52 protein-coding genes and 1 tRNA gene (1 of these 53 cut by a window edge) are annotated in these 57,671 nt (G+C 38.0%); 16 read left to right on the top strand and 37 right to left on the bottom strand.

The features are described from left to right. Positions 1-384: the final stretch of an oxygen-dependent coproporphyrinogen oxidase gene (hemF, locus tag AC0L7T_RS07355; RefSeq protein ID WP_473341880.1), read on the top strand. It extends 525 nt beyond the left edge of the window; only the last 384 of its 909 coding nucleotides appear in the window; its start codon lies beyond the left edge, outside the window; its stop codon occupies positions 382-384. A gap of 2 nt (positions 385-386) precedes the next feature. Then, a complete protein-coding gene (locus AC0L7T_RS07350; protein ID WP_473341879.1) occupies positions 387-980 on the top strand; it encodes a phosphatase PAP2 family protein in 594 nt (197 codons plus the stop codon). Here AC0L7T_RS07350 and AC0L7T_RS07345 read toward each other — a convergent pair. After that, a complete protein-coding gene (locus AC0L7T_RS07345; protein ID WP_473341878.1) occupies positions 967-1,554 on the bottom strand; it encodes a riboflavin synthase in 588 nt (195 codons plus the stop codon). The two genes, AC0L7T_RS07350 and AC0L7T_RS07345, sit on opposite strands and share 14 nt — an antisense overlap. Before the next feature lie 244 nt (positions 1,555-1,798). Between AC0L7T_RS07345 and AC0L7T_RS07340 the strand changes: the two genes are divergently transcribed. From AC0L7T_RS07340 to AC0L7T_RS07315, 6 genes are all read left to right on the top strand, one after another. After that, positions 1,799-2,455 carry a protein-L-isoaspartate(D-aspartate) O-methyltransferase gene (locus AC0L7T_RS07340; protein WP_473341876.1) on the top strand — a complete coding sequence of 219 codons (657 nt, stop codon included), beginning with the start codon at positions 1,799-1,801 and terminating at the stop codon, positions 2,453-2,455. Between the two features lie 11 nt (positions 2,456-2,466). After that, the gene (locus tag AC0L7T_RS07335) at positions 2,467-3,006 is read left to right on the top strand and encodes an acyl-CoA thioesterase (RefSeq protein ID WP_473341875.1); all 540 of its coding nucleotides are present in this window, start codon (positions 2,467-2,469) and stop codon (positions 3,004-3,006) included. A gap of 32 nt (positions 3,007-3,038) precedes the next feature. Next, a complete protein-coding gene (locus tag AC0L7T_RS07330; protein ID WP_473341874.1) occupies positions 3,039-3,599 on the top strand; it encodes a hypothetical protein in 561 nt (186 codons plus the stop codon). Position 3,600: 1 nt separating this feature from the next. Continuing rightward, complete coding sequence (locus tag AC0L7T_RS07325; protein ID WP_473341873.1) at positions 3,601-3,924, top strand: DUF3817 domain-containing protein; 324 nt, start codon at positions 3,601-3,603, stop codon at positions 3,922-3,924. A 21-nt stretch (positions 3,925-3,945) separates the two neighbouring features. After that, positions 3,946-4,968, top strand: a complete 1,023-nt coding sequence (locus AC0L7T_RS07320; protein WP_473341872.1) for a hypothetical protein — start codon at positions 3,946-3,948, stop codon at positions 4,966-4,968. A gap of 405 nt (positions 4,969-5,373) precedes the next feature. Next, positions 5,374-5,868: a Dps family protein gene (locus tag AC0L7T_RS07315; RefSeq protein WP_473341871.1), complete on the top strand. Its 495-nt coding sequence runs from the start codon at positions 5,374-5,376 to the stop codon at positions 5,866-5,868. Between the two features lie 53 nt (positions 5,869-5,921). Here AC0L7T_RS07315 and AC0L7T_RS07310 read toward each other — a convergent pair whose 3' ends face one another. From AC0L7T_RS07310 to alaS, 7 genes are all read right to left on the bottom strand, one after another. Then, the gene (locus tag AC0L7T_RS07310) at positions 5,922-8,372 is read right to left on the bottom strand and encodes a leucine-rich repeat domain-containing protein (RefSeq protein ID WP_473341870.1); all 2,451 of its coding nucleotides are present in this window, start codon (positions 8,370-8,372) and stop codon (positions 5,922-5,924) included. Further along, on the bottom strand, positions 8,359-9,198 hold the full coding sequence (locus tag AC0L7T_RS07305) for a hypothetical protein (protein ID WP_473341869.1): 840 nt from the start codon (positions 9,196-9,198) through the stop codon (positions 8,359-8,361). The genes AC0L7T_RS07310 and AC0L7T_RS07305 overlap by 14 nt, the downstream gene beginning before the upstream one ends. Then, on the bottom strand, positions 9,195-9,773 hold the full coding sequence (locus AC0L7T_RS07300; protein ID WP_020889401.1) for a hypothetical protein: 579 nt from the start codon (positions 9,771-9,773) through the stop codon (positions 9,195-9,197). The genes AC0L7T_RS07305 and AC0L7T_RS07300 overlap by 4 nt, the downstream gene beginning before the upstream one ends. 28 nt (positions 9,774-9,801) lie before the next feature. Beyond that, a complete protein-coding gene (locus tag AC0L7T_RS07295; protein WP_473341867.1) occupies positions 9,802-10,269 on the bottom strand; it encodes a nucleoid-structuring protein H-NS in 468 nt (155 codons plus the stop codon). Between the two features lie 365 nt (positions 10,270-10,634). Then, positions 10,635-11,753 carry a redoxin domain-containing protein gene (locus tag AC0L7T_RS07290; protein ID WP_473341865.1) on the bottom strand — a complete coding sequence of 373 codons (1,119 nt, stop codon included), beginning with the start codon at positions 11,751-11,753 and terminating at the stop codon, positions 10,635-10,637. A gap of 4 nt (positions 11,754-11,757) precedes the next feature. Then, positions 11,758-13,242 (bottom strand): Asp-tRNA(Asn)/Glu-tRNA(Gln) amidotransferase subunit GatB, encoded by a 1,485-nt coding sequence (gene gatB / locus AC0L7T_RS07285; protein WP_473341864.1) that lies wholly within the window; start codon positions 13,240-13,242, stop codon positions 11,758-11,760. Between the two features lie 70 nt (positions 13,243-13,312). Beyond that, positions 13,313-15,949 carry an alanine--tRNA ligase gene (alaS, locus tag AC0L7T_RS07280; protein ID WP_473341863.1) on the bottom strand — a complete coding sequence of 879 codons (2,637 nt, stop codon included), beginning with the start codon at positions 15,947-15,949 and terminating at the stop codon, positions 13,313-13,315. A gap of 155 nt (positions 15,950-16,104) precedes the next feature. On the opposite strand from alaS, the gene AC0L7T_RS07275 reads away from it, so the two are divergent. The 4 genes from AC0L7T_RS07275 (at position 16,105) to AC0L7T_RS07260 (ending at position 19,441) form a co-directional block, all read left to right on the top strand. Beyond that, positions 16,105-17,082 carry a peptidoglycan DD-metalloendopeptidase family protein gene (locus AC0L7T_RS07275; protein ID WP_473341861.1) on the top strand — a complete coding sequence of 326 codons (978 nt, stop codon included), beginning with the start codon at positions 16,105-16,107 and terminating at the stop codon, positions 17,080-17,082. A gap of 162 nt (positions 17,083-17,244) precedes the next feature. Continuing rightward, positions 17,245-17,598, top strand: coding sequence for a MerR family transcriptional regulator (locus AC0L7T_RS07270; RefSeq protein ID WP_473341860.1), 354 nt, complete (start codon positions 17,245-17,247; stop codon positions 17,596-17,598). After that, the gene (gene dprA / locus AC0L7T_RS07265; protein WP_473341859.1) at positions 17,579-18,709 is read left to right on the top strand and encodes a DNA-processing protein DprA; all 1,131 of its coding nucleotides are present in this window, start codon (positions 17,579-17,581) and stop codon (positions 18,707-18,709) included. The genes AC0L7T_RS07270 and dprA overlap by 20 nt, the downstream gene beginning before the upstream one ends. A 72-nt stretch (positions 18,710-18,781) precedes the next feature. Next, on the top strand, positions 18,782-19,441 hold the full coding sequence (locus tag AC0L7T_RS07260; RefSeq protein ID WP_473341858.1) for a hypothetical protein: 660 nt from the start codon (positions 18,782-18,784) through the stop codon (positions 19,439-19,441). Between the two features lie 181 nt (positions 19,442-19,622). On the opposite strand, the gene AC0L7T_RS07255 is transcribed toward AC0L7T_RS07260, so the two are convergent. The 16 genes from AC0L7T_RS07255 to AC0L7T_RS07180 all read right to left on the bottom strand — a co-directional run bounded on the left by AC0L7T_RS07255 (position 19,623) and on the right by AC0L7T_RS07180 (position 37,347). Then, a complete protein-coding gene (locus tag AC0L7T_RS07255) occupies positions 19,623-20,888 on the bottom strand; it encodes a peptidoglycan DD-metalloendopeptidase family protein (RefSeq protein WP_473341857.1) in 1,266 nt (421 codons plus the stop codon). Between the two features lie 118 nt (positions 20,889-21,006). After that, positions 21,007-21,570, bottom strand: coding sequence for a type 1 glutamine amidotransferase domain-containing protein (locus AC0L7T_RS07250; protein ID WP_473341856.1), 564 nt, complete (start codon positions 21,568-21,570; stop codon positions 21,007-21,009). 378 nt (positions 21,571-21,948) lie between these two features. Further along, a complete protein-coding gene (gene dnaN / locus AC0L7T_RS07245) occupies positions 21,949-23,073 on the bottom strand; it encodes a DNA polymerase III subunit beta (protein ID WP_473341855.1) in 1,125 nt (374 codons plus the stop codon). A gap of 234 nt (positions 23,074-23,307) precedes the next feature. Continuing rightward, positions 23,308-24,987 carry a gliding motility-associated ABC transporter substrate-binding protein GldG gene (gene gldG, locus AC0L7T_RS07240; RefSeq protein WP_473341853.1) on the bottom strand — a complete coding sequence of 560 codons (1,680 nt, stop codon included), beginning with the start codon at positions 24,985-24,987 and terminating at the stop codon, positions 23,308-23,310. Next, entirely contained in the window at positions 24,980-25,702 is a 723-nt protein-coding gene (locus tag AC0L7T_RS07235) for an ABC transporter permease (RefSeq protein WP_473341852.1), read from the bottom strand. Before AC0L7T_RS07235 ends, gldG begins: the two co-directional genes overlap by 8 nt. A gap of 4 nt (positions 25,703-25,706) precedes the next feature. Continuing rightward, entirely contained in the window at positions 25,707-26,615 is a 909-nt protein-coding gene (gene gldA / locus AC0L7T_RS07230) for a gliding motility-associated ABC transporter ATP-binding subunit GldA (RefSeq protein ID WP_473341850.1), read from the bottom strand. Between the two features lie 298 nt (positions 26,616-26,913). Further along, positions 26,914-28,113 (bottom strand): phosphoglycerate kinase, encoded by a 1,200-nt coding sequence (locus tag AC0L7T_RS07225; RefSeq protein WP_473341848.1) that lies wholly within the window; start codon positions 28,111-28,113, stop codon positions 26,914-26,916. 38 nt (positions 28,114-28,151) lie between these two features. Continuing rightward, positions 28,152-29,114: an L-threonylcarbamoyladenylate synthase gene (locus AC0L7T_RS07220; RefSeq protein WP_473341846.1), complete on the bottom strand. Its 963-nt coding sequence runs from the start codon at positions 29,112-29,114 to the stop codon at positions 28,152-28,154. Then, complete coding sequence (locus tag AC0L7T_RS07215; RefSeq protein WP_473341845.1) at positions 29,114-29,827, bottom strand: tetratricopeptide repeat protein; 714 nt, start codon at positions 29,825-29,827, stop codon at positions 29,114-29,116. The genes AC0L7T_RS07220 and AC0L7T_RS07215 overlap by 1 nt, the downstream gene beginning before the upstream one ends. A gap of 83 nt (positions 29,828-29,910) precedes the next feature. Further along, positions 29,911-30,462: an NUDIX hydrolase gene (locus tag AC0L7T_RS07210; RefSeq protein ID WP_473341844.1), complete on the bottom strand. Its 552-nt coding sequence runs from the start codon at positions 30,460-30,462 to the stop codon at positions 29,911-29,913. Position 30,463: 1 nt separating this feature from the next. Next, a complete protein-coding gene (locus tag AC0L7T_RS07205; RefSeq protein WP_473341843.1) occupies positions 30,464-31,051 on the bottom strand; it encodes a hypothetical protein in 588 nt (195 codons plus the stop codon). Then, positions 31,048-32,970, bottom strand: coding sequence for a RecQ family ATP-dependent DNA helicase (locus AC0L7T_RS07200; protein ID WP_473341841.1), 1,923 nt, complete (start codon positions 32,968-32,970; stop codon positions 31,048-31,050). Before AC0L7T_RS07200 ends, AC0L7T_RS07205 begins: the two co-directional genes overlap by 4 nt. 65 nt (positions 32,971-33,035) lie before the next feature. After that, positions 33,036-35,012, bottom strand: a complete 1,977-nt coding sequence (locus tag AC0L7T_RS07195) for a ComEC/Rec2 family competence protein (RefSeq protein WP_473341840.1) — start codon at positions 35,010-35,012, stop codon at positions 33,036-33,038. Between the two features lie 325 nt (positions 35,013-35,337). Next, complete coding sequence (locus AC0L7T_RS07190; RefSeq protein WP_473341839.1) at positions 35,338-35,904, bottom strand: DUF3575 domain-containing protein; 567 nt, start codon at positions 35,902-35,904, stop codon at positions 35,338-35,340. A gap of 34 nt (positions 35,905-35,938) precedes the next feature. Further along, positions 35,939-36,388 (bottom strand): GNAT family N-acetyltransferase, encoded by a 450-nt coding sequence (locus AC0L7T_RS07185; protein ID WP_473341838.1) that lies wholly within the window; start codon positions 36,386-36,388, stop codon positions 35,939-35,941. Further along, complete coding sequence (locus AC0L7T_RS07180; protein ID WP_473341836.1) at positions 36,385-37,347, bottom strand: PhoH family protein; 963 nt, start codon at positions 37,345-37,347, stop codon at positions 36,385-36,387. The genes AC0L7T_RS07185 and AC0L7T_RS07180 overlap by 4 nt, the downstream gene beginning before the upstream one ends. A 100-nt stretch (positions 37,348-37,447) precedes the next feature. On the opposite strand from AC0L7T_RS07180, the gene AC0L7T_RS07175 reads away from it, so the two are divergent. From AC0L7T_RS07175 to AC0L7T_RS07160, 4 genes are all read left to right on the top strand, one after another. Beyond that, a complete protein-coding gene (locus AC0L7T_RS07175) occupies positions 37,448-38,218 on the top strand; it encodes an SAM hydrolase/SAM-dependent halogenase family protein (protein WP_473341835.1) in 771 nt (256 codons plus the stop codon). A gap of 164 nt (positions 38,219-38,382) precedes the next feature. Then, positions 38,383-38,464: transfer RNA gene (locus tag AC0L7T_RS07170), tRNA-Leu, on the top strand. Between the two features lie 299 nt (positions 38,465-38,763). Then, positions 38,764-39,168, top strand: a complete 405-nt coding sequence (locus tag AC0L7T_RS07165) for a hypothetical protein (RefSeq protein ID WP_473341834.1) — start codon at positions 38,764-38,766, stop codon at positions 39,166-39,168. A gap of 858 nt (positions 39,169-40,026) precedes the next feature. After that, positions 40,027-40,974 carry a hypothetical protein gene (locus AC0L7T_RS07160; protein WP_473341833.1) on the top strand — a complete coding sequence of 316 codons (948 nt, stop codon included), beginning with the start codon at positions 40,027-40,029 and terminating at the stop codon, positions 40,972-40,974. Between the two features lie 505 nt (positions 40,975-41,479). Here AC0L7T_RS07160 and AC0L7T_RS07155 read toward each other — a convergent pair. The 13 genes from AC0L7T_RS07155 to AC0L7T_RS07095 all read right to left on the bottom strand — a co-directional run bounded on the left by AC0L7T_RS07155 (position 41,480) and on the right by AC0L7T_RS07095 (position 57,588). Beyond that, positions 41,480-42,394, bottom strand: coding sequence for a hypothetical protein (locus tag AC0L7T_RS07155; RefSeq protein ID WP_473341832.1), 915 nt, complete (start codon positions 42,392-42,394; stop codon positions 41,480-41,482). Further along, positions 42,388-42,795 (bottom strand): hypothetical protein, encoded by a 408-nt coding sequence (locus AC0L7T_RS07150; RefSeq protein ID WP_473341831.1) that lies wholly within the window; start codon positions 42,793-42,795, stop codon positions 42,388-42,390. The genes AC0L7T_RS07155 and AC0L7T_RS07150 overlap by 7 nt, the downstream gene beginning before the upstream one ends. Next, complete coding sequence (locus tag AC0L7T_RS07145) at positions 42,792-43,082, bottom strand: helix-turn-helix domain-containing protein (RefSeq protein WP_473341830.1); 291 nt, start codon at positions 43,080-43,082, stop codon at positions 42,792-42,794. The genes AC0L7T_RS07150 and AC0L7T_RS07145 overlap by 4 nt, the downstream gene beginning before the upstream one ends. A gap of 69 nt (positions 43,083-43,151) precedes the next feature. Further along, complete coding sequence (locus AC0L7T_RS07140) at positions 43,152-43,964, bottom strand: hypothetical protein (RefSeq protein WP_473341829.1); 813 nt, start codon at positions 43,962-43,964, stop codon at positions 43,152-43,154. After that, positions 43,965-44,414: a terminase small subunit gene (locus AC0L7T_RS07135; RefSeq protein WP_473341828.1), complete on the bottom strand. Its 450-nt coding sequence runs from the start codon at positions 44,412-44,414 to the stop codon at positions 43,965-43,967. A 1,128-nt stretch (positions 44,415-45,542) separates the two neighbouring features. Then, positions 45,543-45,989, bottom strand: coding sequence for a hypothetical protein (locus AC0L7T_RS07130; RefSeq protein ID WP_473341827.1), 447 nt, complete (start codon positions 45,987-45,989; stop codon positions 45,543-45,545). A 1-nt stretch (position 45,990) separates the two neighbouring features. Beyond that, positions 45,991-46,434, bottom strand: coding sequence for a helix-turn-helix domain-containing protein (locus AC0L7T_RS07125; RefSeq protein WP_473341826.1), 444 nt, complete (start codon positions 46,432-46,434; stop codon positions 45,991-45,993). Position 46,435: 1 nt separating this feature from the next. Then, entirely contained in the window at positions 46,436-46,984 is a 549-nt protein-coding gene (locus AC0L7T_RS07120) for a hypothetical protein (protein WP_473341825.1), read from the bottom strand. Between the two features lie 211 nt (positions 46,985-47,195). Then, on the bottom strand, positions 47,196-50,627 hold the full coding sequence (locus AC0L7T_RS07115) for a DEAD/DEAH box helicase family protein (protein WP_473341824.1): 3,432 nt from the start codon (positions 50,625-50,627) through the stop codon (positions 47,196-47,198). Next, positions 50,624-53,263 (bottom strand): phospholipase D-like domain-containing protein, encoded by a 2,640-nt coding sequence (locus AC0L7T_RS07110; protein ID WP_473341823.1) that lies wholly within the window; start codon positions 53,261-53,263, stop codon positions 50,624-50,626. The genes AC0L7T_RS07115 and AC0L7T_RS07110 overlap by 4 nt, the downstream gene beginning before the upstream one ends. Continuing rightward, on the bottom strand, positions 53,263-54,855 hold the full coding sequence (locus AC0L7T_RS07105) for a hypothetical protein (RefSeq protein ID WP_473341822.1): 1,593 nt from the start codon (positions 54,853-54,855) through the stop codon (positions 53,263-53,265). Before AC0L7T_RS07105 ends, AC0L7T_RS07110 begins: the two co-directional genes overlap by 1 nt. Position 54,856: 1 nt before the next feature. Next, positions 54,857-56,008 carry a restriction endonuclease subunit S gene (locus AC0L7T_RS07100; RefSeq protein ID WP_473341821.1) on the bottom strand — a complete coding sequence of 384 codons (1,152 nt, stop codon included), beginning with the start codon at positions 56,006-56,008 and terminating at the stop codon, positions 54,857-54,859. Next, positions 56,005-57,588, bottom strand: a complete 1,584-nt coding sequence (locus AC0L7T_RS07095; protein WP_473341820.1) for a type I restriction-modification system subunit M — start codon at positions 57,586-57,588, stop codon at positions 56,005-56,007. The genes AC0L7T_RS07100 and AC0L7T_RS07095 overlap by 4 nt, the downstream gene beginning before the upstream one ends. Between the last annotated feature and the right edge of the window lie 83 nt (positions 57,589-57,671).

Raw genomic sequence — 57,671 nt, 5'->3', positions numbered from 1 at the left:
AGAGGAATCGGAGGTATCTTTTTTGACCGGCTAACCGCCAACGAACAAATGCCTTTTTCAAAATTACTCTCTTTTGTCGAAGGCCTGGGCCTTTTATTCCCTAAAATCTATTGTCATTTCATGGCCAAAAATGCCAGTCTCCCCTATGGAGACCAAGAACTCAATTGGCAGGCATTGAGGCGAGGTCGATATGTTGAATTTAACCTGGTTTGGGATGCTGGTACTAAATTCGGGCTGGACACGAATGGCAGGACGGAAAGTATCTTGATGAGCATGCCTCCTATGGCGAATTGGGTTTACAATCAAGTGCCCGAATTAGGAAGCAAGGAATCAGCAACCCTTCAGCTATTAAAAAAAGACATTAACTGGATTAAAGAAGCATAGCAATGATCGAAAGTATTGTACATCGGGATGAACAACTTTTTCTTTTTTTAAACCAAATTCATGCCTCTTGGCTAGATCCTATAATGTTGGCCATTACTGGAAAGTACATATGGATACCTTTATATATATTCCTATTGTACCTCATTGTTCGAGAATACAAAAGCAGTTGCATTTGGTACATTGTGGGATTGATATTGGTGATATGGATGACAGATCAATTCACCTCTGGTTTTATGAAACCTTATTTTGAAAGGTTGCGCCCCTGCCACGATCCACGCTGGAAAGACATCATCTTAAATTATTCCGGATGTGGTGGTTTGTACGGTTTTGCTTCTTCCCATGCTGCAAACACTTTTGCCTTGGCAGGCTTTCTTTATAAGGTAGGAGGAAGTAGAATCCCTGGATTTCGCTGGTTATTTTTATGGGCAGCTATAGTGTCTTATACAAGGATTTATCTTGGCGTGCACTACCCATTGGATATTCTGGTAGGTGCTATGGTTGGCATACTTATCAGTTGGTTGATCTTCTGGATAACTACCAAAGTAAAAACCCTTTGGGAAAATAGAGCCCTCAGTAATAAGATCAATACCCCTTGAGTACTCTATGGATGTACTTCCCTATGATGTCAAATTCCAGGTTAACAATATCTCCTGGCTGTAACAAGTGAAAATTAGTATTTTCATAGGTGTAGGGTATGATAGCGACACTGAAAAGCCCTTCTTTGGAATTAAAGCAAGTCAGGCTAGTACCATTAACACAAATGGATCCTTTTTCTACTGTAACGTTTCCTACCTGAGGGTCAAAAGAAAAGGTAAAAACCCAACTTCCATCTACTGAATCAACGGAAAGTAATTCTCCTGTTTGGTCCACATGTCCTTGCACAATATGCCCATCAAATCGTCCATCTGCTGGCATACACCTTTCCAGATTCACCAAATCACCTTCCTTCAATTTTCCAAGGTTGGTTTTCTGCAGCGTTTCATCAATGGCCGTCACCCTGTATTCATTAGAATTCACAGCTACCACTGTTAAACAGACGCCATTGTGACTCAAGGATTGGTCTATTTTCAGGGCTGATGCAAGGGTACTTGCGATATCAAAATGGATATTGCTTCCTGCTTTGGTTATGCCCTTGACTTTACCTATGGATTCGATAATTCCTGTAAACATATTCTTAATACTTTCATGGATATTTAAAACGAACAGGTCCCAAACATTCAAACGCTCCCATTAGCACTGAGATTCAGTTCCCACCCCAACCGAATTCCCTGCAATACCAACTCTTACCTAGCGGCCATTCATAAAATGTGAACTAAACTCAACTACCCACGGATAAATTCCTGTTTGAATGACAAAGTAAGGCATTTTTAGCATTAACTTAGCAATTCAATCGGTATAAGGCACGCTCAAAATCATGTTAAAACTGGAAGACAGCTACTTACATAAAGGCAAAAGAAGAGAGTTAATTAGAACATTGCGCAATAAGGGCATCAGGAATGAAGCAATCTTAGAAGCAATAAATAATGTTCCAAGACATTTCTTTTTTGATTCGGCCCTACTCAGTCATGCCTATGAGGACAAAGCATTCCCTATAGGTGAAGGCCAGACCATATCCCAACCCTACACGGTTGCGTTTCAAAGTGAATTGCTAAATGTTGTATCTGGAGAAAAAGTACTTGAAATAGGTACAGGTTCTGGATATCAGGCAGGGATTTTGTACTGCCTTGGTGCAAAGGTCCACACCATAGAATACAATAAGGTATTGTACGAAAGAACGAAAAGATTTCTACCTAAAATAGGTGTAAAGGTAACCCATTATCATGGAGATGGGAGTCTGGGAATTCCGGATCAGGCACCGTTTGATAAAATCATAGTGACGGCAGGTGCCCCTGTGGTACCCAAAGCATTGTTGCTACAATTAAATATTGGCGGTGTATTGGTTATCCCGGTTGGTGACCGAAAAAAGCAACAAATGCTGAAACTAACGAAACAAACGAATAAAAAAATATTAAAAGAGACCTTTGACAACTTCTCATTTGTCCCCTTATTGGGAGATGAAGGTTGGGAATAAATACAAGGCTTATGAAAGAAACGCACAAGCATGTCAAGGATTCGCAGGTCATCAAAACAGAGATGGTACTACCGAATGACACCAACACCTTAAATAATCTAATGGGTGGAAAATTAATGCATTGGATGGATGTGGTAGCCGCCATTTCTGCACAGCGTCATTCCAACTCTGTAGTAGTCACTGCATCAGTGGACAATATTTCTTTTAAAAACCCAATAGCCTTAGGCAATGTAGTCACCTTAAATGCCCAGGTTACCAGGGCTTTCAATACTTCGATGGAAGTATACATTGAAGTAATTGCTGAAGACATCCCTGCCAATAGGAAATATTCCTCTCACAAGGCATTTTTCACATTTGTGGCCGTAGACTGTGATGGAAAACCTGTAAAAGTACCGGAATTAATTCCTTTAAATGAGCAAGAAGAAGAACTTTACAAAGGAGCCTTAAGGAGAAGACAATTGCGCCTGGTATTGGCTAAAAGGATGAACCCTCAAGATGCTACGGAATTAAAATCGCTTTTTGACTTAGAAGACATCGGTCAAAAGGAATAATTTTTGTAATTTAATATGAATATTCCTATAAAATGAATTTAAAAGAATTGTCGTTATTTCTAACTGACGAGCTCTTTGTAATCAAAGAAGAAGTCAACGAAAAACTTGCTGTCAACAAAATGGCGTCAAGGTTGGATTTGAATGCTTCAACAGAACCAATTGTAGCAAATGAACCCGAATTGGAACCTAATGCAATAGCGCACGATCCCGAACCGATTCCATTTGAAGGAGGCTTCAAAAAATCGATACTTGTTATTTATGAGGGTGAGGAATTAAAAGAAAGTAACAGAGCATTTCTTCTCAAGGTTTTTAGTGCCGTAAATCTTTCACTAAAAGACATTGCATTGATGTCTGAGCATTCCCTAAAAGGAAGTAATGAAGATCCTATCGAGCAATTGAACCCTGACAAAATGATTATTTTCGGAACCATCTACCATCACTTGATGCGTTTGAAAAAAGACAATTATCACATCGTGCAGGAATCCTTGGATTATTTCTTTGCGGATGACTTGGATGGATTAGAAAACAATGTATCTCTGAAAAGGAAACTATGGGATACCCTACAAATATTTTTCAATATTAAACAAAAGTAAAATGACAAATGAAGAGCGATTAGGCATCTTGCAACGATTTAGAATAGTAAGTTTAACAGAAGGCACCTCCATGTTGGTATTGGTCTTCATAGCAATGCCTTTGAAATATATTTTTGATCTACCTGCAATGGTTACCTATGTGGGATGGATTCATGGTGTACTTTTTGTTGTGTATATATTGGTCATGTTCCCTACTTCCAGGAAATTAAGATGGCATTTCCGAATTGCTTTGATGGGGTTGATTGCCTCCGTCCTTCCTTTTGGCCCCTTCTTATTTGATAGAAAACTAAGAAAACAAGAACATATAATTGAAGACAAAATGTAGTGGCCACCTAATAGGTACAATATGGCTGTCATTAGCAAAAAAAAGATAGTTTACCCCATAAGTGAAAACCTAAGGAAATACCTGGTCAAATATGGTAGAGAAGTGGATATACCCATTCACTACAAGGAGTTGCTCAGGTATACGAATTCTATTGCCCTTTATGATTTTAAAGACAATGATACATTATGGGAAACGGTTTTCTACGATGAATCTGATCGAAATGAAATTCATTATAAGGTAAAGAAAATATATGCCTTACTTAAGGCAGATGGGGACATGTCTGTCATGCAACACCTGTATGTAGACAGAATAGACCTATGTACCTATGGCAATACCCAACCCTTCAGGGTGAGAATTGTCAATCGTATCAATGATAATTTTGATTATTTTTATATCAAAAATGCCGATGCTTCGAGGGTCTATGGATTGGGTCTAGAGCACCTGTTGTCTCCCAATAGAATAGGTTATCTTGTATATAGGGATACCCTTATTGAAGAACATATTGCAGGTATTCCTGGGGAACAATTTATGAAACAACAACTTCATGATCCCTTGCTTAATCCTATCCGCTTGTCCAAAGAATTTGTAAAGTTCAATGAACGATGCTTTGTCCGGTTATTAGGGGACATGCATTCTTCGAATTTTGTGATAGATGTAACGCCGGACTTTGAAGAAACGCATTATAGAATTCGTTCCATCGATTTTGACCAACAGTCCTATGAAGGCAAAAAGTCAATTTATTTGCCTCAATTCTTCAAGCAAAACAATGCCCTCATTCAACTTGGCATCAAGCATATCACTCAAGAATCAATGACCCAGTACCAGAAAGAAGAGCGAGCACTGATAGCAACGAGACTTACAAGTTCACCTAAAGAAATTACAGATATTTTGAATAGTATGGAGAAAGATGTTCTATCCAAAGATTCAAATATTGAAACCCTCAAAAATGAATTGGCCAAGCATTATAATAACCCAGCATTTCTCCGCTGTAAAAATATGGGAGGGATTTTGAGAATGAGCCTAAATCAATTAATTCATAAGTAAAACCCAGCGAAAAATTTCACTGGGTTTTAATTTTTATTCATTCTGACCATTGTGCAGCATCTGACAACCTATAATACAACTCACACTGGGTTGCCATCACTGCTTCTCACCATTAGAAACGTTGTGATCCTACACCAATCCTATAAACCGGACCGTGCCTACCAATGCATTGATTTCACTCCGTAATAGGGTTGACTTTTTCGATCATACCTCTATGCAGTTTTATAAACCTCATAAAAAACAGTCCCTTGCCTGTAAACCTAGGAAAATGAAGCATCTACTAAAGAAACAATAATTTCTAAAGTAAATTGAAATTTTCCAAGGTAATTTAATCGGATTGGCATAGTTTATGGACACCTATATACCAATAACCTTGAATTATTTCATAAAGTAAAATAGAATATTATGAGCGCTAAATCAGAAAAACGAGTTTTTAAAAAACTAGGATACAATAAGGACGACTCCGAAAAAATAGTGGCTTCATTGAATCAACTTTTAGCCAACTATCACGTCCATTATCAAAAATTAAGGAATTTTCACTGGAATGTAACAGGTGGTGACTTTTTTGATTTGCATGAGAAATTTGAGGAGCTTTATACCGAATCATTTGCAAACATAGACCTTATAGCCGAGCGAATCAGGGTATTTGGAATGACGCCATACAGTCTTATGAAAGACTATCTCGAGAAAGCCGACATTAAAGAGGTTGGTACAGATTTGAGCTCTAGAGAAATGGTTGAAGAAGTGTTAAGAGATTTTCAAACACTGGTAGACAGCATGGATGTCTGTGCAATTAAAGTTGCTGATTTGGGTGACAAGGCTACTGAAGATATGCTCGTCGCATTTATCAAAAGTTTAGAGTTACACCACTGGATGCTCACATCCTTTTTAAAAGAATAAAAAAAAATCCCCGATTAAGTCGGGGATTTTTTTTGCCTTTACTTTTATGTTTATTAATAATACCTCACTTCACAGTTTGGTAATTCATTTTGAAATTTTTCAACACTTCGAGAACTCAGCCTTGTATTAAAACAAACCAATTTTTCCAAATTAAGGAGATGAGTGATTTGTTTAACACTTCTCACTCCAGTACTGGCAATATCCAGGGTTCGAAGATCATAAAGCATTTCCAATCCTTTTAGATTAGATATATTCGTTCCTGACAAATTCAAATGTTTAAGCCTTTTAAGATTGCTTATTGGTTCAAGCTCACTTACCGCAGTATTGGACACATCAAGGGTCTCAAGCATTGACAAAGGCGTTACTACAGTCAAATCTCTAAAAGGGGACTCGGTGATTTTAAGTACCTCAAGCTTTTCCAATCTGGCAATGGCCGATGGATCCTGAAGCGGTACATTTTTAATTTGTAATTCCCTTAAATTAAAGAAGACTAAGAGGGGTTCCAAATCTAATATATTGTCTCCAGCAATTTCCAGTTTGGCACTCGAAGTTGCTTGATGCAATGCCCAGGTATCTGGATTCTCCCTTAGGCTATAATACCTGGAAAACAAGCTTTTCCAATCGGAATTCAAATTTCCCCACCAAGACACCAAAGCCTCAGTCCTGAAAATCACATTGGTTTGCGGCAACAAACTTGCAAGTTCCTGCACATCCCAGTCGGGTACTTTTGTATTGTCCAGATTAATAAAATCCAAAGAAGGAAGACTTTTAAGCGGTTCAATGGACTCAATATTAGTACCCTCAAAGGAAAGTCGTTTTAGACCTGTAAGTTCCTGTAGTGCTTTAAGGTTGTTTACGCCGCTAAAATCTCCATTAATGTGCAACAAATTCTTCATTTCTGCCAATGGAGAAAGATCTTCTATCATGGTGTTTTCAAATGATAAAAAAGTAACACTTTTAAACTTTAGTGCAGGCCTTAAATTAACCACTTTGCTATTGTTCAAATTCAAGGAATCCATGTTCACCAATGTAGAAAGGGCTTCAATCGTAGGTTTACCTTGTCCTAGTGCTGGTAATTTTTCGACAAAGACATCATTCCAACCATCAGGAAGTGTTTGCCACCAGGTCTGAAGGTTTTCCACCATATGAATTAGTAGAATGCCTCTATTGCTTCTCGCAAATATATCTGCAGCATTTTCAGAAATACTTGTTCGATCTGCATAGATTCTTTTTACTGATTTAGATCCATTTATTGGATCCAATTGACTTACCTCCGTACCGTTGATATTTACACGCCAAAGTGAAGGTAAAGATGCCAAAGGGGACAAGTCGAGTATATTTGTCTCCTCAAGGTTAATCTCTTCCAATTGTTTTAACTCGGATAAAAACCCAAAATTTATCAGGTAGTTTCCTCGTAAATTCAAAACTTTTAGTTGAGATAAGTTTTTTAGGTTTTCAATGTTATTGAACCCACTTTCCTCAAGATCCAGCGTTTCGAGCTGACTGAAGTTCTCCAATACGCCAAAACCTCTTAATGGTGCCTTTGCAGCCTTTAAAGTTTGCAGGTTTTTAAGACTGGTTAGTTCATCAATATTGGTCACTTGGGTACCTGAGATATCAAGGTATTTAAGCTTATCTGAATATTTGATAAATTGAATATCAACTGTTGGCGTATTGGATACATCCAGGTAGGAAAGAAAAGTAATGTTGCTAATTGGGCTCAGTTCTTTAATCTGTGTATGACTAATATCCACGTAAGTTAAATCTCTAAACACATGAATGGGGTCAATATCTACCAATAGTTTATTACCCGAAAGATCAAGCGTATCCAGTGCAGATATCTTATACAACATGTCAAGCTGAACAGAATCATCTGTGATGGCAAACTTTTCTCTTAATAAGGTTTCCCACTCAAGGGAAAGTGAACTCCACCATTCCAACAATTCGTCATCTCTGCTTAGTTTGGTGGTATAAATACTCGCAATTTTTAGCTCGTTTGAATTCCTGTCCAAATTAATTTCTACAAATCGGAGTTTGGTATTTTCAATGCTTTCATTTTCGAGGCCCAAGCCAGTAAGTGTTCTATCCAACGATATCTCAAAAAACAGTTCATCGTTGTCATTTAATTTAGGTTTTACCTCCTTTATTTTAAATTCGAAGGCAGCATCTTTAAAGAAGAACTCGATGTCCTTTAAATAGGATACAACACTCTTATTGGTAATTACTTGCCGATCCAACAGCAAATCGTCCTCTATCTGTACATTCTCATCTCGAAAGATTTTTTTATAGCTTTCTCGAATGATAACATCTTTATCCCTGGCAGAGGTTTCACCACTGCCAACAGTATTAAGAAAATATTGTAAGAATCGGACTTGATCTTCTGCCTGTTGGCTAAAATCTTTAATCTCCTGTTTGGTGTATCCTCCGAGATCCTGGGCAAGAATCTTGGGAGCATAACAAAAAAATAGAATCAGGAGAAATGCATTTACTTTAATCCCTGTCATAGATGTAGTTCAATATTATTTCTTTGTCACCTTCCTCCAATTTCATCAAATTGGCAATCAACCAACCTGTATTAAATCCAGGTCTATTGAATTGTCCCAACTCAAAATACCATTTATCAATTTGAAAGAAGTGGAATTTAGTGTCTTTCACTGTTTCAAATTTCAGTCGTTTACTTTTTATTTCAAACAGAAATAATGTAAGGTAATCTGGTTTATAACCATCCGGGGTATAAGATTCCGGTCTAGGATTTTCTACCATAGCTCTCCTTAGGTTCATAAAACCTAATTCATGACTTAAAGGGTGAAGAAATTTTTTCTCGTCTCCTTCGGGTTTATCAAACGCGGCAGTAAATGGAGGGAAATTAACATTTTCTATGACCCACTCATATCCCAATCCTTGAGGTTGTAACTTCAAAAACAGTACCACATCTTGTTTTTTGCCATTATAAGTAAAAACAGTGTTGAGTTCTGCAAACCATTCACCTCTGTGAAAGTTAAGGTATTGGGGGTAGGTTTCGGATGTTACATAACCTATAAATTCTCTTTTTAGGTCATTGCTAATCCCAGAGGTTTCATTGTCGAAAAGAATATTAATAAAAGATTTCCTAAGGGCCAGATCGTGGTACTTTTCATCGCCGGGGTAATATCTTACATCTCCTTCTTTGCTTTCCTCTGCATTAAATCTTCTGAAAAATTGGTTGACTTGTTTGGTAGCGGCAGCAAACCTGCCATCATCAATAATCCGGCCGGAGCTATTGAAAGTCTGCCCCGGCGCGGAAAAATTTGATAAGATTATGGTAATTAACGTAACAAATACTATTCTCATGCTGAAGTCTCAGTCACTCTCACATCTCCCAACAACACATCCCAGAATTCAATGGTCCTACCAGAAATCTGGGTTTGTTTTTTCTCTACATAGATTGTAATGTCCTTCTTAGTGGTATCTCTGTAGTTCAACCCTGCTTCTTGTGAAGTTCCTTCAAACCTTTGGTAGATTGTAATAACGCCTACATACCTTCCGTCAGGTTGTCTCTCCAAATCAGAGATATAATGAATATCATACCAGCTGATGTTCACCCTGTCATAATTTAAGGCCATTAGTCTTTCAAAATACCTTCTGATTTTGTAATAAGCAACCTCATTGGTATTAACAGATGAAACACCCATTTCTGCATCAGGAGCGAAAAGCTCTTCAGCCCTATCCATTACCCTCGTAGCTTCAGAAAATTGCGTTTCCTTACTTCCGATGATACTGATATATTTACTTAAATCTTTTACTTTTTCTAAGGCAAGGGAATCAATAGCTTGCTTTCTTTGCGGGCTGATACTTTCATCCTGAGCGAAAACGGAAATGCTTGTTGCCAGGAAAAAGATAAGCAGGGATAAAATATATTTTTTCATAATAACTTACTTTCTATAGTTTTTTAAATTATCTTCTTCTTAATTCTAATTCGGTGACCTTTCCGGATCCATCCATTCTGATGTCGCTGATGAAGTTCAGGTTTTTCTTGGTGTCTTTTAAATAGTTAAGATACCTTTCAATGGTAGTAGGCTCATCATAATCTTTCCTTCCGGATTCTTCATGAATTACAATTAATACAGGTGTATCCTGGTTAGAAAACATCCCTAGCGCTTCTCTTATTGTATTGTTAGCACTTTGCAAACTTGAAGCGTTTGCTACTGCGTTGAAGTAATTTTCTAATTTCCCAACTGCTAGCTCTTCAGCTGAAGGTTGTGGTGCAGGTTTAGGCGCAGGCGCAGGTTCTTCAACTGGCACAGGTGCAGGCGGGGCCTCAACCACTTTTTTCTTGCTTTTACAAGCTCCCATAGCTAATAGTACAAATAGCATTACAGTCAATGACCGTGTAAAGGGGAATTTTAGGTTCCTTTTTTTCATATGAATTGAATGGTTTTTAAGTTAATTGTAAAAACCTTGCCTAAGAATGAGATTCCACTTTCATGATCCCAGAAATGCCAAGACTTTTACGATGTAGTAGATGATTGATTTAAGTGTTTTTTTTTAGAATAATTTGGTTTTTTTTTATCAGCACAATTTAAGGAATGAACGGCACTAAAGTTGGTTTGTATTTATGTTTATCAAAATTAACAATCTGCTTTTTTTAAGTAAACCTCCTCAATTATAGGTAATAATTTCATAAAACGCACAATTAGTTACGAATTGATAGTGTAATCATACAAAATGCTAATATATCATTATATATCGAAATGTATGAAAGTTTTTTTTAACGGTAATTAGACAATTTAATCGAAAATTTCAGACAACTTTCTTTCCAAGGATTTCCCTCTTAAATCTTTGGCAATTATGTTCCCTTCAGGATCTATCATATAGGTAGCAGGGATAGCATTAATTTGGTACTTGGCTGCAGCCTCAGAATTAAAGTATTTTAAGTCAGAAACCTGGGTCCAGGTTAATCCGTCTTCTGCTATAGCTTTGGTCCACATCTCCTTGGTTCTATCAAGCGAAACGCCAAATACTTCAAATCCATCTTCTTTGTATTGGTTATAGAGTCTTACCACATTGGGGTTTTCATCGCGACAAGGCTTACACCATCCGGCCCAAAAATCAATCATTACATATTTCCCTCTCAGATCAGAAAGGTTTACAACTTTCCCATCAGGGCTAGGAAGTGAAATTTCAGGTGCCGGCTGACCGATAGAAAGCGCTCTCATTTCATTCAACTCCTGCTTCCATGTACTAATCAATTTCATGTCAGGGTATTTGTCTCCGAGAGCAACTACCACGCTGTCCATAAAATTAAAGTCTGATCCTGGATCCAGCATTCCTAATCCTGCCAATGCAGCAAAACTTCCTTCCGTTTTTGAAATTATTTCTTTTACATTCTCAGCATGGTTCATCCCCATAACCATAGCCTGCTCACGGATTTCCTGAACTTTGTCCTGGTCTTTCGCTGTCATGGCTTCGTAAAAAGCTGAATTCAATTCATTGGTCTCTTCCTGATATTTTACAGTTAACTCATCTATATTATAAAGTAACTGACTGTCCTTTGAACCCGTAACATCTAATTTTTCAGATTCAAAATCATACTTTACCTCGACATCTTCCTCAAATAAAGCCAAACGAATCGTTTTTTCGCCAAACAGATCAAGGTCATAAAAATTAGGATTGTCAACATCCAGTTCATAGCTAAATGAACCACCTTTGCCAATCCCTAAGGTATCAAGGACGGTGATTTTGTCTACATCGTATTTGGAAAGGACTACATCTCCTTCTGGTATATTTTTCAATTTCCCTGAGATGGTTACTTTTCCATCAAATGCTTCTTTCTCTCCTTCTCCACATGCGTAAAGCAGCATGACTGACAAGCCTATCGAAAATACACTTCTAATTAAGATTCTCATAAAATTAATTATCCAATAATTCTGTTAAAATTTTGCTGGCAACTTTTGGATCAGCCTTCCCTTGAGACTTTTTCATTACCTGCCCCATAAACATGCCCATAAGTCCCTTTTTACCAGACCTATACTCCTGCACTTTGGCAGCATTCTGGGTTATGACTTCCTCAATCAAAGGCCTTATAGAGTCCTCATTACTGTCTTGAATTAAGTTTAATTCCTTAGCTATCTCAAGGGGTGTTTTCTCTGGGTGAGCAATTAACTCTGGATAAACCTTTTGAGACGCTACTGTATAACTTACTTTCCCTTCATCAATCAAGGCTATCAACGCAGCGATCTGTGATTCCTTTAATGGGAAATCTTCAATCTTTAACGTCAATTCATTTAAATAAGATTTAATCGGACCCATCATCCAATTTGAAGCTGCTTTAAAGTTATTGGTTTGCTTACACAACGACTCAAACCATAAAGCTATTTCTTTTTGGTCGGTCAATACTCCTGCATCATATTCAGGAAGTCCGTAAGTATTTACAAATTTGTCAAATAATTCTCGCGGAAGCACTGGAAGCTCAGCCTTGATTGAGGACAACCATTCTTCAGAAATCACTACCGGACTCAAATCCGGCTCAGGGAAATACCTATAATCGTTAAGGTCTTCCTTGGTTCTCATGCTTCCTGTAAGTCCAGTCGTCGCATCAAAAGTTCTGGTCTCTGAAATTATAGTTTCGCCTTTTTCGAGTAATCCAATTTGCCTGTCGTATTCATGCTCAATCGCCCGGACCACATTTCGGAAGGAGTTCATGTTTTTCACTTCTACCTTCTTACCCAGTTCTTTATCACCCCTAAGTCTCACCGACACATTGGCATCACACCTTAAAGAGCCTTCTTCCATGTTCCCATCACAGACATCCAGATAGACAACCAATTTCTTAATCTCTGAAAGGAGATTGTAGGCTTCTTCAGAAGAGCGCATATCAGGCTCTGTCACTATCTCTATCAATGGCACACCTGCACGGTTAAAATCAACGAGGGTATCCACTTCTCCTGCAAGGTGCATGGACTTGCCCGCATCTTCTTCCATATGGATCCGTGTTAGTGCCACTTCTTTTTTCTCGCCACTACTCAACGTAATAGGGACAAAACCACCTACACAAATCGGATTTTTATCCTGAGTCAGTTGGTATCCCTTTGGTAAATCTGGGTAAAAATAATTTTTACGGGCAAATACATTTCTCCTTGTAATAGAAGAATTACATGCCAGTCCCATTTTTACAGCAAACTCTACCGCTTTTCTATTAACTTTAGGCAAGGTGCCGGGATGTCCCAAGGTAATCACCGATATATTGGTGTTTGGCATCTTCCCGTAGCTGTTGGCATCAGAAGTATACATCTTACTTTTAGTAAGCAATTGTGCGTGGACTTCCAGCCCTATCACCATCTCGTACTTTTTCTTGAGGTTTTCTGCCGTTAAGGTAGTGGACTTCTCTTCAATCATCTTTCAATTATTACAGTTATCGTTCCAAAATGTCAGGGCATTGCCCACAACATAAATGAATTCCGCTAAATTATTTTAAGGCCTGGTGAAGCAACGTTTCAGCTTTCTCCAAAGCTTTGGGTAAACCTGAGGAATCTTTCCCTCCAGCTGTTGCATAAAAGGGCTGTCCTCCTCCCCCTCCTTGGATCTCAATCGCTAATTCCCTCACCATTTTGCCTGCATGTAAACCTTTTTCTTTTACAAGCAAATCGCTTACCACAATTGCTAATTGAGGCTTGCCATTAATATCTGCTGCCAATACAGCTACTAAGTTGTCAATTTCATTTTTCAATTCAAAAGAAAGCTTTTTTAAGGCCTCAGCATTAGGCAATTTAATCAATCCTAATATTAAGTGGTAACCGTTTAAGGATTTTACCTCACTTTTTAACGTTTCTTTAATATCATCGGTAGCTTTTAGGTTCAATGCCTCGATTTCTTTCCTTAAAGAAGCCCTTTCAGTCATTAATCCTTCAATAGCAGCCACAAGATCCCGGGGATGCTTAAGTGTTTCCTGAATATTTTCCAAAAGCTCAAACTGCCGTCTGACATACTCTTGTGCTCCCGAGGCAGTGACTGCCTCTATTCTACGCACACCTGCAGCTATTGAACTCTCAGAAGTAATTTTAAACATTCCTATTTCCCCTGTGGAAGTCACATGGGTTCCTCCACACAATTCTACAGAAAAGGAAGGGTCAAAGGTAATCACCCGAACTTGCTCACCATATTTCTCTCCGAAAAGCGCTGTTGCACCCATTGCTTTAGCCTTATCTATTGGCACATTTCTTCTCTCGTCAAGTGAGATATTTGTCCTGATCCTGCTATTTACGATGTCCTCCACCTGAAGTATTTCCTCTGGAGTCAATTTAGCAAAATGGGAAAAATCAAACCTTAAAATTTTATCATTTACCAGCGAACCCTTTTGTTGCACATGATCTCCCAGCACTTGCTTCAATGCCGACTGTAAAAGGTGAGTGGCAGTATGGTTACTTTTAATTAAACCACGCTTCCCTGCATCTACTACACCCGTAAAATCAGCCTCAGGATTTTCAGGTAGTACATCTACCCAGTGAACGATCAGGTCATTCTCTTTGGTAGTGTCCAGAACTGCAATGCTCTCTTTGTCGTTCGAAAGTATTCCAGTATCGCCCACCTGTCCGCCGCTTTCGGCATAAAATGGGGTTTCTGTTAAGACCAACTGATACCTGTCCTTGTTTTTATCTTTTATCTTTCGATATTTAATAATTTGAGCAGTTGCACTTAATGTATCATAGCCTACGAAAACAGAACTATCCTCCGCATTGACAGTGATCCAATCACCAGTCTCAAGCTTAGAGGCTGACCTCGATCTGTCTTTTTGCGCTTTCATAGCTACTGAAAAGCCCTTTTCATCCACGCTAAGTCCATTCTCCCTTGCTATCAATGAAGTAAGGTCTAACGGGAACCCATACGTATCATACAACTCAAACGCAACCTCACCAGATATGGTTTTTTCATTTTTGCTTGCCAAAGACTTTTGAATGCTTTCCAGGTTTTTTAAACCCTTGTCCAAGGTCCTCAAAAATGCCAGCTCTTCTTCCTGTATTACTTTGCCAATGAATTCTTGCTGCAAATTTATTTCAGGATAAAACTCCCCAAATTTCTCTGCCAATACAGGCACCAATTGAAACAAAAATGGTGTTTTGAGGTCTAGAAAAGTATAGCCATAGCGTACAGCTCTTCTTAGAATTCTCCTGATTACATACCCTGCTTTGTTATTGGAAGGCAATTGGCCATCAGCGATGGTAAAGGATATCGCTCTTATATGGTCTACAATGACACGAAAAGCAATGTCTATTTTTTCAGACTTTCCATAAGAAAAACCTGAGATGCTTTCCATTTTAGCTATAAACGGTGCAAATAAATCGGTGTCGTAATTTGAAGACTTTTGTTGAATTACCCTAACCAATCTTTCAAGGCCCAATCCAGTATCGACATGCTTTGCTGGCAATTCTTTCAAATGTCCGTCAGCGAATCGGTTATACTGCATGAAAACCAAATTCCAAATTTCTATTACCTGAGGGTGGTCTTCATTGACAAGTTCCCTTCCAGGTATTTTTTGAATTTCTTCCAGTGACCGCATGTCAAAATGAATTTCTGAGCATGGTCCACAAGGACCTGTTTCTCCCATTTCCCAGAAATTGTCTTTTTTGGAACAAAAAAGGATGCGGTCTTTGTCAATTAATTCTTCCCAGTAGGCAAAAGCTTCTGTATCCTCCGCTAACTTATCGTCTTTATCCCCTCCAAAAACGGTGATGTACAATCTGTCTTTTGGCAATTGGTAAACTTCAGTCAATAATTCCCATGCCCAGTTGACAGCGTCCTTTTTAAAATAATCACCAAACGACCAATTGCCCATCATCTCAAACATGGTATGGTGATAGGTGTCTACACCTACTTCTTCCAAATCATTGTGCTTTCCGGAAACTCTAAGGCACTTTTGACTGTTAGTTACGCGAATATAATCCGGGGTTTCATTGCCTAGAAAATAATCCTTAAATTGGTTCATTCCAGCATTGGTAAACATCAATGTCGGATCATTTTTCACAACTATTGGAGCAGATGGAACAAACTGATGCGCTTTAGATTGAAAAAAATCAATGAAATGGCTTCTTATTTGTTTGGAATTCATGTTTATTTACCTTAGAATGAATTACTTGGAATATTTAAAGTTTTTGAATTATCTTTGTAACCAAACTCCCAACTATCTACTTCCCTACAAAGTAGCTTAATCTCCTGGGTTTTTTCGGATTACAAAATTAGAAGTTTTAACGTACTATTTGTTAAATGAGTAGAATAAAATATTATTACGATCCCAAAACCTGTAAATACGAAAGATTTGTTAAGAGCAAATGGGATGTAACATTGGGTGTATTAGGATTTTTATCCTTGTCCTCAATATTAGCTGTCGGAATACTTATCGTCTTCCATTATTATTTTGACAGTCCCAAAGAATTGATCCTGAAAAGAGAAAACAAAGAGCTTAACCTCTACTATGAACTATTAGAGAAGGAAGTAGCTCAATTGAACACCATGATGGGTGATCTTCAGGAAAGAGATGATAACCTATACCGTGTTATTTTCGAATCTGAACCCATCCCTAGTTCTGTTAGAAATGCAGGTTATGGAGGCTCGGATAGATTTAAAGACATAAAAGAAAAAGGCCTTAATCAAGGCAAAATGATAATATCTGTTGCCAACAAAGTGGAAACACTCAAAAAACAGCTTTTTATTCAGTGGGAATCCTACAATGAATTGTCTGAAACGGCATTAAACAAGGAGGAGTATTGGGCTTCCATCCCTGCCATCCAGCCGATCCACAATGAAGAATTAAAGAGGCTTGCTTCAGGTTACGGCATTCGATTACATCCTATCCTTAAGGTGAAAAAGATGCATACGGGAATAGATTTCTCTGCTCCTAAAGGCACTCCTATCTACGCTACAGGAGACGGAGTTGTAAAACAGGTTAGGACAGAATTTGGAGGCTATGGTAAGTCTATTATTATAGATCACGGATTTGGATTTAAAACCAGATATGCCCACATGAATGATTTTAATGTAAAAGTCGGCAACAAGATTAAAAGAGGAGATAAAATAGGTACCGTAGGAAATACAGGCTCATCCACTGCTCCTCATGTACATTATGAGGTAATCAAGGAGGATAAATACGTTAACCCTGTCAATTACTTCTTTAAAGACCTTGAACCAACTGAATTTGATAAAATTCTGGAATTGGCTTCAAGAGAAAATCAATCGCTTTCCTAAATCAGGAATACCAAATAGTACAAAGCCCTTTCCTCATTATTTGGGGAAAGGGCTTTTTATTACCACAAATTGAGTTTGGTAGGTTTTCTGGAATTAATAGCGCCAATTGTTTTCTATATAAGAGATAATTTTTATATTTTTGATTAAAAAAATACCAAAGGATTGCCATACAAAGAAAAAGATATCGAAAAAAAGTATTATTCTATTGGCGAAGTGGCAGATAGATTTAAGGTAGCTACCTCACTGATTAGGTATTGGGAAGGGGAATTCGATATCATTAAGCCCAAAAAAGACAAAAAAGGAAACCGCAGATTTACCATTGATGATATTGAAAAGATTCAATTGATTTTTCATCTGGTAAAAGAAAAAGGTTATACGCTCACAGGTGCCCAGGAGATTATCAAAAGGGACATGCATAAGGTTCAGGACAAAGCAGCAATGATCCAAAGGCTAAATGAAATCAGAAGTTTTTTGACAGAAATCAAAAATAATCTGAATGAACAGCGAGCAGAATAATGAATACTTGTACCATGTAGCACTCAGCTTGATCCCCAAGCTAGGACCTAGTATCTATAAAAAAATAATTTTACACTGCGGTTCTGCAGAAGCATTTTTTAATTTACCTCGAGGAAAACTAGAAAGAATTCAGGGAATTGGGCCAAAACTACTTGCCTATAGAAAACAAAGGGCAAGTTACCTGACCGAAGCGGAAACAATAATAGATGCCGCGAACCAACATGAAATTCAAATTCATTGTTATATGGAGGAGAACTATCCCAGTCGATTAAAATCCATCCTCGATAGCCCTCCCATACTTTTTAGTAAGGGCAATACAAACCTCAACCCGAAAAGAACACTAGGGATAGTAGGCACAAGAAAAGCCACAAAATACGGCAAGAACATAACTCAAAAAATTACAGAAGAACTGTCTAGGTTCCAGCCAACAATCATCAGTGGATTGGCCTATGGGATAGACGTGGAAGCACATAGAGCCGCCTTGGCCAGAAACTTACCTACAATAGGGGTTATGGGTTCTGACCTTAACACCATTTATCCCTCAATCCATAAAAAAACGGCTGAACAAATGATGGAAAATGGAGGCCTGCTGACCGAGTACAAACTCGGAACAGAAATGAGCTCTAATAATTTCCCGCAAAGAAATCGCATCATTGCAGGAATGTCTGATGCATTGGTAGTAGTAGAGGCGGCAAAAAAAGGAGGTGCATTAATTACAGCAGAAATAGCATACAGTTACAACCGTGAGGTTTTTGCAGTCCCGGGAAACCTCCAGTCTAAATACAGTGAGGGTTGCAATGACCTTATAAGGAATATGAAAGCTGGGATCTATATGAGTTCTAAAGAAATCGTAAATTCCTTGTCATGGAATTTGGCATCAGGCGAATCGTTGGCCCTGCAGGTTTTTCCTGACACCTCTTTACTCGACACGCTAGAGACCAAGATTCTGGAAAGAATATTTGACAAAAAAGAAGTAGAGGTAAATTGGCTCAGCCATGATTTGAATTTACCCATTAGTACCCTGGCTGTCAAACTGCTCAATTTAGAATTTTTGGGTTTTGTTAAGGCCTTCCCTGGAAAGAAGTACCAATGGCTCCACAATAAACAATAAAAAAGATACCGGCTACCCGTAGATGGTGTTTTATGCTTACATTAGTCTATACTGACCAAAACCTATAAAAAAATGAAAAAGGCACTTTACCCAATATTATTCTCTTTGATTCTCCTTGTAGGATGTAAAAATGAAAAAAGTGTGGCCACTGATAATCTCCCCATGCAAATCGCTCAAGCTTATGGTTATGATCAATTGGATGAGGTTCAATCCATCTCCTATACCTGGAATGTGAGAAGAGACAGTGTAACGGTTCTGGTTAGAGACTGGAAGTGGGACCTTGTCAAAGGAGAGGTTAGCTATACTGATGCTGATACAAGCGTAACTTACCTTATTTCAGAAAAATCTGATCAAATTAAAGACATTGATCATAAATTCATCAATGACAAATACTGGCTTTTATTCCCTTTCCAGTTGGCATGGGACGAAGGCTTTACATCAGAAATAACTGAGGGACAAACCTCTCCTATCAACGGCGAAACCACAACAAAACTCACCATTCTTTACAACAATGAAGATGGCTATACACCCGGTGATGCTTATGACGTCTATGTGGACGACAAAAACATGATCAAGGAATGGGTTTTCAGAAAAGGAAATGCCGCCGAAGGCCGCGCATTTACCTGGGAAAATGAGAAAGATTTTGGAGGCATCAAAATAGCGCTTGACCACGGGATGAAAAATGGAGAAAAAATCATCTGGTTTACCAATGTTGAAGTAAATAAGAAGTAAAAGAGATTTGGGATTTCTTTAAGTCCATTTAGTAATTTGAAGTCCTAAACTGGGTCCTTCCCTGGATTACCATAATTTCACGAAAGGGCCCAGCTTGTTTAACCCAATAATTTGCACTAACCCTGCTGATGAATAAAGAAATTACGCTATACTAATCCAAGATGACAATTAGGGCTAAATGTTATTTTACAAGCATCCATATTTTAGAGCCTGTCTTTAACTGAACATACACCATGTCCTTAAAATAGCCTAAAACATTTCCCTTGCCGATAAAATAGTCTGCAGGTACAGGCCAAGATTTCTTCCAATCCTGAAACACCAAATCAACGGCTTTAACTTCAATTTCAGAACTACTTTTTTCAGGTATATTAAGAATTGTCTGGTGAGCAAATCCGATTGTCTGATCTGGCAACCTTATTCTAAACCATGCACCACTCTTTCCCATAATATCGAAATAAGTATTTTCAGGATAGGTACCAATAATTTTGGCATTGAGTGCCGGAGAAGCGCGCAAATTCCCTGCTTTCACAGAAAAAACCCCGTAATCCTTTAATGATACAGTATCTGAAGCATTAATTTTTTCAATTTTTTTCGGCATCTGTAAAAAAGGCAAAGGATTTTTAGCGCCCCTTCCTTTCCTGTATATTCCGAAATGTAAATGAGGAGCTGTAGTTCTCGCATTGCCGGTATTCCCTACCAATCCTAAGGTGTCTCCAAGCATTACACTTTGCCCAATATTCACCAACTGACTATCAAGGTGCGCATAATAATAATTGTAATTGCCACTATTGAGCCAGACTACTTTACCTCCCAGCCTATTTTGGTCGGATCTATTCACCCTGCCATCCACAACCGCACGCACCGGTGTACCTCTTTTTGCAAACACATCTACTCCTTCGTGCCTGCGACTGCCTCCTCTGGCATCTCCCCAGAAACTGGAAATCTGACTTGCATCCATATTTTGTATGGGGAAGACAATGGATCCTGATACCTTTATTTTAACTTCAACCATCCCTCCTCCCAGTAGTTCAGGCTGTATTCTTAGTAAATGATTTTCGTTTCGTTCTGCTGTATAAGTAATCGTTTTTTGATCTTTAGAGAAAACATGGGATGAATAACCGCCAATTGTATTTCTGAACACATCTAAAAAATAGACCGTGCTACTATCACCAATTGCATTGGCATTAATAGAAACCTTACTTCCCTCTTCTACTTTATATAACCAGAACATTGCCTCAGCCAAAGCAGGGTCAAAGTAGACCATTTCGGCATGAGGCAAATTTTGAGTTTTTAAATTACCTGAGGTTGTTACCTGTCCATTATTAATCCACTGCTGAATAATTTTATATTCCTCAAGGCCAGTATCTTTTAAGGCTTCAGAATAACTTTCATAAGGATTTTCACCCTTAAAAAGCTTTTCTGTATGACAGGATCCTAGAAAAACCATAAGTACAAGCAACCATAGATAGCGATGAAAACGCCAAACTAAAGGATTTGTATAAATTAACCCCAGTGAAAAGAGTGAATTACATTCAGGCACTAAGTTTAACTTAAACAAATTTTGCTTAGAGTGTTTTCTGACCTTCATGTTTGCCTTCCCAAATTTCCTCTATCATCTTTTTATTAAAGGCCTCGAGGTCTTTTGGAGATCTTGAGGTAACCAAGGCCTGATCACAAACACAATCCTGATCAATCCATTCTGCTCCTGCATTGATAATGTCTTGTTTTATGGATGGAAAAGAAGTCATTTTTCTACCTGCCAATGCCCCTGTCTCTATCAATACCTGAGGGCCATGACAGATGGAAGCAACTGGTTTTCCCTTGGAGAAAAAACCTTTAATGAATTCAATGGCTTTTTTATTGGTACGCAATTTATCCGGGTTCAGGACTCCTCCTGGAATTAGGACAGCATGATAATCATCGGAATTGGCTTCATCTACGGTTTTATCTACCTTAAAATCTCCTCCCCAATTCCCATCTTTCCAAGACTTAATACTTCCTTTATTTGGGGAAATGACTTCCACAATGGCCCCTTGATCTTCCAATGCCTTTTTCGGAGAAGTAAACTCTACTTCTTCAAATCCATTTTCAGTAATTAATGCTATTCTTTTATCAGATAACTTATTCATAATAATAGTTAGTTTGGTTTTAGACTAAAATTAAAAGGAAAAGTTCAAATTTCATGCTAAACTTATTCAACCTAAAAAAAAGTTTGCTCGCTAAAGGTAAATTACGGCTTGAATACAAATTGGCCTATATCTGTAGTGAATTCAAGGGCTATAAAGTATAAGGCCACTTCAATTCCTCTAAACAAACCTTTTAGATGGCTATCAACCCTTAACGCATTAAATGAGATGTGAAAATGACTGTTTTGTTACTACTCACAAAGGAGCCACCGCCTACAAAACAGACCATTTGGAGACAAAAGCGATTGAATTAGAAAATGAAAGGCACAAAAAAAGCCCGGTTAAAACCGGGCTTTCAATATTTAAAATGAGGACTACTTTTTATACGTAGTTACTCAACATTACTGGCATAACCAACATCAAAATGTCTTCATTTTCATTTAGGTCTGAAGGTAAAATCAATCCTGCTCTGTTTGGTGCACTAAATTTCATTGTCACTTCTTTCGCTGATATATTGTTTAGCATTTCTACCAAAAACTTGGCATTAAAACCAATTTCTATATCTTCGCCTTCATGCTCACAAGAAAGTCTTTCGTTGGCCTCGTTAGAAAAGTCCAGGTCTTCAGCTGAAATCTGTAATTCACTGCCCGTCAGTTTCAACCTTACCTGATGCGTAGTCTTATTGGCATATATGGCGATCCTTCTCAAAGATCCCAAAAACTCTTGCCTGTTGATCAACATGTCATTGTTATTGTCCGCAGGAATCACGTTTTCATAATCTGGGAAACGCTCATCAATTAGCCTACAAATCATCTTGATATTGTTGAATTTAAAGTAGGCATTACTGGCATTGAACTCAACACTTACGGGTACATTTTCTGTTGGAAGTGTAGACTTCAGAAGGTTTAGGGCTTTCCTAGGTACAATGATACTGGTAGCCTCAGGAGAAGCAATATCGACTCTTCTATAACGAATCAATCGATGTCCATCCGTAGCAACAAAAGTTGTGTTGGTACTGCTTAGGTTTATAAACACCCCCGTCATGGCAGGTCTCAACTCGTCGTTACTTGTTGCGAATATTGTATTGGCGATTGCACTACTCAAAACATCTGTTGACATTTCTACGGTAGAAGCATTGGTTACGCTCGGAATTCTTGGAAAGTCCGTAGCATTTTCTCCGGCCAATTTATAGCGTCCATTGTCAGAACTGATCTCAATACTATAAGTCTCCTTATCGATACTAAAAGTAACTGGTTGTTCAGGAAGATTTTTAAGCGTTTCAATCAATATTTTTGCAGGAACTGCAATATTACCGTCTTCTTTTGCTTCCACCTCAATTTCTGTCATCATTGATGTTTGCAAATCAGAAGCTGTTACCGTAAGCTTGCTGTCCAATATTTCAAAAAGGAAGTTCTCTAAAATTGGCACAACAGGGTTGGTTGTTACCACCCCATTTATTGCGGAGAGATGCTTCAATAGTGAGGAAGAAGAAACAATAAATTTCATATGTATGGTTTTTTTAATTCAGTCACATTAAAAATTATCGTAGAATCCACGATACAATTCAGTAAAGCCAAATTTAGCGTTTTTAATCATTGCTTTTAACCAAATAAGACACAAATTTCAATTTCGATGGATTTAACAGGGTAAAGTTATAAATAAAATTACAAACGCCCTCATTAGGTTTTGATTTGATCGGATAAAATTAATTTGATTTTTGAAAAACAGCTCGAAATCCTATCATTTAGCATATTTTCTTTTTCTTAGAAACTGTTTGAACCAACCAATAAGAATAACTAGCAATACAGGAACCCCAACATTGATTATTTGCCACATCGATTTCTGCTGTTTTATTTTTACTTTATTTAGTGGCCTGATCTCAAAACTCTTGGACTTACTGGCTATAATCCCATTAGGAGCGACCATGTAATTTATTATATTCTGTAAGAAAGTTCTATTCGCCGTTTTACTTTCAGCAAATGGATTGTTACCCAAAGGCAGAGCTTGTTCTTCTTGTGGCTGGATCCAACTTTTTATGACATCTGCATCTCCAGCGACCAACACCTTTCCACCATTGCTTTCAGGTAAAAATTTATTTTTATCAAATTCATCCGGTACAAAACGATTTTTGAAAAAGGAGGTGAATTTCCCTTCTAAAAGGTAAGCCAAAGGAATACTTCCACTATTGAATGATTTCACATCAGGTTCTTGAGCCATATCTTTAAAAGCTACTCGGGCCGGAGCACTTTCTCTGCGTGTGTAATTACTGGAAAAAATCAAGGGGGTCTTTATAACATGGTCAGCTTTTACCGTATCAATAGAACTTACAAAACGGAACTCAACCAGGTCCAAACCTTTGGTGATCGGGTGATTCGCCATCTTTCCTGCCTGTACATAAAAGGGCCATGGTAAAGGCACTATTTGAGGCTGGTTGCCATATTCTCCTGAAACTACTGGATAATACCCGAAATTCAAATCCTGGACAAGGTCCTTATTGATCCTCACCCCATAACGAAAAAGCAGGTCATCCAATCCTGTATCGAAAGGCATAGCTACAGTACCATTCCCTCCAGCCTTTTCAAGGTTTACCGTCATCTGATCCACCAAGAACAGTATATTCCCACCATACATTAGAAATTGGTCCAGAAGGTACTTTTCTCTCACTCCGTAGGCCATTTTAGGACCTGCCACTATTAACACCTCAAATGTCAAAAGGTCTTCAACACTTTTGGCCTGGTCAAACGGGACCTTATAAACCTCAAAATCTTCGTTCAGTGCTTCCACCATACCATAGCCATCATCTTCATCCATTTCACCCTGCCCGATGATAATTCCTACGGCACGCTTATTCCTGGTGTACAAACGTTTAATCGCCTGCCCAATTTCAAACTCCAGGTTCTCTATGGATAAGTTCAGGGTCTCCTCGGGGCCCATACCCAATTCCCCTTTTAATAACAACACACCTGTCTCCCTGGACTTTGTCCTTAAAACTACCCCTGGAAATATCAGCTGGGTGGACTGAGTCCCATTCTGGGTACTGTACAAATTGGTAGGGTTAATACCATAGTCTGCAAGTTTCAGAATATAATGTTCACTACTATCAGAGGCTACTTGAAGTGGATCCAGGTAGTTGATAATTATTTCTTCCCGACTAAAGGAGCGAAAGGTTTTCAGAATCTGCTCAATATTCCGTTGAAAACGTACCATTCCAGGAGGTAGGTCTCCTGCCAATAAAACATCTATTTCTAATGGGCCATCCATATCCTCTAACACGGCCAGGCTGGCCGGACCTATGCTGTATTTACCTTCTTCAGTCATATCCAATCTGAAGGACCACCATTTTTCCAGATTGGCTACCAAAAACCATATCAGCACCAAAGCCATTATTCCATATAATAGAGAACTGTATTTTCTATTCATCCCTATTGATCAAAATCCAAGATAAAACCAAAAAGGAAAGTATCATTCCCAAAAAGTAATAAATATTTTCAGAGACAATAACCCCCCTGCCCATTTGCTCATAGTGAAAATCAGTACCCAATCCTTCTAATAAAACAGCCAGATGACCTGAAGTCAATACCGCCAAAGCGCTTATCCCACCATAAAGTAAAAAGGATAAAAACACCGCTAAGACGAAAGAAACGATCTGATTAGCTGTAATGCACGAACTAAACAGCCCCACTGCAGCAAACAATGCTCCGACTAAAAACAAGCCGATATACGCACCAAAAAAACCTGCACTGTCAATATTACCTATGGTATCTCCGAGCTGGACGATACTGAAATAATAGATCAATGTGGGAATTAAAGAAAAGAACAAAAGCACCAAAGCAGCCAGGTATTTGGCCACCACTATTTGGTAGTTTTTTAATGGGGAAGTTTTTAACAATTCCCAAGTACCGGTTTTTTTCTCTTCAGCAACCATCCTCATGGTAATTGCTGGCAGTAAAAAAATAAAAACAAAAGGGGTATAGCTAAACAATGGGTCAAGGTCAGCGTAGCCATAGTCCAAAACACTTGTACCGGGAAATACCCACACTATCAAACCTAATGAAATTAAAAAAATGGAAGTAATCAGATAGGCAGAAAGGTTACTGAAAAAAGCATTGACTTCTTTGATAAACAGACTGTACATATCTTTAACTTTGGGTCAAGCTGTGAAAAACTGATTCCAGGTTTTTTTCTTCTTGCCTGATGCTTATCAAATTTAGGTTATCTCTTTGAATCATTTCAAAAATCTCAAGTCTTAATTTTTTGGGGTCATTACATGTGAAAGCCAATAATCCCAGGTTTTTCCGCTCTAAAGTATGGTAGGAAAGCCCCGTTAAGCATTCTTCCAGTATGTTTTCCTCTGTTTCTAATAAAACTATAGATTTTCCTGCGGATGCTTTAAGGTTTTGAAGAGAATCTTGAGCCACTACTTTGCCTTTATTAATAATAACAACCTTGTCACACAGAATTTCAACTTCCTGCATGATATGGGTGCTTAAAACAAGTGTTTTATTTTTACTAATCGCTTTAATAAGTTGCCGTATTTCAACCAATTGATTTGGGTCCAATCCTGTAGTAGGCTCATCAAGAATGATGATTTCAGGGTCATGCACAAGGCTTTTTGCCAGGCCTACCCTTTGTTTGTATCCCTTGGACAAGTTACCTATTCTTTTGTGTCGCTCATCTGTAAGCCCACACTGGTCCATCACAACTTTCACCCTTTCATTCCGCAGATTTCTCTTCATCTGGTAAAGCCCCCCTATAAAAGATAAAAATTCGGGGATGTACATTTCGTCATATAAAGGGTTGTGTTCAGGCAAATACCCTATCAACTTACTGACGGCGATTGGATGTTTTTTCACTGAAATGCCATTGACCAATGCTTCACCTGAATCAGCCTGCAGAAATCCAGTAATAATTTTCATCGTGGTGGATTTCCCAGCTCCATTTGGTCCCAAAAAACCCAACACCTGTCCAGGATTTGCCTGGAAGCTGACATTATTAAGGACTTGTTGTTCCCCAAAACGTTTTGACAGTTGATGAATTTCTATGGACATAATTCAAATGTAAATCAAGCCAGAAACAGGGATTAAGGCTTCTATAAAGGGCTATAATTACTTATAAACAGCCTGATAGATGTTATTTCAGTAGCGTTTCCAATAACTGAACCAGGCTCACTTTATCTAACGCATAGCTGACGCATTCATTGCCAAAGCAATAAAACATTAGGTACAAAATAAAACTTGAAAAAAGCGAACACCGTCCATAATGGTAACGGTGTCGCCTTATTTCTATATAACAGCAATCCAGAATTAAATTTTCAGGAAAATACTTCCTGAGTGATTTTATTGCTTTTTAGGGTTCTAAAGCTTTTACACCAGGCAAGACTTTGCCTTCCATCAATTCAAGCAATGCACCACCACCAGTGGAAACGAATGAAACTTTTTCGCCGTAGCCAAATTTATTGACAGCAGCAGCGGAATCACCTCCACCGATTAGAGAAAAGGATCCATTTTCTGTCGCCTCAACAACTGCCTCAGCTACTGCCTTGGTGCCTTTCTCAAAACTACTCATTTCAAAAACGCCCATGGGGCCATTCCATAGAATGGTTTTAGATTCTTTTATTATTTTCGCAAATTTGACACAGGTTTCAGGTCCAATATCAAGGCCCATCCAACCATCAGGGATTTGCCCTTTTTTAGCTGTACTTTGTTCTGCATCGTTTGCGAAATCTTTGGACGTAATCGCATCATCTGGTAAGATCAGATTGACATTTTTTTGTTTGGCTTTCTCCAAAAGCTCCAATGCAAGTGGCATTTTATCCTCTTCTAATAAGGAGTTGCCTATGGTGCCGCCTTGAGCTTTTGCAAAAGTGTAAGACATTCCACCGCCGATAATTAGGTTGTCAACCTTGTCAAGTAGTTTATCGATAAGAAGGATTTTATCAGAAATCTTAGCTCCTCCCATAATGGCTGTAAATGGTCTTTCAGGCTCACCCAAAACTTTCTCAGCATTTTCTAATTCTGCTTGCATCAAGTAGCCGGCCACTTTATCATTGAAAAATTCAGCAACAATAGCGGTTGAAGCATGTGCCCTGTGAGCTGTTCCAAAAGCATCATTTACATAAATGTCTCCAAGTTTCGCCAATATCCCAGCAAACTCTTTGTCTCCTTTTTCCTCTTCTTTGTGAAAACGAAGGTTTTCTAAAAGTAAAACTTCACCTGACTTAAGGCTGGTAGCTAGCTGTGTTGCTTCACTCCCTATGCAATCCTTGGCAAATTTCACTGATAAACCGAGTTCTTTATTCAACTCAGTGACAATGTGTCTCAGAGAAAATTTGTCTTCAAACCCTGACTTTGGTCTTCCAAGGTGAGACATCAGAATGACCGAACCACCATCTTTAAGAATTTTTTTGATCGTTGGTATTGCTGCTACTATTCTGGTATTGTCAGTTATAGTGTTTTGATCATCCAGTGGCACATTAAAATCCACTCTCACAAGTGCTTTTTTACCACTAAAATCAACATTATCTACTGTTTTGATTCGATTGTTCATGCGTTATAGGTTTAATATATGCGTCAAAAATAAACATTTTATTTGGCAGCAGCCCTTCTTAGCCGATCATTTATTGCTTTTCCTAAGTGTATTTCAGGCAATTCTTCAGCTAAAATTAGGGTAGCATCCGTCTCATCTAGTGTGCGCATCGCAGAAAATAGATTTCTTGCTGCCTCGTCATAATCTCCAGAACTACTTAATGCTACTTGGTTGGATGCCGGCACTTCAGGAAAAGAACGTTTAAAGGACAGGATAGCAACCCCACCTTTTTCAAGCTGGTATTGCTGCATTAGCTCATCCAGGTCCCCTAAAACCATTGGCTTTCTAGGTGCATAGTGACTTTTCAGCATGCCTGGCGATTGCGGATTACTACTTGATTGGGGCAAGATCAAAACTTTCCCTACAACCTCCTCAATTGCTCCAACGGAAACTCCTCCTAAACGGTAAATGATGACCTGACCTTGCTCCATACCTACTATGGTACTTTCCAGGCCAACTTCACAAAGTCCTCCATCCAAAATATAAGCCAATTCCTCCCCAAGGTGGTGCTGAACATGGCTGGCGCTGGTGGGACTAATGTATCCAAATGGGTTGGCGCTTGGCGCAGCCAAAGGGAAGTCCAATAATTCCAACAGACTCCTGGTGAGGGGATGATTGGGCACCCTAACCCCTACTCTTCCCAATCCGCTGGTTACCAAATCGGGAATTATATCTTTTTTGGGCAGCAATAACGTAAGTGCTCCAGGCCAAAAGGCATCTGCCAAGGCTTTTAATTCATCGGGTATAAATTCCACGTAATCATACACCTGATCAATTCCTGCCAGATGTACAATTAAAGGGTCAAAACTCGGTCTGTTTTTAGATTTGAAAATTTGCAACACTGCTTTTTCATCCAGCGCATTTCCGGCCAGTCCATAGACCGTTTCGGTAGGTATGGCCACAAGCTGTCCTGATGACAATAAAGCTGCCGATTTTATAATATCTTTTCCAATCTCAGCCATTATTCATTACAGAATTCGTCCAACCAATCTTTTGCTTGCGTATATCCCAGAGACAGGGCTGTTTGAAGGTGTTCACAACCTTCTGCTTTTTTACCTAATGCGCTCATCTCTGTTACGCCCAAAAGGTAAAAGGCAGCACCGTTCCGCGCATCTATTTTCGTTAATGCTTCAAGTGTTGCAATGGCATTTAAAGGGTCGTTATTCCCGAGAAGTGCCTTGGCCTTATTGAACAATACTTGTGGCTGCTGAGGGTTATCATGCAATGCTTTATCAAAGTCAATCAGGGCATCATCATACATTTCAAGCCCCAAAAGAGCCAGTCCACGATTGTAATAAATATCCATCTGATTGAAATCGAGACCATTTGCGCGATTGTAATCAATTAGCGCTTTTTTGTACTCCTCCTTTTCCATGTAAACATTCCCTCTGTTAAAAAAGGGCTTGTAATTGTTTTCATCCACTTCAATGGAGCGGGAAAAGGATTCAATGGCATTATCCAATTTACCTGTTTGGAAAAAAATAACTCCTCTGGCATTCCATGCTGGTGCATGTGCCGAATCTTTTTCCACTAGCCTGTTTAGATGCTCAATTGCGGTATCAAAATCCTGTTTATCCAACGCTCCTATTCCTGCTTCAAATAATTCTTCTGAAGAGGGTTGACAGGAAACAAGAATAAACAGCGCTATAATGCTAGTCCATATATTTTTATACATTTCATTTTTTTTTGCAAAGATAAGGATTCCTTAGGGCACAATCCACATAAGGCTTGAACAAAAAGCAAGTCCCTCCGATTGTCTTAAATAAGAATTTCAGATTTACTGGTTTTTTCTAACATTCTTAATATCGAATCATTAAATCCAACCAATTCTGCTGCCAGATCAAATCCAACCCATGCAAGGTCCTTACTTTCAGGACTTATAACCAAAGGCTCATCCATTTCTGCCTCGATAAGAAACCTAACATCATAATGAAAATGCCTTTCTTCCTTATCATTTGCTGGGATTACGTGCCTGTCCAGGTCAAAAATTGACTTGTCCACCAATCGAATGGATTTCAAACCACTTTCTTCTTCGGCTTCTTTAAGCGCCACTTCTACAAGGTTCTCGTCTCCATCTGCATGTCCTCCCAATTGTAGCCATCGCTGAAGTTTCTTGTGCAGGGTTAACAAGGTATGCGTGCGACGCTTATTGACGATCCATGCCGAGGCCGTAAAATGCCCCTCCGTTCTTTCTCTTTTGAATGCCTCGGGGTCATTTAAAAGGTCCAAAAAAGCAGGCACCATGGATTTTTCCTCCTCAAATGGTGTCCTGTAATTTTCAATCAAGCACTTTAGATTTTCTCTGTCCATACTAATCTGCTTTGAATAATTTATCCATAAACTCGTCAAAAGGTTTGGCGTCATGGTATTGCCTATCGGAATACAATGTCACCAGAACTTTCAGGTAGTCGGGCTTATTGTCAAGGGAAATCTTTTCTATACTTACATTGCCAAATAGCTGATTTATTTTATCCGATAAGTCATCTGCCGAAATCAGCGGTTTGAAATACAACTTTTCAGTAGTTCTTACCTGATCATTTATTTCATCAATTTTTCGATCCATACTAACCCTTCTATACCCCATCCCCAACATTCGCTGTCCTAAACCAAAAAAGAGTTTGGTGAAAGTATCAGAATCCAATGGAGGAGTATAGCTAACTGCAAAACCATTGGCATAGGAAGTATGGTAAAAGTGAACTTCTGGATCTTTATTTATACCCGCACGTTTAAAATGATAATTGTCATAGATCATTTTCAAAACATTCACCCCTTCTTCCGCAGTCAGCCATAAAGCCACCTCCTGCTCTTCTCTTTCGGAGCGGGTAAAATTTTCCCTGATAATTGCTCGATTGCTATTACCTGAAAATAGTTTGTCTAATAAGTGGTCAATAAATTTCATTTCTTTTTGATTACACCATTTTTTTCACTGGAAATCAACCCCTCATCTTCCATTTCTCTTATCAAACCTACAGAAAAATCATCTAAAGTTTCATCGATCTCACAAAACAATTCCTTTAATGAAAACGCCTCTCCCAAGTCTAAAGTTTTAAGAATTTTTCGAATGAGATTTTTCCGGATTATCGCCCTATTATTTTCTTTTTTGTTTTGAATACAATTGTCACAAATACCACAGTGTAAATCACTTTCCTCTCCAAAATAGTTTACAATCTGTAGCGTACGGCAAATTTTATTATTTTTTGCATATTCAATGATTTTATGAGCTTTCTCTATTGCTTGTGTCCTTCTTTCACTAATTCGTTTTTTATTTAAAGGTAAAACTCCAGCATCAATTCTTGGTGTAATAAAGGTAATCTGGGGCTGATCCTTTTTTCCCGAAAAATCTACCAAGCCAAGTTCATCCAGTTTTTTCAACATCCCTACTACTTCCTTCTCGGTGGTATTTAACAATTGCGCAATTTTACTTTCTTTGATCCTGATATAATTCACAAACAATTCTCCACCATATAATCTTAGCAGCAGCTTTATCAATGGGTCTAACTTTGCATAGGCAATTTGCGCCTCATACAACTTGCTTTGGGAAACCAGAAAATGTAAAGACGATGGAAGAAAAACACTTTCTGAAAAAAGAAGAAAGGCCTCTTCCTGGAGTACTTTTATGGAATTATAAGTGAGCGGAATATCCAAATTATACGATCTGGTGAAATCCAGAAAGTCAAAATCAAAGCTTGTCATTTGAGCACTTCCTACAGCTAACCTGTAATAATTTGCCAAGCATTGGTAAACCTTTTTCAGCATTTCCTCTGGTGGATAGGCTATCTCAGCCATTTCTCCCAACGTGATACAGTCCTGTTCTCTGACCAAGAGTACAGCAAATGCTTTTATCCCATCTCTTCCTGCCCTTCCAGCTTCCTGATAGTAGTTTTCAAGATTTTCAGGGAGGTCAAGATGAATAACCACACGCACATCGGACTTATCTATCCCCATTCCAAAGGCATTGGTAGCGACCATTACCCGCACACCTCCCCTTATCCAATCCATTTGACGTTCATTTCTTACGCCCTGATCCAAACCTGCATGATAATAAGTTGCTGCTATTCCTAGCTGTTGCAGGTGCTGGGCAGTTTCTTTAGTCCCCTTCCTACTCCTTGTATAGATGATAGCAGTCCCAGGTACTTTTTGAAGAATCTCTACTGCTTTCTCCAATTTATTTTCTGCCCATCGAACTGAATAGGATAAATTATCTCTCCTAAATGATTTAACAAAAACAGAAGGCTCCTTAAGCTCTAGTTTTTCGATTATATCTGTTCTCACCTTTAGCGTGGCTGAGGCAGTTAATGCAACTACAGGCACCTTCGGGAAAAATGCTCTAATAGCCACTATTTCCAAATAGGAAGGTCTAAAATCATACCCCCATTGAGAAATGCAATGTGCCTCATCCACCGCAATAAGGTTAATGTTCATTTTTTGAAACCGTGCTAAAAAAATTTCAGTTTTAAGTCTTTCGGGAGAAACATATAAAAACTTGTAATCACCATAAACGCAATTGTCCAGTAAGGTGTCTATTTCCCTCTTTCGAAGGCCAGAATGAATTGCCATGGCTTTAATCCCCCTGCTTTTCAACTGGTCAACCTGATCTTTCATTAAGGCAATCAAAGGACTTACCACCAGACACAAACCTTCTTTCATTAAGGCTGGAACCTGAAAACAAATGGATTTTCCACCACCTGTAGGTAACAATACCAAGGAATCCTTTCCCTCCACGATAGCAGCAACTATCTCACCCTGGAGGGGGCGAAAATCTTGATACCCAAAATACTGCTTTAAGATCGCCAGTGCTGAAGTATCTAGCTTATCCATATTGTGGCAATGAATCCTTTTGCATGAATGTAATTTTTATCCAAATTACGCTTCATCAGCCCCAATCACAAGGGGGATTCCCTATTGTTGAAAGTTATTTTAATGGCTCCCTCCGAAAAAGCACCTTGCAAAGGAAATTCTTCCTGTCGCCACCATTTTCCATCTTTCCAAAAACGCAATTGAATTCCTGTTAAATCAACAGGAAGAAAAGTATCTTTATCTAAGAGGACATCCCTTCTTCCTGGTAGGGCAATTTTATAGTTATCCTCTGCATCCAAAAGCGCAAGCCTATTTACAGGCATGCCCATTTCCTTTATTCTGTGGGGTATAATACTGTACTTTAACTCAGAAGGATCAACCTCTTTTTCTATTGCGTACAATTGGCCTTTGTGAAGGTAATCAAAAACACCTCCATTTTTGAGGTTATAAATAATCAAATAATCATTCGAAACCCTTTCAATCCCTGCATAAAGTCTATAAACGCCAAATGCAAAAACCAAAACCATCATCGCTGTCAGCTGATACTTTTTCCTCCCTTCGATCCAATGAAAAAGAAAAAAAAGAAAGCTCCAAAACAGAATCATTTCAGGTAAGAATAAGTACAGGTTGTCCATTTTAGCAAAAGGAAGCGCTTGCAATCCAAAAATCCCATAGTTCAATAAGCGAATAGCCAGCTCCATTAGCCAACCCAGAATTGAAGCCAAATAGGGAACGGCAGCAAACAATAAAAACGGAACACCTATCGACATGATCACAAATGCTGCAGGTATGGCCAGTAAATTTGTAAGTATAAAATAAGTAGGGAAAACGTGGAAATAATAGATTGCGAGAGGAAAAGTAGTTAATTGGGCCGCTAAACCAACACTGGTAATGTCCCAAAGATACCTTAGCCATTTCTTTTCAGGGTGCCAAAACTTCCTGATTAGGGGTTGAAATACCAATATACCCATCAAGGCAACATAACTTAACTGGAAACCTACGGCGTAGATCAAAAAGGGATCATAAACCAATAATACCAGGGCAGACAGTGCCAAAGGATTAAATATTGAAGGACTTCGGGACTTCATTTGCGCAAAGCAGATAAAAGTAAACATGGTAGCTGATCTCAGCACAGAGGGAGAAAGCCCGGTAAGTATCGCATAAAACCAAATAATTGCCATGATCAAACTTAAATAGAATACTCTTTTAAGTCCTTTTTTCTGGCTCGGCTTAAAAATCAGGAAGAAAAAGCCATAGATAATCCCGACATGCAAGCCAGAAACGGCTAAAATATGCATGGCACCAGCCGTAGCATAGGCATCCCTTAAATTAGTGTCCAGGTCCTGTTTTTGCCCCAGTAATAATGCTGTTGAAATCTGAACAGAATGAGGGTCTTCTATATAGGTTGCTATTTTATCTCCTAAGTATTGTCGCCAGGCTATAACTGTTGTCGACCAGGAAGCCTTTTTAGGTGTTGATACAACTGTGAACCTCTCTCCAATAAAATGGGTGAAATACACCCCTTTCCTTTCCATGTAGGTAGAATAATCAAACATAGATGGATTAGTAGGGGCAGGAATCAATTGTGGCGCTCCATTTACCAGAATGGTCGTACCTAGTAGTAATGGTTTTGCGTATTGATGATAAATTTGAACTTTCCCACGGGCAGGCCCCCAACCATCACTATTTTCTATGGCGTATACAAAAACTACATTTCCACTGCTATTTGGTTTGATTTGGTCAGCCTCCTGTACTTCTGCCAAATAGTTTTTTATTTTAGGGTAATGGACCAGGTGATCCGGCATTAAGTCGACATCTCTGGAAGAGGCCACAAACATGCCCGAAAAAATCAAACTTAAATAAGCTAAAATAGGTAGGGAAACTTGGAAAAGCAGCTTTCTTTCAGGGCTATACACTAATGCTAAAACAAAATACGCTCCCAAGCAGAACAATAAACCCAGCAATAAAAAAGCGCCCAAAATTTCCTTTGTTAAGGGATATAGGAAAACTCCCAAAACGAAAAAAACGGTATATCTTATAAAGGGAAATTCATTGAATTTCATGATTGAAAACCAAAATTGGTTAAACACTACTGCATACAATATCCTCTGAAAAACCAATTCAGAAGCCCTGCCTATCTACCACCCTTAAGGGACGGAATAAGAATAGGACCAAATCCATTGGAAGTAATTGAAAACAGTACAATTTTGGCTAAATCGTTGTCACTATAAGCGACTTCAGGGACAAAAAACAATTGCACTTGCCACTCCCCTTTTTCCCTGAGAAATAATTCAACCCAAGGTTCCAGAAAAGAATTTAACCAACTTTGCTCACAAAATCAATAAAACAAACAAAAAATCAGGTGTTGGACACCTGAAAATCAACTAATTAAAACCTGAACCCAACTGTGAATCCGGCATTGAACTCAACTGGATCAAATCGGTCAGATACTTCATTATTAAAGCCTCTGGCTATGCTAACATAAGGCCCCAAAGCAAACTTATCGTTGTGCACCCATTTATAACCGCCGCCGAATCCAATAATAAAACTATTCAGAGATGTTTCAATAATTTGATTATTATCAAATACCTCTGTGAAGGATCCACTTCTGTATTTTAAAAATGGGAACACATAAAACCCTGAAGGATTGGATTCTGTCACAAAATAGTAATTGTACGCTATCGTAGCACTTGTGGATTTAAAATCCTGTCCGTCTCCAGAATCTGAAACATAAGCAAATCGATCCATAAAAGTCATACCGAAACCAATGGATTGATTTCGATCCAGAAAATGCTCGTACCCCAGTTCCAGAGAACCAATAAAAATGGTGTTAAATATGTTCAATTTCACCTCATTTTCTGGAATTCCCGGATCTTCAATTGACTGTGCATTGGCCTGAAAATTGCCCAAACCTACAACCACTACCAATATCAGCGCACCTATAAAATTTTTCATAAAAAAACTGTTTGCTTAAAAGTAAATATCTCTGTTAAAATTTCTCTACTGATTTATATTCCATCAGGTAATGCTCAATGTTGCATTCTACAAAAAGTTCACCCTTTTTCTCAAATCCAAATTTACCATACAAGCCTAATGCAGTTACTTGACCATGCAAATATATCGTTTTATTCTTATTTGAAGGATTGGACAAAACATCTTCTAGTACAGCTTTCACTAACATACTGCCAACACCATGGCTTCTGTAAGGCTTTAATACAGCAAACCTTTCAAGTTTAATGCCAGAGTTTGTAAACCTCCACCTGGCTGTCGCAACTCCATCTTCACCGTCCTGTACAATGAAGTGGGTGGCGATGGCTTCAAATTCATCGTACTCCTCCTCTGCCGCTACATTTTGTTCTTTTACAAAAACCTGTTCTCGGACATAAAAAGCTTTCTCCAATAAAAGCTCATCTGTGATTTTGCTAACTGTTAAACTCATTTGGATGGATGGGCTTCGACCTCATTTTTCTCGTAGGCTTCAATTATTGACTTCACAAGCTTATGCCTTACCACATCATTGCCCGAAAGATTCACCACACCTATGCCTTTCACCCCTTTAAGAATACGTAGTGATTCCCGAAGACCTGATTTTTGACGTGATGGAAGGTCAACCTGGGACTGATCTCCAGTGATAATTACCTTGGAATTAGGGCCCATTCTGGTAAGAAACATCTTAATTTGTTCCGAAGTAGTATTCTGCGCTTCATCCAACAGAACGAAGGCATCGTGAAGTGTTCTACCTCTCATATAAGCAAGCGGCGCTATTTCAATCACCCTGTTTTCCTGATAAAACCTCAGCTTCTCAGTAGGCACCATATCTGCCAACGCATCATAAATGGGTCGCAGGTAAGGGTCCAACTTTTCTTGCAAGTCGCCTGGAAGAAACCCTAGGTTTTCTCCAGCCTCTACAGCTGGTCGGGTAATAATTATACGCTTTACCTCTCTATTTTTCAATGCTCTGACGGCTAGCGCCACAGCGATATAGGTTTTCCCAGTTCCTGCTGGCCCTAAGGCGAAGACAAGATCATTTTTAAAGGAGGAATCTACGAGTTTTTTCTGATTGGGCGATTTCGGCCTAACGATCACCCCTTTGTTTCCATAGAGAATAATAGAATTATTGCTTTCAGCCTTTACTTGAGGATTCCCTTCTAAATCAATGTATTCTTTTACATTCTCAGGAGTGACTTGACCATAACGGCTAAAATGCTCCAGGAGCATGTTTAAAATGTCGTTGATTTTAAGAATCTCTGGTGCTCGACCTTTGATCCTTATTTCGTTGCCCCGGGAAACAATTTTACTTTGGGGAAAGGCCGCTGAAATCTGCCTGATATTTTCATTTTCCGAACCTAAGAAGTCTAGGAGGGAAATATTTTCCAATGTTATGACTTTTTCTACCAATATATTTTCTTCTGTTTATCTAATTCTAAAAACAAATTAAAAATACCTATTTTTGTGCATCCTTAACGCAAAAGTACGAATTTTTAATTGACTTACTTATATGGCTTTGGTAACATTCATTTCGGATTTTGGAAACTCAGACTACTATGTACCAGTGGTCAAAGCTAAAATGCTATCCATTAATCCCCAATTGTCAATTGTAGACATAAGTCATGATATTGCCTTATACGACATTGCGCATGCCGCATTTTTGCTTCGCTCTACCTTTAACGATTTCCCCAAGGGAACTGTTCACCTTGTTGCACTAAATACCACGAGTAGTATTACGGATGGTTATATAGGCATCAAGCTTAACGAACATATATTCATAGGACCTAACAATGGGGTGCTAAGTATGTTGGCCGACCATGACCCAGGGATCATTGTAAAATTTTCTGACATCCATATTAAAAACAGTTCCTTTCCTGCCAAGGACATTCTTGCGCCAATAGCTGCTAAAGTGGCTAGTGGAGCAGCCATACATGATTTTGGTGGGCCTTTGCAGGCCATCAAAAAAATGATGGGGCGTCACTTTAAAGCAAGCAAAAAACAAATCGTAGGGTATGTTCTTCGGGTAGACATTTACGGCAATTTGATCACGAATATCCCTAGGGAGGTCTTTGAAAAATTAAATCCCGGAAAATTTGAGATCGTTTTTGGTAGAGAGTCAGTACAACAACTCCAAACCAATTACAATGAAGTGGAACCTGGAGATTGCTGGGCATTTTTCAATAGCTTGGGTTTATTGGAAATTGGAATTAACCATGGCCATGGGGCAGATTTATTAGGCTTGAGATACGACAGTCCGATTTTCATCAATTTTGAGGTTTAATTTTCTGATTTCTGATTAATTAAACCTTTAAAAATCAGCAGATAGAAAAGGCAGGCTATAAAAAAGCCAAAAAATCACTGTTGCAAGCAGGTAAAATATTTGTTTGTGAAAAATTCTTTGCACATATTTGCATCCCATTCAGCAGTGAATGGATAATGCCACAAGCCCAGGTGGCGGAACTGGTAGACGCGTTGGTCTCAAACACCAATGCCTTCGGGCGTGCCGGTTCGATTCCGGCCCTGGGTACACCAAACCCCTTTAGATGCAAATCTGAAGGGGTTTTTGCGTTTTTTGGCAAACGATTGGCAAACGATTTTATTTTTTTGAATAAATCCCCCGCTATTATTCTAGAGACTATTTTAAAAATCGTAGCAAGAAATGTATTTTTAGTGACACTTTCTACTTTTTTGTTATATGAATAGGCTCAAATGTTTACGCCTAGGTATTGCCAGTACATAATTCCATCTAAATCACAAAAATTTAAATGCATGGTGCAATAAATACTTTTAAAAACATTAAAAACCTGTTAGATTGTGTATTGTTGCATGGCGAATAAAGTGCACAGTGCACTTTATTCGTACGTTGGGGTTAATATAAAAGAGACAGAATTGAAGAGAATAGGTGTCATATTGGTGATTTTCGGAATTGTAGTTCTAATTTCATTTTTTAATTTGTTTTCTCGCTACAGTTTTCTTTCGGCACATTATGACTTATGGACTATTGGATTAGTATACCCTCAATGCGAATTTGATGGAACCGATTTAGAACGACTTAATTCAATATCAACAGAAATGGGATTTGAAGTAAGAAAAGTAGATTGTGACATATTTTATACAAGAGGTATGGACAATTATTATGAAATAATGTCATCGAGAATTGAAGAGAGAAATGGCTCAGAATGGCTGAATGAATTATATGATAAAAGAAGTACTAACCCCAACACTCGCTAAAAATCATAGCCAGCCTGAGGGATGGCAACGCTTTTTAGCACAACGTTGGCCACAATCCTGCATATATGAAACACATTTACTTTCAGAGCTACCGGGGTGTTGCTAATCAGATAATTGATATATAGTTAATTAATTGAAGATCAGTACATTTTAAAAACATTAGTCAGAATTAAAGACTACTTAATTCCGTGAATCCTGATTCCACTTTAAATGCTTGTTAAAGAAATTTTCAGTCAATTATTTAATAGTTCTCTTTCCCATGACAATCCCATTTGGGAAATGCAATGTAACTGCGAGAATCAAAGTATGCTGCAACAAATAGAAACACTTTTCCAATATGAACTAATATCACTATTCAAGCATCATAATGCCTCAGAAAAAGTAATACCGATAATTCACAAGCATTTCGATGAAATAATTTTAAGAAAGAACAACAGTAATGTTAAAGAACATAGAGGAATTTTTTCTTACCTACAATTAACTTGGGGTTTATTCGCAGTAACTAAACAATAATTATTTGTCGAATTTTAAAGTGTCCTAGAATAGGGAAGGCTACAAGATGATTCTTAACTAAATAATCAAAAAGTATAAAACCATGGGGATGAAATACTTCCAAATTGGAATGTGAATTTTTAAACTGTTCCTTAATTTCAGGAAGAGATAAAATCTCTATTCCAAGAAAGATTTTAATGGGAAGATTAATAACCCTATATTTGACTAACGGATCATTATCCTTGCAAGTTTTTTCTTATAAATTATGATCTACAGTAATCAAATCTGGAAAAAAAACGTGAAAATATTGGGCCAGTTAATATTTAATTGCTCGAAAATAAGGAATAATAGCATGAAAATTAAAAAATGACTGACTCATCTCCTTTTTTTAATACTTCACAATTTTCTGAAACGCCTATAGATCAGAAATTAAATTACTTTTTATTTAAATCTTCTTTTTTGAAGTTTAAAATAAAAAGGGATATTCCAAATTACATTTTGAGGTTTTTACCTGCTGATATACAAGAAATATATTTATATTTTTCTTCCAGATATAAAAATAATATGTTTTTTATAATTGTTAGGATAAGCAACTTTAATGGAATAAATGATTTTCGATTATTAGCTTTATCATCAATCTTCCAAAAAAAATCTGAAGTCAACTATGTAGTTGAATATTCCCCCTCGTTTAAAAGAGCAAACAGTTTAGAAATTAGTTGTGACGAATTTCTTCAAAATATTTTTTCACCAATTGGGCAACCTATGGCAGGAAAAACAGTAAAATTAATATTTCATAGGAAACTTTCTTTTTGTAACTTAAGTATTAAGTTAAATAGTTTTTTTTTAGAAAACGGTTTTTCATCTATAATGGTCCCAAGCTTATATGAATGGCTTCAATTTAAATACGATAATTTTGGAAATGGATACGTTAATTGTAGAAATCTTGATTTCACTATAGAAGGTTATTCAAAGGATTATAAAATCAACATTCTATGTGGATTGGAGAATTTAGGGACTGACATTTCGAGAATACAAAATCTTAATAGAATTGAAAAGGACATTCATTATTTCATAAGAGGTGATATCGATTGGTTAGGAAAAAGGTTACCAATATACAACCCTAAAAAAGCTGAAATTCCCAACATTAATAATGCTGAAATTTTAAGATTCACTTATGATTTTGAATATTATGAAAGAGATAATGGAAGGAATGGCCAGATAATTTTTGAAATACCCATCAACAAAATAAATTTCATTTCCAGTCAAATAAATCTTTTGAAAGAACAAAATGATCAAAATATATTTGATATGTAACTTGATATTTTTTACTACTGAATAATCTCTGGACATTATCTTATTTTATAGTTCCCTATAAAATATCTGGAGACTAGTATTTTTATTTTTCTATGTTTATTTACTCCTCGTAAGGTTAAAATGTTTTTTTTCACAATAAAATATCGAAAAAACTTAAGTACCAGTTATTTAAGCTATAAAATAAATCAAGAGTAGATATCGCTAAAAGCAAAAGTCAGTTATTTTTATAAAAATCAGTTTGTTCTAAATAACCTTAAACAGAACCTAATAAGAACCTTCAGGTAGGATTCAGCATTCGGTCCGTATCTTTATGATTATCACTTTCTTTACGTACTAAAATATTGATATTTCATAATAGTCATTCTTGGAAAAAACTACAAACAATTTCTGCTATACTACATGTTTGAAATATGACTTTTTTGTAACTCTAGGCTCCCTTCAAAAAGATTGCACTTACTACACTGTTTTTGCAAAACAAAAACCATGTAAAAATTACATGGTTTTTTTAGGGAACCAGTACGCTGCTCAACAAGTCCACTTTCTGATTCAATAGTAAGAAAAGCACCTCGTTGTAATTCTCCACTTTAAATTCCTCCTGCAATTCCAGCAATCTCTTTTCATAGCTTTTGTAGGTTCTGTAGTTGGATTTTTTCTTCAATACCCTACGGTATTCCGGATTACTCATAAAAATAACTACCGAAGCATCGTGAAAATCCTTCATAGCCATGGGGCTAATCCCATAGTCAAACCCCAAGGAAAAAATGACTGCATACAATTCATAGGAAAGGAAGGTGACAGCATTGGGGTTTTTAAGATCACCGGGGGTGTAAATTGGAACAGGATTACTTTTCCGTTTCTGGAAATAAGGCATTCTCATTTCCTTTTCAATCCGAAGGGTTGGCAAAATATCCATCCGAGCATTTCTTTTCACCTCAAACTGCTTATCATAGACTTTTACATTGTAATGGGTACTGGCAAACCTTTTACCATATACTGACCTACTATTCCTGGGCCTCATAGGCTCCATTGGGTTTCCCTTGAAGGAAATCAACCTTTCAATAATGGTTTTCGGATTACACTGTAGATTAACACCAGCCGTCAATTTGGTTATTCGGGATTTCCAGAACACATCTCCAAAGACTGTACTCAATGTTTGCATACAAACTTGAATTTCCTCCCAAAAGAAATCCGAATAGTTGTTACCGTGAAAGTATTTATGCCAGGAATTCATCAGAATTACTTTACCTGAAACCAATTTGACATGCAGGTTCTCAAGCTTAGCCGAATAACTGATTAAATCTCCATTTTTGTTGAATTCAGGTTTGAATAGGATACCATTCAATTCAAAAGGAAATGGTACTTTCTGCCTGAATTCCTCTGGAGGATCAAAAGGAATTTCCATTTTTACATCATCTACCATACCCCACTTGCCTTTAATGTCTCACTACGACAAATCCCTTCAGGAAATTCAAAACGGAATGATAGGTATTGCCAATTCCCTTTGATCCTTGTAATCAAATGACCAAGTCCGGTACTTAAGCGGAATGGACTTGGACTTAATTCTTCCCAATCAAACAAAAGCTTATCTGGGAATGATGCAAAAAAGTACCGGGTATCGAGATTATAGTTATGAATCTCCAGCTTATTTGAGATTCGATTCTGCTTTAGGCAAATTTCAAACGGCAGATTATCCAATAATGCTGCTACCCAAAGTAAATCGGCATGATTGGTATTCCAGTCACTTAGACAATATAGATTGGTGGAAGCATTATATTTGCGGTAAACCACCACCATTGAGGGTTGAGCAGGTGCCGTTTTCATATACCCTCCTGGTTTAGCGGCTTTAGTGCCTTTTCAAGATCTGAACGGAGAAAATAAACTCTGCTACCAATGCCATAAGGTTTCAGCTTCCCCTTATTGCACCAATTATGTAGGGTACTTAATTCAATCTTGAAAAGTTCTGCAACCTCCTTCCGAGAAAGGTATTCTTCCTTGGGCTGTTGGGGATTGATTTCCTTTTTTAAGGTTTCTAATTGAGACCTTACAGCCTTTCTAATGGCCTCCTCGAATTGTTCGGGAGAAAGTTGTGTAATTTGGATAGTCTGCATACCGTATCATATTTGATTTGGCAGCAAGGAATCAACCTACTTGTACAGTTTGCTGTACAAAGAAAAAAATTAAACTTTATACGATTTAATATAGTCTAAACCAGACTTATATCGATCAACCCTCTGGGCATTCGGTTTGATCCTACTTAATTTGTGAAACCTATCAATTTCTGTAAAATCAGGATAATAGTCAGCAAACCATCTCTTAAAATCCTCTTCCTTTGCATGTATAAATCTATCCGAGACCATTTTATGGTAAAAAAAATTTATATCGGTGACTACTCCTCTCCCACTAAATTTTTGATCTTTCATCAAGTAATCAAAAAGTAAGAATCCATTCGGATTAAAAATATTGGGGTAATACAATTTAAGCGGAAGATTAAAGCTTTCATTATTCTCATCATTTAGCCCCCAGCTATCTAATTTGTCTTTCAAAAGTTGCTGTTTGAGTTTCGATACATCTTTATCCTCCAAAATAAATCCATTCAATCTCTCATTTAGTAACAATAACTCCTTAACAGATATATATATTTCAGGAACCTTAATCGGAAGCCTCTCCTCTCCGGTTACTGTCCTTGAAATCAATGTTTTCTGAAAAGATTCAGATTTCAAACGTTCAATGATTTTATCCTTCACTGGACGCAAACATTTTTCCGCATTTTCTAAATAATCATCATTACTTTTTGCAAAACCAAACTTTAGAAAAACCAACCCATCAATAAAATCCTCCGCATGCTCAGCCCAAAATTCAGGAGACTCAATTGCATGGTTTGCCAATTCTATAAATGGTTTTGCAAACCTGTTATTATTAAAATACTTGCTTAGTGAAGGAGCCTGGGAAATCCAGGAGTCAATTGCAGACTGCAAAAACTTATTTTCCATTTATCCACCATTTACATCTGTCAACTCCAATAGCTTTTCCAAAGCCGAAACTTTATCATATAACTGGAGTCCAAATCCATTCTCCTGGACATGGATCGCTTTAATGGCACTGGATTTTTCAGAGCTTATCTCTTCCATGTTTTTGAGTGACCAATCCGGATTCAATAAATCACCTACATTGGAAAATGCGATTGTAGCCAACTCTTTAATGATCCTTTCCTGGGTGACCTCAAGGCTTTTTAAATGTGGACTGGCCCTATACTGAAGGTATTCTTTGATGTAAGGTTTTGTAAGGTTTTGATAGCCTTGTTGCCTTGCAGAATGATGGCTATACCCAGCCTCTTTGGCTGCCTCCGTAGCATTGAAAGAGCATAGGTAATGTTCTGCAAAACGGAATTCTTTTTCGGTCAGGCGAACTTCAGCACCACCAACGTCAAATATTTTTTTCATGTTGACCACCTATTTTATTCATAAATATAAAAAAATACAGTGGGAAATTAGTTATACCAGTTGAACAAATAGGTTGTCAATAATTTACGAATGGAATACCCATGCTCTTAGTGTTAAACCTGTGAGATGATTGTTAGTTTTCAATCGGGTACCTTTAAAATAGTTTACGGGTCGTAAACCTAGTTTACTCCACCGGAAACTACATTTACCCCTATAGATAGTAAAAGAAGTAGTGTAAACTAAATAATCCTAAAACTCCCGGAAATCACCTTCTTTAAATATTGCAATCCTCTATTAAATTCGCTTCTTTTTTTAAAAAAAATCCAATGAAGCTTATCAGGTACAAAAGCACTAGATTACGGTTTCCAGATATAAGAGAAACCAATCTTTAATTCCACCTTTTATTGTTGTAATACCTTGATTGAATCTTGAATTCGTGAGAAATCTTAGTTAAAAGTTAATCCGAAGCAATTCTGGACCATTTCAATCGTTTGCTTGCAGTTAAAAAATAGGTTGCCCTTTAAAATGCAAGTGGGACAATGCCAATATTGGCAACGTATATATTTGTTTTCCCCAATTTATTTGAGATTTTTAGTGGGTTTTCATTTATATTTTCTAGCTTTTTATTAATACCCCCATCTACCAATGCAATTGGTAATTGGTTCAACTTATAATTCCCAGAATATCAATTCTAATGTAGTAGGATAAATTACTGAATTCATTAATAAAGGATACTTCATTTCATTCTTGAATTTATTAAAAATCAAGCTTTCAAACTGAAATAATAATATTTCTTATGGAGTTTTTAAGTATAATTTTATTGCACTTAATTAGAGTAATTAAAATCAATTTTCTTCCCAAAAAAACCGCATTAAGAATGACTATATCGTTACTTTGAACCCTTTGAGTGGGGACGCAAACGTGAAAAGGGGTGTGACAGTCTAGTCTTGTTGGACACCTAAGGATTTCTCCATTCAAAGCCATCCCTAGGCCTTTAAATGGCGCTTTATTTTTATGATATTGGATCGAATTCAGGATATTAAGCACCCGTTGTTTAGCTTTTTTTTCTAAACTGAGTTTTTTTATGCAAAACCAAATATTTCAACAATTCTTGACCTCCTACTTAAATCACCCTTTTTTATCAAGAACAATATTACTTACCAAGATTTTGGTTAAATCTATTGTTGGAAGAATTAAATGCTGCAATTTACTCTTATTCAATTTTTCGTGTAGAATCCCTCTTGCTGTTCCTACCGATAAAGTCGCCAGATGTCTGGATAAACCAACCGGAATTACCAGAGATGGATTTTTCTTTTTGGTATCAAATAAGGAATTAAATGCTTCCGCCTCAATATCAAACTGTAACTTAATCTCCAAAATAATAAAAGGAACATCCTCACATTTAAACTGAATATTTAAACTTGAGGCAATAATATGATTTTCATTTGCTGCAGAAAAAGGGGCACTTACTACCAAATCGATATCACAATCTTCTTTGTAGGATTCTTCTATTACAGCAAATTGTATTGTTTCTATTCCAATTAAACGGAAAGAAATATTTTTCTTTTCAGCCATTTTACACCGCGGTTGGATAAGATGTTTTATTTGAATTTTTAGCTACAACCTCATAATGAGAGAAATCTTCTGGTTTGAGTTGGACAATTTTAGCCTCATATTCCTTATATTCTAATGCCTCCTTTTGCTTTACTTCCTGGTCTTCTTGCAAAACCGTAATCAATTCAATACCTAGCACTTTTTCAAGCTTGCATAAAGTTTCAAGCTTGAAATTCTCTTCACCTCTCATGTATTTACTGACTTGTTGAGAAGAAACACCCAATTCTTTGGCAAGACGGTTTTGCTTCCACCCCTTCTCTTCCAAGGCATCTAACATTCTAAATGCGATGGCACTTGATTTCTTCAACCATTCCTTGTTTGCTTTTCTCCACTCCACTTTTTGCTTCCAAGAGGAAACAGGAGATTTGGCTAAAGCTTCTTCAATCTTATTGTTAAATTTTGGCATATTAATTTACATCTATATAACTGAAGGTGACCTCTGGGTCATTCTTATCTAGGAATAATTTCACAAGCTCCAGCTTCTTTAACTCATCCATAGTATGTGGCCTAACCTCCATTCTATCGGTCAACTTAATTGCACCTCCAGTAAGGATAATCTTTTCTTTATATCGAATGGCATAAATTCGCAAATAACTTTTGCGTTTTTCTTCTCTTGCCTTTAATTTTTGTAATTCATAAAGTTCAGAGGCCAACTCCCGATTATCAAGTGGCTTGAAAAATTTTGCGAGTGCTTCGGTTTCTTCATCTTCGGCCAATTCATACAATATTTCAAAGAGGTTATCCGCAAGCTGTTTGGCTTGCTGGACAAGCGTATTAAGTTTACTTCTACCATATTTGGCATAATAATCATCTTTAAACTTCTCGAAAAATTCTCGAAGAAATTCAGTTGAGCTCCATTGTCCTTGAAGGGTTTCCAAAGCATCAAGCTCTTCACCATCATACTTAACAGTTAACAACTTGGTGTTTGGGAGTTCAAAGATAGGCACTATTTCCATATTATCAACTTGTAGGTTTACTTTTTAGTTCTTTTATAGAAAAAATTATTACAATTTTAAATAAAACTCATTTTGAAAATTCGTTATTTCAAAATTCACAATCTAATTCTATTGATTAATAGAACTCATTAACCAAACAAACTCCCAAACTACAATATTTAATTTTAATAAATAAAACATTTTCAATCGATTCAAAAAACCCAATCAAATTTCACCCCGCATCCACATTCCCATTGATCCTATCTAAAATACTGATGATTTTGGTAACCTGTGCATCATCAAACAGGCCAAAAGGGCCGCTATCATTAATATCTTTGAAAGGTGATTCAAATAAAGCTCTTTTGTCAATCACCCCATTCTGAGTCAAATATCCAATGATCAAATCCAAAAATTTGATCTGTGCAGCATTGAGGTTTTGACTTTGGATAAACGCTGCAAAAGCTGACTGAACGGCATCTTTTTCCAGTCCAATCAATTCCCTGATAAACAGCCCTAAGGTTTTTCCATTACTTACCTTTTCAAATTCCTCTTTTGAACCCATCTCTTCCGCATTAAAGAAGATTTCTTGAAGCTGTACCAGTTCTGCTGCTGTAATGGGCTGATTGGTCTTGATTTTATTGATTACCAGGTGATCCTTATGATCATGTAAATAACGCTCTACCCTCATCCTGTAGGGCTCGTAGGCAGTCGCTTTAACGATATTCTTTTCTTCTATTTTGGATAGATCAAGGTAATCCTGAAAATGAGTCTCAATATCAGATTGCTCCAGAGCATCCAGAAACTGCATCAATTCCCTGAGTGCCTCTCTGACTTCTTCCAGGTCGACTACAGTTGCCTTTTGTAAAAAGCCCTCAGAAAGAATCGTTTTAATCATTGGCATCTTTCCCGCTACTAAAGGGATATTACCTTTCTTTTGAAGTACCCCGCAGGCTGTGGTGACTCTGTTTTCATATTTGATGGTAATTCTACCACCTTTCAAGGCAAGCTGATAATTCAACATCAATACGTCGAATCGACGAGCCGTTACATGATCGTTATCTTCTGCTATAATCAGCGGAATAATATGTTCTGCTATTTCCTGTATTTTCGAGGGGCCAATATCCAGCCACTCCCCTTTATGTTTGTATTTTTCCACATATTCCAGGTGATGCCTGACTACAAATCTTTCCTTATTTAATGCGACCACTTGGGAATGAAGCAGGTCAATTAATACCTCTGCAAAATCATTTTCCGATTTACTTGTGGATTGACGAAGAACAAGGGCCAGGTCAAGTCTGAGTTGAAATGCTTGCTGGGTTAAAGAAAGCCCAGCCGTACCTTTACTTTCTTCCGGATTTACTTCAAAAAACTCGAAATTCTCACAGTAGTCAAATATTAAAAAGTTTTCTTTAGGCTGTCCCGGCCCAAAAAGATCGGGTCTTAGCCTGGTTCCACGGCCTATCATTTGCCAAAACTTAACTACCGATCTTACCGGCTTAAAAAACACCAAATTCACTACCCTTGGGGCATCTACCCCCGTATCCATCATATCTACAGAAATGGCTATTTGCGGTTCTTTCTCTTCTTTGTCGAGCACAAAGCGTTCAAGAATATCCTGCGCCTTCTCTGTTTGATTATCAATCACCCTGCAAAACTTGCCTGAATATTCAGGGTAATTCTTATTGAACCGCTTTTCTATGTAAACAGCGTGCTTATGGTTCTTGGCAAAGATAATGGTCTTTCCGATTTTATCTCCTCCATCCACTTTAATGCCTGAGGTCATTAAATGTGCAAGGACCTGATCCACCGTATTGGAGTTAAACAGCCATTTATACAATTGGCTCTTGTCAATACCCGCTTCTGCTTCGTCATTGGTCGGATCGCCAAACTTCTCCTCGTATTCCAATTTTTCTTTTTCGGTAAGTTCGGCATACTTGATGCCCTCCCGCATAAACTTAAGTGGGACACTTATCGCTCTGGGTGGAACCAAAAAACCATCCTTTACTGCCTCTTCCAACTCATAGGCGAAGGTTGGATTGTCATCTTCAATATCAAAAAGATCGTAGGTATTGTGATCCACATCTTTCTTTGGCGTAGCTGTCAAGCCCAACAAAAAGGAATCAAAATACTGGAAAATAGCTCTATACTTTTGATAAACGGACCGATGGGCTTCATCAATGATGATCAGGTCGAAATGTCCTACGCCATAAAACCGACCTTCTCCATTTCTAGCTCTATCGATCAGATTCATCATAGTAGGATAGGTAGAGAATACCAGCCTAGTGGAATCATTTTCTTTTTCTTTGGTCAAATCGATACTTGTAAGCTCTGGAAGATGCTCGGTAAACGCATTTTTAGCTTGGGTTACAAGTGCATTTCGATCTGCCAAAAAAAGCACTCGCTTGGCCCAATTACACTTGGTCATCATGTCCACAATGGAAGCGGCTGTTCGAGTCTTTCCACTTCCTGTAGCCATAATAAGCAGGCTTTTTCTGTATCGTTGCTTCAGCTTGCCATCTTTGATGACAGAATAGATTTCAGAAACTCTCTGGATAGCCTCTGTTTGATAAGGCCTGCCCGTGATGTTAAGATTTACTTTAAAGTCTCTCAAATCAACACGGTCAACTCGCCTTCTAATGGACAATTCCAATTGATCTTTGGTCATGAAACCACTGACTTTTCTATCGGGAGCGAATAGATCATCCCATAGATAAAAATCGAAGCCATTGGTATAATAGATAAGCGGACGCTGTTTAAATTTCTTTTCTAGACAATCTGCATAGAGTGAGGCCTGATGCCGACCTTTCATAGCGTCATGCCTGGTTCTCTTTGCCTCAATGACTGCCAAGGGAAGGCCATTATCACTCCAGAGCACATAGTCCACATAGCCCACCCCTGACGGATTGGTTGATACAGGCATGCCATGTACTTCATACTCCAATTCATAGCCTTCTCTCAAGTTTGTCCAACCTGCATCTTGTAATGCAGCATCGATGTAAAGCTTACGAGTATAGGATTCGGAAGGAGCTTTTGGCAAAGCATGAGGGATTGCGGATACTTCTCGGGATTTCCGTTGCTCCTTAAGCTGCTCTTGGTGCTTTTGATTTGTAATGCGAAGCAATTCATTTGCCTCTTCTTTTTCTTCAAGAACAATCCGCTTCTTTTCATTCTGCTCTTCAAGCTTGGCCAGCTTCTCACGAAGTAGTTCGATTTCTTTTTTGCTCTTCTTAAGTTCATCCCCGGTTGGAATGATCGCATCATTAAAATCGGGAACTCGGACCTCTTCTTCTCCATAGGCTGCAACCAAAAATGCAGAAAACCGATACAGACATTTTAGTAAGTGTACAGAATCCTCAGGCTTTACTTTTTGATTGTGAACGGCATTATTTCCAATTTTCCTGATCAGATGTAATTCCTGGAACAGATTTCCATAGGGGTCAAAGATTTCTTTGAAACCTGCTTCGTACATCAGGCTAGCCAATTTCTTATCGTATGGCCATTCGAGGTCTGCATCATTTTCATACATCCAGTTCACGCCCAATTCCAAAGCAGCTCTTGCATTAAAGCAAGACTCTACCGGGCTCGTCAAAGCAAAATGCTCTGCCTTCTTAGCCCGATCTGCTATGTCTGGAAATTCGGTCGATATGAACTGGAAATTGCTCATAGATAGGCCTGTTGGCTTTTAAATGTTTGTAACGAGCTCTGTAGCTGACCTGTCTCACAGTTGTACAATTCAGACAGAACAAAATCAGCATATTGATTTTCGTATTCAAACCCAGGTCTGGCAAGGCGCAAGTACTTAGGTTCTCCAGTGGGTGGAATAAACTTTAAAATCCGACACACACCCAACTCCTCACTTACAAAGTAGCTTGCATTGTTTTCTAAGTTTTTATACTCCAAATACCACTCTTTAATAAATAACAATAACTGATCTGTGGTCAGTGTTCTTACCATTTCAGATTTACAATGGTGAGTATAAACCTCCTTCAATATAAGGAAGTCATCAATTTGATCCTTAAAAATCTCCTTTGTTACTAGGTCACCGGAGGTTCCTAGCTTTGAAATAATATTAAATGCTAACGTACTTAATCTAATCTTTACATATTCGTCCCTAGTAGATATTCCATTTACGATTGCCAACGAAAATAAAGCACTTTTTAAACTCAAGTTCTTATAATGCTCAAACTTTTGGGCATAGTACGCTTCTTCATGTCTTTCAAACTTTGAGGCACACATAACATTTACTAAACTACCTATCGTTGAAACAATGACATTAGAGTAACTCAAATGCTCTATATCACGTGATTTTAGATGTAGGAGTGGTTGATTATCAAATTTTTCTTCCTCCGAGATCTTCTTAATGCTTAAAGGGGTACAAGCAAAGATGTTCGCTTGCTTCATAGCTATTAAGAACATTGCTAACTCTGTTAGATCAGCATTTCTTTCTGATGCTACAAAATCGTTAACGATTAAATCATAATTATAGAAGAATGCGTCGATGTTCTTTCTTCTATTTGCTAATACCTTAAGAGAATATAGGTGTTCTGACAAAACTCTCTGCTGCCCTGAATCTTCGTCTCGATCGTTACTTGAAGAAGCATCACCTACCTCTTCATCATCCATTTCACCACCTTCCAGTTCAATTGCCAATTGCTTAAAGTGACGCTCAATGGCATCGAAAATCCTAATGGAATGGGACTGAGTTAACCTAGTGTCATTTTTTATTCGCTCATTTTCAAGGGCAATGGCTTCATCATAAGATAACTCCACATGGACTTCTTCTTCATCACCAGTTCGAACTTTTCTCACACTCTCTGTTTCGGTTGAAAGCTCAGATTGGGATTTAATGGAATTATAAAAATCGATAATATCAAATACCCCGTTGCTGCCTGTCTCTATCAAACTACTGAGCTTTAGTAGCTTTCGGTTTTCTATGGATGGGTTTGTATTCCAAAGTGCTTGGATATCATTAACAATCTGTTTGTTTGAAACCGGACTTTCATATCCATCTAATAAAGTGACGAAAGCAACTTCTTTAAGATTTCTGTAAGACAATTGCATTTCAGCCTTTTCACCAGACAGTGATAGACTTTTGGTTTCTAAGGCTTCTCCCCAGGCATTATATATAGCCAACGTACAAGTAATCGATTCTACTAAGGGTTTATAGAAAAGAGATATTCGCTTTCCATTAAGGTCTACCGAATAAAGTTTAATAAGAGCTCTTGAACTTTTACTTTCATCTACCTCTACAGCATCTTCCAACCTATTATTATCCTTTGGCTTTGCAGGCTCTGCTTGACCGTCCAAACCAAGTGTTTCAAGAAGGTTGTATTCGGTTACTTGGATCAAGACGGAAAATTCGTCATTCATCCCCCTGGCCGTATCTGTACCAAAGGCTGGCATGGTAGGATTAGCACTCCCTAGTATTAGGTATTCATCAATTCCAGACTTGAACCACAACAGTTTAGCATGGAGTTTAGAACTTCTTTCTCGGCCTCGCTTAGTTTTATCCCAATTGTAAAATCGAACTCCAGAACCTTGTTCTAACTTAAAAGGATGCACACCTTTACCTTCTTGAATAAAAGCATCAATAGAAGCACCCGGGAATTGTTTTCTTAGATTCAATAGCAATCTTCCGCTTTCATCGTAGAATGGACTAAACACCTTTATCTGATCTATGGTATTAGGCAATACATTCTTCATTTGACTCCAAATGCTAGCATCATCATTATACAGTAATAGCGCTCTGTAATCTTCTGAGATTTTATGAAATCTATGTAATGGACCTATAGGGCTGCGTAATAAGCTACAATTATCTTCTACCCATTTAAGTTTCTCTCTATTTACCCCTTGAACATCCTTCGTAATGTGCTTTATGTAAGCCCAAGCTTCCATTATCAAAGAAAGTTGAGATGTGTCTTCTTCAGAAGTATAATAGACAGTGAAAGCCTCATGGTTTATACCATTACCTCCATTGGTAATATTGCCAGAACCAAATAAGAGCATCACATCGTGGTTACCAGCTAACAAGGTTATTTTAGGGTGAAAAACCCCTTTAGAATGAATACCCGTTACGCTGTAGGATGTACTGAGTGATTTAAGATGCCCAGTAGCAAAACCTATACTCTGATCAAGCAATCTGGAGTCTACAAACAGGTTTACATTGGTCACACCCTTTGACTTTAGAGCTCTCAACACTTGCGATTCGAAGTGATAAAAATCAAAAGAGAACGAGGTCATCACAGCGGAATGGAACTCGGCTTTATTTGGGATATCATGGAAAAGTTTCTTTTCTGCCATTACCCAATACTCGTTTGTTCTAAAATTGATTTTCCCTGTTCAGTCAACTGACCATTGCCATCTAAGTATCCCAAATCCAACGAGAAGTTGTACAAAGTACGTAGCCTAGGATTGGTAAAATTAGGCGCCATTGTTTCAATGTGTATCAACAAATTGTCTTCAATGATGAACTTCAATAAGTTTTTTTCGCCGTTCCCCATTTTATTATAGGCGATTGCAATGTGCTCATTTAGTAGCGTATGGATTAATCTATGGACGAAGTTATAAAGTGTCAACTGCTTACTTTTCATCACATACGTATCAAAAATATCTAATGCATTCCCGTACTTTGTTTGAAGGCCATAGCGTTGAGCATATTTTTCCAGCTCTACTAAATTCTGTTCGTTTTCTCGATATAGGCAAAGCAAGGTGACTATACCATGGGTGATTGCTGAAATCTCATCTGAACCTTTCACAGCTTGCCGAATAGAAGTAATATGATCATCTACCGAGCTGTCTATTGCATCCAACTTAACAATTACATATGCGAGCTTATCTTCACTGCTCAGCATTGATATTTGCTCATGATCCAAACTTTTCAAGGTTACATACCCTAGAAATTCCTGTAAAGAAAAAGTTCTGGTTTCCATCAATTTTAATAGCCCCCAGAAAACACCTTCTAAGCTGTAGTGCAGTTGCTCATTGAGGTAATAGAAATACCACCCATATTGAGCCTCGGAGATCTTTTCACTTCCCAACTGTTTTTTATACAAGGTGTATGGCAACTGTCTATAGTCTTTCTCATCATCCTGCGAACTGATATAGGACAGGAATAAATTCAAGGTTTCCCTTCTTTGTTGTGGTGGCTTTTCTGTATTTAAATCTTCTTCAGCTTTATCTGGAGCTAACAATAACTTCTGATAATATGCTCCTTCAGCAGTTCCATTAAGAGGCCTGTTTATGGCAAAGTCCGTCAAAATGTTTAGATCATCAGAATATAATTTTCCTTCCATGATACGTTGCAAGAATAGGCTTTCTGAAGCTTGGTTTAGTGATTCTCTGAAAGCTTTTGCTAACTCAGCACCTATATCTTTGGTACGCTCAAAATAGCGTTGCTTCGCCTCTATTAACCCTAGATTCAATAAAGAACCTGCATAATACTGACCCAGTGCTCCAGAAGTGTAATCCCAGTAAACAGAACCTTTTATTGTCGAGCTAAGTTTATCGGCTCCTAGCGCTATATCGTAATAGCCCAACTCGTTTATTTGGTTTTTCTTTTTGTTGGTGAAGTCACTACCAATAATGCTTAGCTCTTTAGGAGCCATATTTGTCATTAGATAGGATATGATGAGCTCTCCTCTTCTAATGAAATTGTAATGATTGGTGGTACTTGATTTAAATACACTATCTGATGGAAGTTTATCGTATTCATCTAACAGCCACAAGTAGAAACCATAATACCGTAAGCGAAGGGTCAGGTTGGTCATACCTGGAAGTAGTACAGCATACACCGAGATAGAGCTATTCTGAACACCCAACGGATCTCTACCACGCACAAACTTTGTGCTTTTGGCCCAGAAAGGTTCTTTATAACTCAGTAAATCGTATGCCATATTAACTCACCAACTCCCCCTTAAAAGCTTTTTGTAATAGACTGTTGAAAAGGTTTTCTGATTGAATTGAAATCTCTTGAATCCTCGCTTTCTGATCTGATATGTTTAGAACTAATTGTTCAAATTGATTTTGAAGTGCTTTTGGAGGTAAGCCAATTTTCAATTTGGTAATATGTTCAATTTTGATTCCCTTGACCGTAGCTCCTGATGAAACTCTATCGAAATAGCTTCCTTTAGTTTTTAAAAGATAAAACAAGAATACTTTATTAATATCACCTATAATCTTAATCGCTTTTAAATCCTGGTTTATAGCAACATCCATTTCACAAATAGCTGCTCTACCAACTGCCATTCTTGTGGCAATAATTAAACTACCTGATGGGATTAATTTAGACGAGCTATTATCTAAACCAATCTTAGTTATTGAATCTACTGTAGTTGATAATATATCTGATTTTAAATCTTTAACACTGGCCCAAGGTATGTCACCATTCCAATACTCATTAACATCTTTACTAGGTGTTCCTCCCCCTATTAACCTAATCAACTCACCTATTTCAACTTGTTTAAAACTACTTTGAGCATCCCCAAACATCTCCAAGAAGATGCTTTGGGCGAGTTCATCGTATTTGGCGAGGAGCTGCTTCGTTTTTTGGCGGTGGGCATCCGCTGCATCCAAGATGGCCGCTATCTTCTTTTGCGTGGCTAAGGGAGGGAGGGGGATTTTGAAAGAAGATATTGTGGCTTTAGAGAGTTCTTTAAAAGTTGCACCATTTCCTAAGTCTTGTAATTGAGGTGTATATTTCTTCATTACATAATAAAGAAACTCAACATCAACTCCTTTTTTAGGAACCAAGGTTTTAAACCCCTGATTTGTACAAACTTCCTTTTTATTTATCGCAATATGCCCTATTGGTGCCCTTGAAGTAAATAAAAGAGAATTCTTTGGTACTAATGTGGTAGAGCAGCTTTTATAACCTAACTCTGAAATCTTTTCTGGAGCTTCACAGACAAATTTGTCTTCAATTCTGCTTAGATCCTTAGGAGTAAACCAGTCAATATCTCCATCCCAATATTCTTTTTTATTTCTAGAAGGAGTTGATCCATTTATTACCTTACAAATATTTCCGATTTCAACTAATGGAAAACTCATTTTATTAACTCTTTTAAGGCATCTAAAAATTTATTCCTATCTCTATCTAGAGATTCAATTTGTTTTATTATGGTTTCAGGATTTTCATACTCCACCTCATCATAAATAATCTCTTTGTATCGGTTAATACTTAGATCATAATCATTTTTAGCGATCTCGGCCTTGGGCACCAAAAAGCTTTGCTCGGTTCGGGCTCGGCTGGTTTCCTTTTCTCTGTTTTGCCATCGGTTCTGAATATCGGGGATATTATTTTTGGAATGGTCTTCTTCAGTAGATTTCTGCCCATAGGGCACGCTTTCTTCCGCTGCTATTCCCATTCCCAGTGCTACCTTTATTTCCTCTTCTACCGTTTCATTTTTACTGAGCAGAGGTGTACGCTTGTCATCCAGGCTAAAGCCATCGGCTTGCATATCGTAAAACCATACCTGATCAGTACCTCCACTATTGGTTTTGGTAAATACCAATACAGCTGTACTCACCCCAGCATAGGGCTTAAATACCCCGGAAGGCATGGAGATAATGGCATCCAGCTTTTGATCTTCGACCAAGGTTTTACGTAGTTCTCTATGTGCATTGGAAGAACCAAAGAGCACGCCATCGGGTACAATCACTGCTGCCCGACCGCCTACTTTCAGCATGCGTAAAATCAAGGATATAAAAAGCAGTTCTGTCTTTTTGGTTTTGGTTACGCTCAGCAAGGAACTTTCTACTACATCATAGTCCAGACTACCCTTAAATGGGGGATTAGCCAGGATCAGGGAATACAAATTCGTTTGATCTTCATTGGCTTCACTCAGCGCATCCTTACCGATTAGCTGAGGGCTTTCAATGCCGTGTAGCTGCAAGTTCATCGCCCCGATACGAAGCATGGTGGCATCAAACTCCACCCCAGTAAACATCTGGTTATGGAAGTGCTTTCGAAACGTTGCATCCAGAAACCAATCTTGATGATTTTCATACACATATTCAGCAGAAGACACCAGAAACCCTGCAGTGCCCGAAGATGGGTCACAGATGGTGTCTTCTCTTTGTGGCTGCATCATGTCCACCATCATGCGGATAATATGTCTTGGCGTACGGAACTGACCATTGGTGCCAGCCGTGGCAATTTTAGAAAGCAGGTACTCATAAAGGTCACCTTTGGTGTCCCTGTCCTGCATATTGATTTTATCAATCATCTGCACCACCTGATCCAGCAATCGAGCAGTAGGAATCATAAAAGTAGCTCCCTTCATAAATTCCGCAAAAGCCCCGGCTTTTTTGTCCATCTGCTTCATGTGCTCAAAGACCGTCAAACCATTGACATCTGGGCGAGTGAACAAATTGAACATGGTTTCAGGATCCTTGTCTTTGAAATGGCTCCATCGAAAATCCTGTTGATCAGCTGAGAAAAACTCCAACTTTTTATCTATTCCCATCTGGTTGGCCTTTTTCTCCTCCAGCGTTTCCATCTCATCCAGCCTTCGGATAAAGATGAGGTAAGTAAGTTGTTCGATGACAGTCAATGGGTTGGCCACTCCTCCGGTCCAGAAGGAGTTCCATATTTTATCTACTTGTGATTTTAAATCTCCGGTGATCATTTGGTTGTTTTAAGGCTTATTTCATCCATAATTTTTATACAGTGAAAATCAAGCCCAATGAAAAGTATTAAATTAACAAAATC

The sequence above is a fragment of the Cyclobacterium sp. 10D3-21 genome (assembly GCF_055809755.1).
Note: the sequence above shows the minus strand (reverse complement) of the source record. Positions and strands in the feature narration are given on the sequence as shown.

Excerpts from the sequence above, each read along its gene's own strand:
- AC0L7T_RS07325 (WP_473341873.1), top strand. The coding sequence starts at position 3,601 with ATGACAAATGAAGAGCGATTAGGCATCTTGCAACGATTTAGAATAGTA.
- AC0L7T_RS07190 (WP_473341839.1), bottom strand. The coding sequence starts at position 35,904 with ATGAAAAATTTTATAGGTGCGCTGATATTGGTAGTGGTTGTAGGTTTG.
- gatB (WP_473341864.1), bottom strand. The coding sequence starts at position 13,242 with ATGATTGAAGAGAAGTCCACTACCTTAACGGCAGAAAACCTCAAGAAA.
- AC0L7T_RS07195 (WP_473341840.1), bottom strand. The coding sequence starts at position 35,012 with ATGAAATTCAATGAATTTCCCTTTATAAGATATACCGTTTTTTTCGTT.
- AC0L7T_RS07210 (WP_473341844.1), bottom strand. The coding sequence starts at position 30,462 with ATGGACAGAGAAAATCTAAAGTGCTTGATTGAAAATTACAGGACACCA.
- AC0L7T_RS07130 (WP_473341827.1), bottom strand. The coding sequence starts at position 45,989 with ATGGCTGAAAAGAAAAATATTTCTTTCCGTTTAATTGGAATAGAAACA.
- AC0L7T_RS07150 (WP_473341831.1), bottom strand. The coding sequence starts at position 42,795 with ATGAAAACGGCACCTGCTCAACCCTCAATGGTGGTGGTTTACCGCAAA.
- AC0L7T_RS07205 (WP_473341843.1), bottom strand. The coding sequence starts at position 31,051 with ATGAAATTTATTGACCACTTATTAGACAAACTATTTTCAGGTAATAGC.
- AC0L7T_RS07185 (WP_473341838.1), bottom strand. The coding sequence starts at position 36,388 with ATGAGTTTAACAGTTAGCAAAATCACAGATGAGCTTTTATTGGAGAAA.
- AC0L7T_RS07225 (WP_473341848.1), bottom strand. The coding sequence starts at position 28,113 with ATGAACAATCGAATCAAAACAGTAGATAATGTTGATTTTAGTGGTAAA.
- AC0L7T_RS07100 (WP_473341821.1), bottom strand. The coding sequence starts at position 56,008 with ATGAGTTTTCCATTAGTTGAAATCGGAAATATTTGTAAGGTAATAAAT.
- dnaN (WP_473341855.1), bottom strand. The coding sequence starts at position 23,073 with ATGAAATTTATTGTTTCTTCTTCCTCACTATTGAAGCATCTCTCCGCA.
- AC0L7T_RS07160 (WP_473341833.1), top strand. The coding sequence starts at position 40,027 with ATGACTGACTCATCTCCTTTTTTTAATACTTCACAATTTTCTGAAACG.
- gldA (WP_473341850.1), bottom strand. The coding sequence starts at position 26,615 with ATGTCCATAGAAATTCATCAACTGTCAAAACGTTTTGGGGAACAACAA.
- alaS (WP_473341863.1), bottom strand. The coding sequence starts at position 15,949 with ATGAATTCCAAACAAATAAGAAGCCATTTCATTGATTTTTTTCAATCT.
- AC0L7T_RS07155 (WP_473341832.1), bottom strand. The coding sequence starts at position 42,394 with ATGGTAGATGATGTAAAAATGGAAATTCCTTTTGATCCTCCAGAGGAA.
- AC0L7T_RS07310 (WP_473341870.1), bottom strand. The coding sequence starts at position 8,372 with ATGACAGGGATTAAAGTAAATGCATTTCTCCTGATTCTATTTTTTTGT.
- AC0L7T_RS07300 (WP_020889401.1), bottom strand. The coding sequence starts at position 9,773 with ATGAAAAAATATATTTTATCCCTGCTTATCTTTTTCCTGGCAACAAGC.
- AC0L7T_RS07315 (WP_473341871.1), top strand. The coding sequence starts at position 5,374 with ATGAGCGCTAAATCAGAAAAACGAGTTTTTAAAAAACTAGGATACAAT.
- AC0L7T_RS07275 (WP_473341861.1), top strand. The coding sequence starts at position 16,105 with ATGAGTAGAATAAAATATTATTACGATCCCAAAACCTGTAAATACGAA.
- AC0L7T_RS07350 (WP_473341879.1), top strand. The coding sequence starts at position 387 with ATGATCGAAAGTATTGTACATCGGGATGAACAACTTTTTCTTTTTTTA.
- AC0L7T_RS07110 (WP_473341823.1), bottom strand. The coding sequence starts at position 53,263 with ATGGCAGAAAAGAAACTTTTCCATGATATCCCAAATAAAGCCGAGTTC.
- dprA (WP_473341859.1), top strand. The coding sequence starts at position 17,579 with ATGAACAGCGAGCAGAATAATGAATACTTGTACCATGTAGCACTCAGC.
- AC0L7T_RS07165 (WP_473341834.1), top strand. The coding sequence starts at position 38,764 with ATGGCGAATAAAGTGCACAGTGCACTTTATTCGTACGTTGGGGTTAAT.
- AC0L7T_RS07220 (WP_473341846.1), bottom strand. The coding sequence starts at position 29,114 with ATGGCTGAGATTGGAAAAGATATTATAAAATCGGCAGCTTTATTGTCA.
- AC0L7T_RS07295 (WP_473341867.1), bottom strand. The coding sequence starts at position 10,269 with ATGAAAAAAAGGAACCTAAAATTCCCCTTTACACGGTCATTGACTGTA.
- AC0L7T_RS07145 (WP_473341830.1), bottom strand. The coding sequence starts at position 43,082 with ATGCAGACTATCCAAATTACACAACTTTCTCCCGAACAATTCGAGGAG.
- AC0L7T_RS07095 (WP_473341820.1), bottom strand. The coding sequence starts at position 57,588 with ATGATCACCGGAGATTTAAAATCACAAGTAGATAAAATATGGAACTCC.
- AC0L7T_RS07330 (WP_473341874.1), top strand. The coding sequence starts at position 3,039 with ATGAATTTAAAAGAATTGTCGTTATTTCTAACTGACGAGCTCTTTGTA.
- AC0L7T_RS07290 (WP_473341865.1), bottom strand. The coding sequence starts at position 11,753 with ATGAGAATCTTAATTAGAAGTGTATTTTCGATAGGCTTGTCAGTCATG.
- AC0L7T_RS07135 (WP_473341828.1), bottom strand. The coding sequence starts at position 44,414 with ATGAAAAAAATATTTGACGTTGGTGGTGCTGAAGTTCGCCTGACCGAA.
- AC0L7T_RS07320 (WP_473341872.1), top strand. The coding sequence starts at position 3,946 with ATGGCTGTCATTAGCAAAAAAAAGATAGTTTACCCCATAAGTGAAAAC.
- AC0L7T_RS07140 (WP_473341829.1), bottom strand. The coding sequence starts at position 43,964 with ATGGAAAATAAGTTTTTGCAGTCTGCAATTGACTCCTGGATTTCCCAG.
- AC0L7T_RS07175 (WP_473341835.1), top strand. The coding sequence starts at position 37,448 with ATGGCTTTGGTAACATTCATTTCGGATTTTGGAAACTCAGACTACTAT.
- AC0L7T_RS07250 (WP_473341856.1), bottom strand. The coding sequence starts at position 21,570 with ATGAATAAGTTATCTGATAAAAGAATAGCATTAATTACTGAAAATGGA.
- AC0L7T_RS07235 (WP_473341852.1), bottom strand. The coding sequence starts at position 25,702 with ATGTACAGTCTGTTTATCAAAGAAGTCAATGCTTTTTTCAGTAACCTT.
- AC0L7T_RS07200 (WP_473341841.1), bottom strand. The coding sequence starts at position 32,970 with ATGGATAAGCTAGATACTTCAGCACTGGCGATCTTAAAGCAGTATTTT.
- gldG (WP_473341853.1), bottom strand. The coding sequence starts at position 24,987 with ATGAATAGAAAATACAGTTCTCTATTATATGGAATAATGGCTTTGGTG.
- AC0L7T_RS07115 (WP_473341824.1), bottom strand. The coding sequence starts at position 50,627 with ATGAGCAATTTCCAGTTCATATCGACCGAATTTCCAGACATAGCAGAT.
- AC0L7T_RS07120 (WP_473341825.1), bottom strand. The coding sequence starts at position 46,984 with ATGGAAATAGTGCCTATCTTTGAACTCCCAAACACCAAGTTGTTAACT.
- AC0L7T_RS07345 (WP_473341878.1), bottom strand. The coding sequence starts at position 1,554 with ATGTTTACAGGAATTATCGAATCCATAGGTAAAGTCAAGGGCATAACC.
- AC0L7T_RS07125 (WP_473341826.1), bottom strand. The coding sequence starts at position 46,434 with ATGCCAAAATTTAACAATAAGATTGAAGAAGCTTTAGCCAAATCTCCT.
- AC0L7T_RS07215 (WP_473341845.1), bottom strand. The coding sequence starts at position 29,827 with ATGTATAAAAATATATGGACTAGCATTATAGCGCTGTTTATTCTTGTT.
- AC0L7T_RS07340 (WP_473341876.1), top strand. The coding sequence starts at position 1,799 with ATGTTAAAACTGGAAGACAGCTACTTACATAAAGGCAAAAGAAGAGAG.
- AC0L7T_RS07105 (WP_473341822.1), bottom strand. The coding sequence starts at position 54,855 with ATGGCATACGATTTACTGAGTTATAAAGAACCTTTCTGGGCCAAAAGC.
- AC0L7T_RS07335 (WP_473341875.1), top strand. The coding sequence starts at position 2,467 with ATGAAAGAAACGCACAAGCATGTCAAGGATTCGCAGGTCATCAAAACA.
- AC0L7T_RS07260 (WP_473341858.1), top strand. The coding sequence starts at position 18,782 with ATGAAAAAGGCACTTTACCCAATATTATTCTCTTTGATTCTCCTTGTA.
- AC0L7T_RS07305 (WP_473341869.1), bottom strand. The coding sequence starts at position 9,198 with ATGAGAATAGTATTTGTTACGTTAATTACCATAATCTTATCAAATTTT.
- AC0L7T_RS07255 (WP_473341857.1), bottom strand. The coding sequence starts at position 20,888 with ATGGTTTTTCTAGGATCCTGTCATACAGAAAAGCTTTTTAAGGGTGAA.